This window comes from Rhizobium aethiopicum (assembly GCF_014197535.1).
Classification (GTDB): domain Bacteria; phylum Pseudomonadota; class Alphaproteobacteria; order Rhizobiales; family Rhizobiaceae; genus Rhizobium; species Rhizobium aethiopicum_A.
The window spans coordinates 57672-114334 of sequence record NZ_JACIFV010000002.1 but is presented as its reverse complement, the minus strand read 5'-3'; the positions used below and the strand labels follow the sequence as shown (position 1 = coordinate 114334).

Sequence of the window (56663 nt, the reverse complement as noted above, 5' to 3'; positions counted from 1 at the left end):
TCAGTAAGTTCCAGCTGATGACCCAGCCCTTCTGGATCGTGCTGAACATCCTGCCCTTCATCTTCATCGCCTTCATGGACTGGGAAAAGTTCGATCTCTGGCGCGCCTTCGCCGGCATCCATCATGCTTCGGGTCCTCCCGGCACCGTCGCAGGCTTTGATCTGGTTGAATTCGGTGCAGCCTCCGCCGTCATCCTGGCGCTGATGTCGCAGATCGGCGAACAGGCCGATTTCCTGCGCTTCCTGCCGCCGGTCCCGCAGCGCAAGTGGCGCCATCGCCTCGCCGTCTTCCTCGCCGGTCCCGGCTGGGTCATCATCGGCGCACCGAAGCTGCTTGCCGGTTCGTTTCTCGTCGTGCTGACCCTCGCCTCGGGCGTGCCTCTCGACCGTGCTGCCGATCCGGCGCAGATGTATCTGACCGCCTTCGGCTACATGGTTCCCTGGCATAACGCTGCACTGCTGCTGATGGCCGCCTTCGTCGTCGTTTCGCAGCTCAAGATCAACGTGATGAACGCCTATGCCGGCTCACTCGCCTGGTCGAATTTCTTCTCACGGCTGACCCACAGCCATCCCGGCCGTGTCATCTGGCTTGTCTTCAACGTCGCAATCGCCCTGCTCCTGATGGAACTCGGCATCTACAGGCTGCTGGAAGAGACGCTCGGCATCTTCTCGATCATCGCCATGGCCTGGCTCTGCACGATTTCGGCCGATCTCTTCATCAACAAGCCGCTGGGGCTTGCCCCTCCCGGCATCGAGTTCAAGCGCGCCCATCTCTACGACATCAACCCGGTCGGCCTCGGCGCCATGACGCTTTCGGCGACGATATCGCTCGTCGCCCATTTCGGCGCCTTCGGCGAGACAGCCGCTTCGCTCGCCCCCTATATCACCCTCGTCATCGCCCTCATCGCCACGCCGGCGATCGCCTGGGCGACAAAGGGGAAATTCTACCTCGCGCGCAAGCCGCGCCAGAGCTGGAAGAACCAGACGAACATCACCTGTTCCGTCTGCGAGCACCCATTCGAACCGGAGGATATGGCCTGGTGCCCGGCCTATGCCGCCCCGATCTGCTCGCTCTGCTGCTCGCTCGACAGCCGCTGCCACGACATGTGCAAGCCGGCCGCGCGTTTTAACGCCCAGGTCGGTACGGTCGCGAGGACGCTGCTGCCGGAGAGTATTCTGGGCAAGCTGACGACGCGACTCGGCCGCTATGCCATCGCCGTCGCCCTGGCGCTGACCACCATCGGCGCGATCCTGGCGATGATCGCCCATCAGGTCGCCTCCGCCTCGCCGGAAACGGCAGAGGTTGTCGATCGCACCATTCTGATCGTCTTCTTTGTCTTCTCGGTGATTTCAGGCGTCGTCTGCTGGTTCTATGTGCTCGCCCATGACAGCCGCGTCGTCGCCGAGGAGGAATCCTCGCGCCAGAACACGCTGCTGCTCAAGGAAATCGCCGCCCACAAGAAAACCGATGCCGCCCTGCAGAATGCCAAGGAGACGGCCGAGGCTGCCAACCGCGCCAAGAGCCGCTATGTCGTCGGCCTCAGCCATGAACTGCGCACGCCGCTGAATGCCGTGCTCGGCTATGCCCAGATCCTCGAACGCGACGAAACGATCCCCGCGCCGCGCCAATCCTCGATCAAGGTCATCCGCCGCAGCGCCGAACATCTCTCGGGGCTGATCGACGGCCTGCTCGATATTTCCAAGATCGAGGCCGGCCGCCTGCAGGTCTATTCCAACGAGATCAACATCCATGACTTCCTCGACCAGATCATCGAACTGTTTCGGCCGCAGGCGCAGGCAAAGGGGCTCGCCTTCATCCATGATCGCTCGCCAGCCTTGCCTCAATTCGTCCGCACCGACGAAAAGCGCCTGCGCCAGATTCTCGTCAACCTGCTCTCCAATGCCATCAAGTTCACCGACGAAGGCAGCGTCACCTTCGATGTCGCCTATCGCAGCCAGGTCGCGACCTTCACCGTCACCGATACCGGCCGCGGCATCGCCGAGAAGGACCTGACGCGCATCTACGAACCTTTCCAGCGGGGCGAGGCAGACAGCGTGCGGCCGATGCCTGGCCTCGGTCTCGGCCTCACCATCACCCGGCTTCTGACCAACACGCTTGGTGGCGAGATTGCGGTCTCGAGCGTCAAGGACGAGGGTTCAACCTTCCGTGTGCGGCTGATGCTGTCCGCCGTCATGCGCGCCGCCGCCCCGCCGCAGGAAAAGCGCATCGTCGGTTACGACGGTCCGCGCCGCACCATCGTCGTCGTCGACGACAACGAGGATCACCGCGAGATGATGCGCGAAATCCTGGCGCCGCTCGATTTCATCGTGCTGACAGCGGCAGGCGGCGCCGAATGCCTGACACTGATCGACGGCATCCTGCCCGATCTGTTCCTCGTCGATATACTGATGCCCGGCATGAGCGGCTGGCAGCTCGTCTCGCGTCTGCGTGAGGCTGGTCAGACAGCACCGGTTGTGATGCTTTCGGCCAACATCGGCGATGCGACGGTTCTGAGCGACAGCGACGACAGCCACAATGATGCGATCGGCAAGCCGGTCGACATCCGCCAGCTGCGCGACAAGCTCGCTTTGCATCTCGGCCTGAACTGGATCTATGCCGATGACGCGCCCGCCGCTCCTGCAAAGATGGAGGCGCCGATGCGGGGCCCAGGTGCCGCCCATGTGCAGGAATTGCTGCGGCTCGGCGAGATCGGTTACATCAGGGGCATCGAAGCCAAGCTTTCGGACCTTGCCAAGGTGGAGGCAAATCGGCCATTCACCGAGGCTCTTCGACCCTATGTGGCCGCCTTCGATCTGGCCGGCTTCATGTCCTTCCTGCACGACTTCGACGAAAAGGTGGAATCCATTGGCTGAGCCGGCCCTCCCTCGCGACATCGTTCTGCTGGTCGACGACTCGCCCGAAGCGCTCGGTTTCCTCACAGACGCGCTCGAACAATCCGGCTTCTCCGTGCTGATCGCCACCTCGGGCACGGCAGCGCTTGGCATCGTCGAGCGGATCACGCCCGATCTGATCCTGCTCGACGCCGTGATGCCCGTGATGGACGGCTTCGAGACCTGCCGCAGGCTGAAGGCGAATGCCACTGTAGCGCAGGTGCCCGTCATCTTCATGACCGGCCTGACGGAGACCGAGCATGTCGTGCACGCGCTGGAATCCGGTGGCGTCGATTACCTCACCAAGCCGATCAACATCGACGAACTGCGCGCCCGCATCCGCGTCCATCTGCGCAATGCCCGCTCGGCCCAGAGCGCCCGCGTTGCGCTCGACGCTGCCGGCCGTCATCTGCTGGCGGTCAAGGGCGACGGCGCGATACATTGGTCGACGCCGCAGGCGACCCGGCTGGTCAATGCCGCCATGGGCAGTGACGACGGCATGGAGATCGTCGTCCGCCATATCGCCGGCTGGATGCGCGATCGCATGGCAGCAGTGCGCGACGGCATCATCTCAATCACCCATGCCGGCCAGGCGGCGCTGCAGCTTGCCTTCCTCGGTTCGATTGGCCCGGATGAATATCTATTCCGCCTCACCGCCGCCAGCCAGCGTAGCGACGACGAGATGCTGCGCCAGCGTTTTGCGCTCACCCAACGAGAATCCGAAGTGCTGCTCTGGATCGCCAAGGGCAAGGCAAACCGTGACATCGGCGAAATACTGGGCTTGTCGGCGCGCACAGTGAACAAACACCTCGAACAGATCTACGTGAAACTCGGCGTCGAAAACCGGGCGTCGGCGGCCGTGAAGGCGACGCATGTTCTGCATGAGATCTGAGGGATAGCGGACGGCGTTCCGTGGATCACGTCTCCTCCACCGCACCGCTGACAAGCGGCAGCAGTATCGCCTTCTCCATCCATCCAAGCCAGCGCCGAACAGCGCCGCTTCACCGCCTGACCGCGCCGTGGATGAAGCGCCGCCAAAAAAGAAGCCCGGCGAACCGGGCTTCAATGATCATATTCCTAGGAAGCAAAGCTTACATGCCCTGCGGCACGTAGGTGTACTTGCCGTCCGCGCCCTTCTTCCATTCGTACATGATGTAGCCAGGAATCTTCGGGTCGCCCTTTTCGTCGAACGAAATGTCGCCGAGAACCGTCGGGAACGGACCCTTTTCCTTCATGGCCGTGGCAACCGCTTCAGGATCCACCGAACCGGCAGCTTTGGCGGCACCGACAATCGCCTGCATGGCAGCGTAGGAGTAGAGCGTATAGGCTTCCGGGTTGAAACCGGCGGCCTTGAACTTTTCGACGAGCTCCTTGTTCGCCGGGTTCAGCGTCGGATCGGGGCCGAAGGTGTTGAGCGTACCGGCGACAGCGTCACCTGCGATCGAGGCCAGTTCGTTCGAAACGATACCGTCACCGGAAACCAGCGTTGCCTTCAGGCCCTGGTCTGCGGCCTGACGGATGATGAGACCGGCTTCGGTGTGCAGACCGCCCCAATAGATGATCGAGACGCCGGCTTCCTTCATCTTGGCGATGAGGGCCGAGAAGTCCTTGTCGCCGACGTTGATGCCTTCGTACATGACTTCCGTCAGGCCGGCGGCATTCATCGCCTTCTTGGTTTCGTCTGCAAGGCCCTGACCGTAGGGGGTCTTGTCGTGAACGACGGCGATCTTGGCGTCCTTGAAGTGGTCGGCGAGGTACTTGCCGGCGATGGCGCCCTGCTGATCGTCACGGCCGCAGGTACGGAACGTGTTCCAGAGGCCCCGTTCCGTGAACTTCGGGTTCGTGGCGGCCGGGGTGATTTCGAGGATGCCGTTTTCGGCATAGACTTCCGAAGCCGGGATCGAAACGCCCGAGTTGAAGTGGCCAATGACGAACTTGACGCCGTCGGCAACGAATTTATTGGCGACCGAAATGCCCTGCTTCGGGTCGGAAACGTCGTCGCCGAGCTCGATCTTGATCTGCTCGCCATTGATGCCGCCAGCAGCGTTGATGTCGGCGGCTGCCTGCTCGGCACCCTTCTGAAGCTGAGCGCCGAAAGCGGCGTTCGGGCCGGTCAGCGGACCAGCGACAGCGATGAGGACGTCGGCCCAAGCGTTGCCGCTGAAGGCGACCATCGCCGTCAGAGCCACTGCCGACAGAAGAGACTTCTTCATATTGTTACTCCCAATTTTTGGGCGGGTTCCGGTCCAAGGCCCGGCGCATTACCCACCATTGACTGCGCCAGGAAAGCTGTTCCACTCTGAAGGCAATTCATGCCTAGTTTCAACGGACTGTCAATGTTTGTCCTTCCACGAAAACGCGGAAGTTTTTTCGTACAGCCAGTAATAGTTGTTGACCATCTGATTGGTACGGCGAAAGCGGTAGCCGGCCGTCGAGAAGACCAGCAAGGTCACGAAGTCGATGCCATAGAAGAGGCCGCTGAGCATCGGTCCATTGAACAGGGCATGGTGTAGAAACTGCATCGCCCAGGCAAGGAGGAAGGTGTAGACGACGGCGAGCGGATAATTGTTCCAGCCGTCTGCAACCGCCTTGCCGGCTCGCCAAGCCGTCCAGAAGCCGATCAGTACGACGAGGGCGCGAATGACAACCCGGACGCCGTCGTCGCTTTCGAAGAAAAGTCCCTGCATGTCAAACTCTCCCTTCGACTAATGTCTTCCGCCTTCGAGGTAGGCGGCGCGGACTTCCGGGTTTGCAAGCAGTTCCTTGCCGGAGCCGCTCATCGTCACCTTGCCATTCACCATCACGTAGGCGCGGTGCGAGAGTCTCAGCGCCGCGAATGCGTTCTGCTCGACGAGAAACACGGTGAGGCCTTCCAGCTCATTGAGCTTCCGGATCGCTTCGAAAATTCCCTTGACGATCAGCGGCGCCAGGCCGAGCGAAGGTTCGTCGAGCAGCAAGAGCTTCGGACGCGCCATCAGTGCGCGGCCGATCGACAGCATCTGCTGCTCGCCGCCCGAAAGCGTGCCGCCGCGCTGGGCGTGACGTTCCTTGAGACGCGGGAAGAGCGTGAAGATCTTCTCGACGTCCTCGGCGAAATATTTGAGATTATCGAGACCCGCGCCCATCTGGAGGTTTTCCATGACCGTCATGCGCGGGAAGATGCGGCGCCCTTCCGGCGACTGCGCAATGCGCAGGCGTGCGATTTCATGGGTCGGCATACGGGTGATCTCGCGACCCTCGAAGACCACCGAGCCCTTGCGGGCCTGGGGACTGCCGCAGATCGTCATCATCAGCGTCGACTTGCCGGCGCCATTGGCGCCGATCAGACTGACGATCTCGCCCTTGTTGACCGCGACATCGATGCCGGCCAGCGCGCGGATATTGCCGTAGTAGGTTTCGACGCCATTCACCTGAAGGAGCGGTTGACCCGTCATGACTGCATCGCCCATCAGTTTGCGCCTCCTTCGAGCTGCTCGACGGTTGCGATCACCTCTTCCACTTCTTCATCCTCGACGCCGAGATAGGCCGCAATGACCTTCGGGTCGTGCTTCACATGATCCGGCGTGCCATCGGAAATCTTCTGGCCATATTCGAGGACGACGACGTGATCGGAGATTTCCATAACCACAGACATGTCATGCTCGATGAGGAGAATGGAGGTTCCGGTATCGGCGCGAATGCCCTGCAGAAGCTCGTTGAGCTTAGCAGATTCGCGTGGGTTGAGGCCCGCGGCCGGTTCGTCCAGGCAGAGCAATTCCGGGCCCGTGCACATTGCACGCGCGATCTCGAGACGGCGCTGGGCGCCGTAAGGCAGATCGCCTGCCGGATCGTCGGCACGCTCGATCAGATCGGCCTTTTCAAGCCAATGACGCGCCAACTCGACGGCTGCTGCGGCTTCTCGCCTATAAGGGCCGATGCCGATGAGGCCGAGAATGGTATAACCCGACGCCTGCATCAGCTTGTTGTGCTGAGCGACGAGCAGATTTTCAAGAACGGTCAGGCCGGAAAACAGCCGAATGTTCTGGAAGGTGCGCGCCACCTTGGCTTCCTTGGTGATGCGAAAGTCCGGGAGGCGCTCCAGCAGGTACTGCTTGCCGCTTCTCTGATTAAGCGTGATCATCCCCATCGTCGGCTTATAGAAGCCGGTGATGCAGTTGAAGACGGTGGTCTTGCCGGCGCCGTTCGGACCGATCAACGCGGTGATGTCGCCGCGCTTGGCCTCGAAGGAGAAGTCGTTGATGGCCATCAGGCCGCCGAACTTCATCGACAGGTGCTCGACCTTGAGAAGCGTGTCGCTCGACATCGTATTGGTGACGGGGCTCATCAACCGTGGCCCTCCTTGGTGAAGCTTCCGGATACGGCCTTGCGTGTCTTGAGGAAGGCAGTTGGTTCACGCGATCCGACGAAACCGCGCGGTTTGAACAGCATGACGACCACCATGGCGAGACCGAAGAGCAGCATCCGGTAGAGTTCCGGCGTGAAGTCGGGCCCGAAGACTGCTTTCAGGAAATTCATTTCGCGCAGCGCTTCGGTACCGCCCACCATGACGATCGCGGCGATCGCAATGCCGGTCAGCGAGCCCATGCCGCCGAGAACGACGATGGCGAGAACGACGGCCGACTCCAGGAAGATGAAGGATTCCGGCGAGACGAAGCCTTGGCGAGCGGCGAAGAACGAGCCCGCGAAGCCACCGAACATGGCTCCCGTCGCGAACGCCGTCAGCTTGGTCGTCACTGTGTTGATGCCGAGCGAACGGCAAGCGATCTCGTCTTCACGCAGCGCTTCCCAGGCACGCCCGATCGGCATGCGCCGCAGGCGGATGGTGACGTAGGCCGTCAGCATGCACAGCGCCAGGATCAGATAGAAAAGGAAAATCTTGTAGTAGGCGGAAGACATCGGCAGGTGAAAGAGCTTGGCAAAGCCGCCGGCCGTCGCATCGAAGGGAATGCCGAAGAGCGTCGCCTTCGGAATGCTCGAGATGCCGAAGGTTCCCTTGGTCACGTCGGTCCAGTTGATCAGGACGAGGCGGATGATCTCACCGAAGGCGAGCGTGACGATGGCGAGATAGTCGCCGCGCAGACGCAGCACCGGGAAGCCGAGAATGACGCCCCAGAGCGCTGCGAGGGTGCCGGAAAGCGGCAGCAGCAACCAGAAGGACAGGCCGAAATAGCTCGACAGTAGCGCGTAAGAATAAGCGCCGACCGCATAGAACGCGACATAGCCGAGATCGAGGAGACCCGCGAGGCCGACGACGATGTTCAACCCCCAGGCGAGCATCACGTAGATCAGGATCTGGATGCCGAAATTGTCGACCCATTTCAGCGAGCCCTGAGCGCCGACAAGCGCCACGATCACCACGGGATAAAGCAGCAGCGCCAGCAGCGCGATCTTCAGGAAATGCCGATGGAAGAAACTCTTCTCGGTCGAAATGTCGAGATCGCCTTCCCGCGCCTTGCGGAGTTTTCGGCGGTCGATATTCGGCTTGACGAAAACGACCATCGCGAAACGGCCGATCGCGGCGATAGCGACAAAGATCGCCAGCAGTCCCCAGCGCTGGACGATGATCAGCTCGTTGTTGATGTTCTGATCGGTTTTCAGGCCGACATAGAGAACGAACATGCCGAGGGAGAGAACGGCGGCGAAAAGGGCTTCGATAAGACCTTTGCGGACAAGTCCGGCATCGGGCTTGCCTGCGGAATTCTCGATGTTTGCCATGACGTTATACCTTCTCGACTTCCGGCCGTCCGAGGATGCCCGTCGGCTTGAAGATCAGCACGAAAGCGAGGATGGCGAAGGTCGCCACATCCTTATACGCGATGGTGAAATAGGCTGACCACAGCGACTCGATCAGGCCGATCATCAGCCCGCCGAGAACGGCACCCGGCAACGAGCCGATGCCGCCGAGAACGGCTGCGGTAAATGCCTTCACACCCGGCGTGAAACCATCGGCGAACGAAGCGACGCCATAATACATCAGATACATCGTCCCGGCGACCGCAGCCAGCGCCGCCCCCATGACGAAAGTGATCGAGATCGTCTGGTCGACATTGACCCCGAGCAGTGCAGCCATCTTGCGGTCCTGCTCGGTGGCGCGCTGGGCGCGGCCAAGCGCGGTATGATTGACGATATACCAGAAGACCGTCAGCAACACCGCCGTGATCAGGATGATGATGATCTGCTTCAGCGACACCGAGATGTTGCCGAACTGGTAAACCGTGCTCACCATCGGCGGGATCGGCTTGTTGCGCGGCCCCTGCGTCACCTGGATGAAGTTGGACAGCACGATCGACATGCCGATCGCGGTGATCAGCGGTGCAAGGCGGAAGGATCCGCGCAGCGGACGGTAGGCGACACGCTCGATCGTCCAATTCCACAAACTCGTCATCAGCATCGCGACGACAAGCATCGCCAGCAGCAAAATTGCCACCGGGAGACCTGCGAAGATGGATGTGAGGACGAGAAAGACGATAAGAGCGGCGAAACCACCGAGCATGAAGATGTCGCCATGGGCGAAATTGATCATGCCGATAATGCCATAAACCATCGTATAGCCGATAGCCACAAGGCCATAGATGGATCCGAGCGTCAGCCCATTGAAGAGCTGCTGGACGAAATACTCCATATGTCGTTTTCCCCTGGATGCGAGCCGAAGATGCTGCATCTCTTTTTGGTTATTCGGCTCCCCGTTCGAGGAACCTCATAGGCCGCATGCATAGCGGTTTCGTTGAAAATGTGAAGACAAAAAGGATTTACTCCAGCAGATTCTTGTTCGAACAAGCCTAAATGGCGCATTTTGAACCAAAATCCACAGAAAATCGGCAAAGACCGACCCATTTTTCGCCAAAACCGGCTGCCGGCTTAACCATCCGGCAAGCGCGCCGTCGCTTTCCTGTGTCGCTTCCCGCGTAAGCTATTCCACAAGGCTGGAAGAAAGCGCAAATTCAACCCTTGAACCCGTAGTTTTTGCGAATGGTATTTCACAGGTGAATGCCGCCATCCTCGCCTGACAGCTGCGGGAACTTATGGTAGCATCTTCACGCTGCGTTATCGGGGGTGCGGGGCGCGGCGAGAATCACCATATCGATATCTGGTGCGACAGGGATGGTTGACGACGAGCGACAGCGGGCGCTCGCCGCGCGGCGAACGGCAAAAGGACAATGCTGACGACATTTGAAAAGGCGGCGCTCGAAGCCGGTAAGGCCATCATCGCGGTTTTGCGCGAAGGCTTTCCCATTGCCATGAAGGCGGACGCGAGCCCGGTTACGGTTGCCGACGAGGAGGCCGAACGTATCATCCTCGCCCATCTGTCCAGGGATTATCCCGATATACCCGTCGTGGCGGAAGAGTCGGTTGCCGCTGGAAACGTGCCCGACATCAGCGGCAGGGGCTTCTTCCTGGTCGACCCGCTCGACGGCACCCGTGAATTCGTCGACGGACGGCAGGAATTCACCGTCAACATCGCCTATATCGAGAATGGCGCCCCTGTCGCCGGGATCGTCTACGCGCCGGCGCTCGGGCTCGCCTTCTTAGGAGAGCGCGGCCGTGCCGAAAGGCTTGATGTCACCGAGGACTTCACCATCGGGGCGCGCACCGCAATTGCCGTGCGCGAGCAGCCGGACGATCGGCTTGCGCTCGCAAGCCTTCGTCACAACAGCCCGGAGACGGGAACCTTCCTCGCCGATCACGCGATCTCCAAATGCACCAATATCGGCTCCTCGCTGAAATTCTGCCTGCTGGCGGAAGGCAAGGCCGACGTCTATCCACGCTTCACCCGCACGATGGAGTGGGACACCGCGGCCGGCGATGCGGTGCTGCGCGCCGCCGGGGGATCGACGGTGACGCTCGACGGGGCGCTGCTGACCTATGGCAAGACGGGGACGGCGGCCGATTTCGACTTTGCCAACCCGAACTTCATCTCCTGGGGCGGCAGGAAACGTGTCCTCGAACCGGCGTGACCGTCCGCGGGCGTTCGCAGATGCCATGATTGCTCATGATGTGTTCTGCGCCTGCCGCGCGCTCCACGAATGCCTTGGCGCATGCGACCACTGCGGCCCCTGCTCTCAATCGTTCAAATATCGTCCTGACGCGTTCGAGCCGCACCGCAGACAGTCGTAGAAATCGGAAAGTGATTTGGCCAAGGCGGGCGCTTGATTCCGGGCCTGGCCTGACTCTCCATCCCTTACGATTTTGAGCCCTGTCGATTCGGCCTTGATTTTGTCATATTCTGACACATTTTGAGAACGGCCGAACATATCCGGCAAAAAAATTCACGTCGGAATTCGTTAAAAACGCCGCCTGCCAACCGTCGGTCGCGTGTCGAAACAACACGAGGACAGACCTGTGGAAGCCCTCGCCAAGGGCCTAAAAACCTTGACGAAATTCCAATTATTAACGAAATATCATGAGGTTGCCTCAACTTAACGCAAGTGCGAAAGATTTGTTGCGATGCGATATTTCTCTGGACACCATTACACAATTGTCGCATTTTTCCGTTTTAGTAGGGTTACCAACACCTGAGTGCAGCCTTGGTCACAGGGCAAACCATTGATCGCCTATTGCCGCCGCGCCCCTCGAAGACAACAGAGTACGATCCTTGAGCATCACGGAATTAAACAACACCATTTCGACTGATTCCTTCCGGCCGAGCCGCCGCCAGCAGCCGAGCCTGAAGATTCAAACCCCTGTCATCCATAGCGATGCCTCCCAGGCGCCGTTGGTGGATCTAGCCCTGAAGCGGGCGTTCGACATAGTTTCGTCGTTGAGCGCCCTCCTCGTCCTCGCCCCTTTCCTTCTCCTTGTCGCCCTGCTGATCAAGCTCGACAGCCCCGGACCGGTGCTGTTCAAGCAGACCCGTTGGGGTAAGAACTGCAAGGCCATCAAGGTCTACAAGTTCCGTTCCATGCGCACCGATCTTTGCGATGTCTCGGGCGTTGCCCAGACGGTGAAGAACGACCCCCGCATCACCCGTATCGGCGCTATTCTGCGCCGCACGAATATCGACGAGTTGCCGCAGCTGTTGAACGTGCTGTTGGGCGACATGTCGGTCGTCGGTCCTCGCTGCCATGCAATCGGCATGCGCGCCGGCGGCATGCTCTATGAAGAGCTCGTGCCGGAATATCATCAGCGCCACGCGATGCGCCCCGGCATGACCGGTCTTGCCCAGATGCGTGGCCTGCGCGGTCCGACCGATCGTCCCGCCAAGGCGCGCGCCCGCATCGCTTGTGATCTTTATTACGTCGGGAATTTCTCGATCTTGATGGACATGCGCATCATCGTCGGGACCGTCGTATCAGAAGTGGCCGGCGGAAAAGGCTTTTAAGAGCGGTTCAGCTTTCCGCGGAAGCGCAGAACCGCTCTAACCTTTGTACTTTTAGGCAATTCCCGGCAAAAGCGCTTCGCGCTTTGCCTGGAATTGTTCTAGCCTTTTTGTGAGAAAGGACCGGCTGCCTCAGGGCGGCCGGTTCCTTTCTGGCGACCGCCTGTGTGCGGTTGACCGTATATGGCGTGTACATCGCGCTCTTCAGATAACCATCGACCGCGTGCGACGAGAGATCGAGAATGATCGCAATCTCATCGCTGCTCTTGCGATTCGCCGACAGCGCAGCCCTTCGATCTGGCGCCGGCTAGACGTTCCGGCGAGCCATCTTCGGGATTGCTGTTGCGTGAGAGCTGGTCCAGAAGCTCACGCAGCCACAGCGCATTGCCATAGAATGCTCCCATGCCGACATGGCTGGCCGGTAGCGAAAATGTATTGTTTCAGGTCAGTGTCGTGCAAAGCGAAGGCGGAGCCGTTCTTCAGGCCGGCCACCTGGAAGAGCGCGCCGCGGCGGCAATTTTCCTGATCGGCCGCACCGTCCGCAATCGATTCCTCCTCGCAGAAGATCGGCGGAACCGTCCGCTTCATCGCCGTCACCGGTGCCTTAGAAGAGATCGACGTGCTCGTGAGTGCCGGCGGCATTTTGCCTGGCTCGTTCACCGGCCGCTCCGGGCATCTAAATTTGTTATCAAAGTCTTACGTTGGGCTTAGGCAATTTTTAAATGTGGCAGGCTAGAGTGGCGCTCGTGGTCTTGCGTTGTGTAGAGAGTCCAATGACCGAAATGATACGTCCCCGAGTGAAATATGTCATCGGCCCCGATGGCAGCCCCCTGACCATCGCGGACCTTCCGCCGCCCAATACGCGGCGCTGGGTGATCCGCCGAAAGGCAGAGGTTGTCGCGGCTGTGCGCGGTGGCCTGTTGAGCTTGGAAGAGGCCTGCGAGCGTTACACGCTCACGGTCGAAGAATTCCTTTCCTGGCAGTCGTCGATCAACAGCCACGGCCTCGCCGGCCTGCGCACCACGCGCATCCAGCAATATCGCCACTGATCGCACGCCATCGTCGACATTTATTTCGGGCCGGGCGCATCTCCCATCAGGGAATGAAGAAGGCCCGAAATTATTGACGAGGCGGCGTAGCACCAGAGGCCGGGCTGCGTGAAGGCATCCGCCAACCCCGTTGTCTTCGCCGCAGCAATGACGATCGCGACCAGCAGCACGTCCATCATTGACCACTTGGACAGATGCGGCACGACGCGACGATAGAACAGGCTCCCGGCCCCGCTGCCGGCAGCCGTCGCTTCCGCCGCAATCCCGATCATCTTCAGAAACGGAAGCACGATCGAGACCAGCGCGACGATCGCCGCCAGCAGCCCATCTCCGCCTTGCCAGAGCGAGACGACGATGTCGATGAGCGAAGGGGTCTGATCGAAGAAATACAGCGTCTCGAAACGGACCAGCGGCAAGATCAGCCCGAGCGCCAGGAGGAACGGCGCTGCCACGAGAAGCGCGGGGCGGACGATCGAAAGCGCGCTCATTGCCCCAAACCTCGCGCCGATCCGACATTTTTCATGAACACTGCGTCTCCCTGAGGAACTGTTCCGCCGGCTTGGCACGACCGCGCCGCCGTGTCACCGTCGGCTGCGATAAATATCTGTGTACGAGGAAAGACGATGGACATTCGAAATGAGGAAGGCGCATCCGGCGGTCGTTATGCCGTAGACGTCGAGGGGCACGAGGCGGAGATGACCTATTCGCGCGCCTCGCCAAAGCTCGTCATCATCGATCACACGGCGGTTCCCGATGCCCTGCGCGGCAAGGGTGTCGGCCAGGCATTGGCGCTGCACGCGGTGGAAGCGGCTCGCGCCGGCGGTTGGAAGATCATTCCGCTCTGCCCGTTCTTCAAGGCGCAGGCGCAACGTCATCCGGAATGGCAGGATGTCGTGAACTGATTCGCGACGCCTGAAGCGGTCGCCGTGTGGAGCGGCGGCGTGCGGACGCAACACGCGGGAAACACCAAAAGCCATGTATGACGGACGGCACGCCCATCATACATGGCTTCTCTGTGACAATTCCCGGGGCGCCGACGCCGGCGCCCGCATTTTCTCTCAGGCCCTGGCGGCGCGGGCGCCGCTGTCACGTTCCTCCAGCGCCGTGGCCCTTGCATATTCCGCCTGCATTTCCTCAAGCGCCAGTTCCAGCGCCTCTTCCTGCATCTTCAGTTCCTTGATCGAAACCTGCAGGTTGTCGGCCCGCTGACGCGCGGCCTTGGCGAAGGTCGGATAAGCAAAGTGATTCGGGTCGGATATACCGGACTTCTTTTCCTCGACGACGATCTGGCTCTCCAGATCCTTCGTCATCCGTTCGAATTCGGACATCATCATCTGCAATTGCTGCAATTGACGTCGTTTTTCGTTCACCTGAAACTCTTTCAGGCGAACGAGACTTTCTCGCGACTTCATACGCATTACTCCCGTGATGCGAGACCCCGGCTCAACTTGAAACCGCCCTGCGCGCCGCTTTGACACGGTTTGCTAAAAAATTTCCTGCGATATTAACAAAAACCTACCGCTGGTAACCTTTCGTTTACGGGCATCGTTAATGATAGACCCGATGATTTAAGGGTCGGTAAATGCCACGGCATGAAGTTCGAACCTTTTCATTGGCGAGTCGGATGAATCACTTAGCGCTGTTTCCTAATGTTAATGTTGAGGAGCACCTTTTTGAGATTCCTATTGGAAAACAGAGAAATGGAAAAATTATTTAATAAATTCGATACTCCTTGCCAGAGTGAATTAGAATTTGTTAACCATTTCGTGGCAGCTTCCAAATCACGTAGCTTGTTCGGGTAGCGTGTAGGGGGCCAGACCACCTTTCGGCGGCGGTAAAGGGGATAATTATGCGGGTACTTCTCATCGAGGATGACAGCGCTACGGCGCAGAGCATCGAATTGATGCTCAAATCAGAGAGTTTTAATGTTTATACCACCGATCTCGGTGAAGAAGGCGTCGATCTGGGCAAGCTGTATGATTACGACATCATCCTTCTCGATCTGAACCTGCCCGACATGTCCGGGTATGAAGTGCTCCGCACTCTCCGGCTGTCCAAGGTCAAGACACCGATCCTCATTCTGTCGGGCATGGCAGGCATCGAGGACAAGGTTCGCGGCCTCGGCTTCGGCGCCGACGACTACATGACCAAGCCGTTCCACAAGGATGAACTGGTCGCCCGCATCCACGCTATCGTTCGCCGCTCCAAGGGCCACGCCCAGTCGGTCATCATGACCGGCGAGCTCATCGTCAACCTCGATGCCAAGACCGTCGAAGTCGGCGGCCAGCGCGTCCACCTGACGGGCAAGGAATACCAGATGCTGGAGCTGCTTTCGCTCCGCAAGGGCACCACCCTCACCAAGGAAATGTTCCTGAACCATCTTTACGGTGGTATGGACGAGCCGGAACTGAAGATCATCGACGTCTTCATCTGCAAGCTGCGCAAGAAGCTGGCCAACGCCGCCGGCGGCGCCAACTACATCGAAACCGTCTGGGGCCGTGGTTACGTTCTTCGCGAGCCGGATGGCACCGAATATGCGGAAACCGCTTGATCTTCCGATCCCCCTTATCGGATGACGAAATCCCGCCCTTTCGGCGGGATTTTTCGTTTGTGCTGCCGGCGCTGCCGCCCCGTTAGAGGGATCCCGCCTGATCTGACCGAACAGGTTGATATCCCGCTCAAGGAAAAGCGCAGCGTCAGCCGGAGCCCGGCGGCGCTTTCGGCACTATGCTCAGGGACGACCGATGCGGCCGGGAAGAAAGCTGCCGTCAGGCAGCAATCGCGCGGTTTCCGAAAACGGCGGTCAGGATCTTACGATCGAACGGCTTCAGCAGAAAATCGGTGGCGCCAGCTCGTTTACCCGCCATCAGCTTCTTCAGATCCGCCTCGATGACGCAGTAGTAGATCTTGACCTCTTTGCCGCCGTCCATGGCGCGGATGGCCGCGATGAGGTCGAGCGCCCCTTCCATGCCGGAATCGACGATCAGGTATTCCGGCAACTCTGTCTGGCAGCGCTGCAGCGCCTCGGCGGCATTGGAGGCCTCGCTGACGAGAAAGTCGAGTTCGGAGAGAATGCGCTTGCCGACCTTACGGACAATGTCCGAATTATCGGTGATCATGAACCTTTGCATGACTGCTCCTTTCCCCGCATTCGTCGCAACGAGGGGTCTTCCACAACCTAAGAGAATAGGTCCATCAGGCTAAGGAATCGTTACCAGACGGGCGAGAGCATGCTGCTGCACCCCGAAAATCAGACCGCAGCAACCGTCGCCGTGAACACCAGTTCGTCCGGGCTTGCGCTGTGGTCGAGCGTCATTCCGCACTCCTCGGCCAGAAGCACGGCGTAGTACGGCTGGATCGAATGGGCGTCGATCGCTTCCTCGATCGTGCCCGTCGAGATCTTGACGAATTTCGGCGGCAGACGCATCAGCTTGCCTTTTGCCGTGAGCGTGAACTTGGCATCGAATTCGGGATTTTCGAGCGTGACCTCGAGCACGCCGCCGCGCGGAATCGCCGAATAGGCGACGAGGAAGAGGTTGAGCAGCAGCTTGACGCGGTTCTTGGCCACGATGGCACGCGGTCCGTTCCAGATCACCTCGGTCTTCTTCTCGGCGATCGCAAAATCCTTGGCGGCCCGCTCGGCCTCGCCGGTATCGATCGAGGCGCCGACTGAACCCGATGCGCCGAAGGCGAGGCGCGCGAATTTCAGGCGGACGGAAGCGTTGAGCGCACTGGTGCGGATCAGATCCATTGCATCGGAATCAGCGCCGCCTTCATCCAGAAGTTCCAGGCCGTTGTTGATCGCGCCGACGGGCGAGATGACATCGTGGCAAACGCGGCTGCATAGAAGCGCGGCCAGATCCGGGCCGGACAGGGTGAGGTTCGGGTTCTTGGACATCATCGTCTCCTGAAGGGCGGCAATCTCATCGCGCCCGCAATATGCTTCATCAAAATTGCGCGAAGTTTGCGATCGTATTCAGTGCCATAATGACACCATATTTGGTAAACCGATTGTTAAGATCATCGGCGCAAAATGCAGCAATCGACGCGAGCGGGTGCCCGCTCCAGCAAACGACGAACGGATGACATGATGCGCCCTCGATTTCCGCACCAATTCATTGGCTTCTGCAGGTTGCTTTCGGCCCTCGTCTTCTCCTCGCTGATGATTGCCGGGCCGGCCGCCGCCCAGAACAACGGTCAGTATACGATGCAGGAAATCATCGATACCGGCCACTCCTTCTTCGGGTCCGCGAGCGGCGGCCTTGCCAAGGTGGTCGAGAGCGCCTTCCAGAAATACGGTCTGCCGAACGGTTATATTCTCGGGCAGGAAGGCGGCGGCGCCTTCATCGCCGGTCTCACCTATGGCGAAGGCCAACTCAACACCAAGAACGCCGGCGAGCATCCGCTCTACTGGCAGGGCCCGTCTCTCGGCATCGATTACGGCGGCCAGGGTTCGCGCGTCATGATGCTGGTCTACGACCTGCCCTCCATCGACGGCATCTATGCCCGCTTCGGCGGCGTCAGCGGCTCGGCCTATGTGATCGCCGGCTTCGGCATGACGGTGCTGAAAAACAACGATGTGCTGGTTGTGCCGATCCGCACCGGCGTCGGCGCCCGCCTCGGCGTCAATGTCGGCTATCTCAAAATCACTCAGGCGCCGACCTGGAACCCCTTCTGAGGCTTAAAGCGGCAGGAATCGGCCGCCGCCGGCATCGGCGGCCTTGCCATGCGTGCCATGCCTGCTTAATCATCGCGGCTGACCCCGCATCAACTGTCGAACCGATGGCCGCGCCGTGATCGAATATGCTCTCTTGTTCGGATTGGGCTTCCTGACCGCGGCCTTCCTCGTCTTTCTGGTCTCGCCGGCCGTTCACCGCCGCATTGTCTGGTATACCGAAAACCGCCTCAAGGCGACCATGCCGCTGAGCCCGCAGGAGGTTCGTGCCCAGAAGGATATGGTGCGCGCACTTCATGCCGCCGAAAATGCCCGCACCACCCAGGACCTTCTGCGTGAGCGCGAGAAATCCCTGTCGCTCCAGCTGCGGCACGATGCGCTCGCCGTCGATGCCGGCAGGCTCGCCGCCGAGATCGGCGAATTGCAGGCCGAGATCGGCGAGATGCATGTCGAGGCGGCCGAGCAGCGCTCGCACCTGCGCAAGGATGAAAACTATATCAGCCAGTTGAAGACCAATCTGCATATTGCCGAACAATCCGCCTCCAACAAGGAGAGCGAACTGGCGGCAATGCGGACGCGGCTGAGCAAACTCAGTGAACAGGTCGACGGGCTGAGAATCGACCTCGCCGCGCGTGAGACCGAAGCGGAAAGCCTGAAATTCCGTGCCAACGCGCTGCGCGACGAACGCGACACATTGCGCCAGGACGTCAACTTGCTGCAGAAGCGGGCTAGGGATGCCGAGCAGAAACTGACGCAGCAGCAGCATATGGTGATCCGCCTGGAGGACAAGGCTGCGCGCGAAAGCGCTTCCGCCGCCGAGAAGGAAACGCAGCTCGCCCGCCGTCAGCAGGAGATCGCCAAGTTGAAGGAGCAGTTGAAAGCCGCCAATGCCGAGATCCGCAAGATCAACCGGGTGCTGCGCGATGCTGGCCTGGCGAAGATAGCGGCGGAACTACCGGCGGAACTGACGGCCGAAGACACGACCTCATCCGTACTCGACATGGCCGCTGTGACGGCTGAGATAGGCGAGGATGTCCGCAAGCGCAGCGCCGCCCTTGCCGAGCGCCTGCAGAAGGCAAAGTCCGTCGCCGGACGCGATGGTGCGATCCGCGAAGAGATCGCCTCGATAGCCGCCAATATGGTGGCGCTGACCGCACTCAACGAAGGCCCTTCCTCACCGATCCACGCGCTGCTGCCGGACGCCGGCAACAACAACCCGAGCGATCGCGTCAGCCTTGCCGACAGGGCGGCCGCCATCATCGTCAATCCGGGGCGCTAAAGCTCATATCCGCCCCATGGCGGAGGCCATGGAAAACAATGCGATTCCCGTCGCAGTCGCCGCGTTGAGACTGTCGAGTTCGTCCGATTGTGGGATGCGGGCGCTCTGAAAGCGCGCCAGCAGTGCCTCCGGCAAGCCCTCCCCCTCCGTGCCGATGACCAGCGCCATGCGTGCCGCAGCCGGAATGGCGCGGATGTCGGTCTTCCCATGCGGCGAAAGCGTCCAGATCGCAAAGCCACGTTGGGCAAGCGCCAGGAGCAGGTCCAGCGCCTTGCCGCCGCGCCGGTGCGGAATGCTCAGCACCGAGCCCACCGACACACGCAATGCCTTGCGATAGAGCGGATCGCAGCAGGTTTCATCGAGCAGCACGGCATCCGCCCGGAAGGCGGCGGCATTGCGAAACATCGAGCCGGCATTGTCATGGTTGGAAATGCCGCAGCCGACCAGCACCAGCGCCCGTTCCGGCAATGCGTCGAGAAGTGCTGCCTCGCCGCGGTCCTCTCGCTTGCCGAGGGCGAGAACGCCGCGATGCAGATGAAAGCCGACGATACCATCGAGCACTTCAGCCTCGGCGACATAAACCGGCACACTAGCCGGAAACCGTTCCAGAATGGATTGCAGGCCATCGACGCGATTGCGCAGCAGCAGGATTTTCTCGGCCGAGAAGCCGCGACGTGCCGCATGCGCCTCGGCGAGCATGCGCAGCACGACAGTGCCTTCGGCGATAAAGCGGTTTTCCCGCCCCGTCAGGTCACGCTCTCTTATATCGCGAAACTCAGCGATGCGTGGATCGTCGGCGCTGTCGATAACGATCGGGGCGACCATCCCGCCTCAATTCCCCGCGACGGTGACGTCGGCAACCGTGCGGCCGGTCCTCAGATCGAATACCAGCGCCTTCCTCGTGCCTTCAACCGTTTCTCCGAAGAACAGCATCTGTCCCGCCGAAAACGAGGTGGACTGCACCTTGAACCCGAGCGGCAGGGAAAGGGTCGCCGCAAGCGGTGCATCCGAGGGCACACCGGAGGCTGCGGCAGTGGACGCTGTCTCCTTGGGCTCGCGCATCGTCTTGTAGACAACAGCGCCGAAGACCGCCATAAGGCTGACGAACATGATGGCGCCGGATACAATCTGCAGGCGCACCATCTTGCGCCGGACACTTTCCATCGCCGGATCAAGGGGCTTCTCTTCCTGGTCGTCTGGCTCGATTGCTGTCATCTGTGCGTTCCGTTCTAAAAATACGTCGGAGAAGAAGCGTCTTGAGCGACCCCTTTAAACAAGCAGCCGGCATTAGAAAAGTCCTGACCGCTGATGAAACCGCCGAAGGCCGGCTCGACGCATGGCTGACCGCGCAGGTCGGTGAGGATTTTTCCCGCAGCCGCATCAAGGCGCTGATCAAGGAGGGGCTGGTTTTTTTGCGAGGCGAGCAGGTTACCGATCCGCAGCGCAAGGTGCGCGTCGGCGACAGCTTCGAAATCACCCTGCCCGAGCCTGAAGACCCGACCCCAAAGGGCGAAGATATCCCGCTCGACATCCTTTATGAGGACGATGACCTTATCGTCATATCGAAACCGGCAGGTCTGGTCGTCCATCCCGGCTCCGGTAACTGGACAGGAACGTTGGTCAACGCGCTGATCCATCATTGCGGCGATACGCTCTCCGGCATCGGCGGCGTGCGCCGTCCCGGCATTGTCCATCGTCTCGACAAGGACACGACAGGCGTCATGGTCGTCGCCAAGAACGACGTCGCCCATCGCCACCTCTCGCTTCAATTTGCCGACCACGGCCGCACCATGCCGCTGGAGCGGGCTTACCGGGCAGTCGTCTGGGGCCGTCCCCGCACTCTGTCGGGAACAATCGATGCGCCTCTCGGCCGCGCCACCGGCGACCGCACCCGCCGGGCCGTCAAGCGCCCCGACAGCCAGGATGCCGACGCGGCGATCACGCACTATGAAGTGATCGAGCGCTTCCAGGAGAACCCCGACGCGACCGCGCTCGCCTCGCTGGTCGAGTGCCACCTGGAAACCGGCCGCACCCATCAGATCCGCGTGCACATGGCCCATATCGGTCATCCGCTCGTTGGCGACACCGTTTATGGCGCCGGCTTCAGGACCAAGGCCAATCTTCTGCCCGAAGAGATCCGCAAGGTCGTCAATGGTTTCGGCCGTCAGGCACTGCATGCCTTCATGCTGCAATTCGAGCATCCCCGCACCGGCGAACTCATGCATTTCGAGGTACCGCTGCCGGCCGATTTGGTGAAACTGGTCGAGGCATTGAGGCAATAAAGGCGGCTTCGGGACCCCGCTCTCGCCGCCTCACACCTGCGTGAGCGGCACCTTGAACCGCCGTTTCGCCATACTTATCTGTATATAGACTTAGTGCGGGCTTGGAACAAAAGCCGCACGTCCCGGTTCGCCTTTTAACGCGGGGGCGCGCGTTTCCATCGGGAGCCGGAATTCACTTTAGGAGGGTGCACTATGGCCCGAAATACCTTGCCGTCCATTACCGCCGGCGAAGCCGGTCTCAACCGTTATCTCGACGAAATCCGCAAATTCCCGATGCTGGAGCCGCAGCAGGAATATATGCTGGCCAAGCGTTATGCTGAGCATGGCGACCGCGACGCTGCCCATAAGCTCGTCACCAGCCATCTTCGCCTCGTCGCGAAGATCGCGATGGGTTATCGCGGCTACGGCTTGCCGATCGGCGAAGTCGTCTCTGAAGGTAATGTCGGCCTGATGCAGGCCGTCAAGAAATTCGATCCCGAACGCGGCTTCCGCCTCGCCACCTACGCCATGTGGTGGATCAAGGCCTCGATCCAGGAATATATCCTGCGGTCGTGGTCGCTGGTGAAAATGGGCACGACGGCCAACCAGAAGCGCCTGTTCTTCAACCTGCGCCGGCTGAAGGGCCGCATCCAGGCGATCGACGACGGCGACCTGAAGCCGGAGCACGTCTCGGAAATCGCCACCAAGCTGAACGTCTCGGAGGAGGAGGTCATCTCGATGAACCGCCGTCTCTCCGGCGACGCCTCGCTGAACGCGCCGATCAAGGCGGCCGAAGGCGACAGCGGTCAATGGCAGGATTGGCTTGTGGATGACCACGACAGTCAGGAAGACGTGCTGATCGAACAGGATGAGCTCGAAACCCGCCGGCGCATGCTGGCGAAAGCGATGAGTGTTCTGAACGAACGCGAGCGCCGCATCTTCGAGGCCCGCCGCCTTGCCGAGGATCCGGTGACACTGGAAGATCTCTCGGCCGAGTTCGACATCAGCCGCGAACGTGTCCGCCAGATCGAAGTCCGCGCCTTTGAAAAGGTGCAGGATGCTGTTCGCAAGGAGGCCCTGGAACGCGCCAAGGCCATTCGCGTCGTCGAAGCCACGGCCTGATCGGCTGAACTCGAGAATTGCAAACGCCACCTCCTTAGACGGGAGGTGGCGTTTTTGTTTTGTGGCGGGCGATGCCGGCAGGAAGGACGTTGAAGGGCGTGCCGTGCAGACCCCTCATCCGACCCTTCGGGCCACCTTCTCCCCGCTGGGGAGAAGAGGAGGAGCAAGCTGCTGGTCCTCATTTCCAAAAGAATGCTTAAAGAAATACAGGACGCTGCCACGATTCCCTTCTCCCCAGCGGGGGTCCGAAGGACGGGTCGAGACCTGTGGCTCGACCCCGGCTGGTGCCGACGGGCGGATGAGGGTGCCGGTGGCACAACGTACCGAGAACCCACTCACTGGCTCGTCGAGACATCCCCGAGGGCAGTCCATTCCTTGATGGCTGTGTTGAAGGCATTCGTTCCCGTACCACCCTTCTCCATCGTCAGCAGCGCGCGGCGGCCGTTGCGGTAGGTGATCGGAATATCGATCCAGTTGCGGGTCGACAGCAGATCGAGATTGGCCTTGCGTGCATCGGGGTAGTCGTTGAGCGCAATCATGTGGAAATCATCGGTGATCTTGGCCGGAACCGCGATCAGCGCGTCGCCGCGATCCTGCTCGGTGCGCTTCATCGAGATGCGCTGGACGCTTTCGATGCTGCCGCCTTCAAAGTTGGGCGGCACCGAAAAGACGATCTCGACGAGATGGCTTGCCGGCAGCGACGGATCGGAATTGCGCTTGAAGGTGACAAGCGCCGAGAGGTTGCGCTCGGGAACGGTGACATTGCCCTGTACCGTCGCTTCCTGCCGGCCGTCCTGGCCGGCCTCATGCTGGACGCTCCAGACAACAGTTCCTTCGATCGCCGTCGGCGAGCTCTGGCCGATACGCTCCTCATAGAGGAACATTTTTTCCGATGAACCAACCGGCGCAGCCTGCTGCGGCGATGCCGCAGGACCGTTCAGCGTCAGCGTTTCGGGCGGAGCCGCATCGCCTTGCGCACTGGCCGCAGGCGTATCCGCTGCCGCGACGTTCTGCTCGGCCACCGATTTTCCTTCGGCCGTCGGCGTTCCCGGCACCGTCGCCGGGCCGCTGTCGACTTCAGTTCCGTCGGAAAGCAGTCGTTGCGTAAATTTGGAATTGGCCGCCGCGCCGTCATTGTTCAATGACGCCACTTGCTGGTTCGGCTGTGCCGGTGCCGGCGGCGTATTCTGCGCTTCCGGCGCAGCTGGCTGGGCTGGCGTCGGCGTGGTCTGGGCCGGCGTCTCGGACCCCGACGGCGTCATTGCCGCCTCGTTCCTCGTAGCTTGCGATGGCGCCGAGCTGACAAGCCCATCGACCATCGCCACCAGCGCTTCTCTGTTCATCCAGCCGGCATAGGCGCCGCCACCGATCAGGATAAGTGCGAAGAGGAGAGTTATTATCGTGCCGATGCCGAAGCGGCGGCGCTTCGGTTCCATGCGGAAATTCTTGCCCTGCAGCTTCGAGGCGACGATCTGATCGATATCCATCGCCGGATTGGCGTCGTCATCGTCAGTGGCGATCGGACCGCGGCGGTCATAGCCACGCAGGGCCTTCGCTTCGCGCCACCCCTCGCTCGGCGCGCCGGCGGCGGGTGTAGGCTTGCCGTCGTGCACCTCCGCAAAGATATCAACGTCGTCGAAATGCGAGGAAACCGGCGTCTTCTTGTCGGTGCCCGCCTCGATCGGCGGCAAGTCGTCGAAGGCAGCCTTCTCCCAGGAGAAAGCTTCCTTGGCGGCCGGCATGACAGCGGCGGGCGCCATTTTCTCGAGATTCGATATGACGTCTTCGAAGGCACGCGCCGAAGCGTCGGCGGTAACTGGCGCCGTTTCCGAATATTGCCGGAGCTCCTCTTCGGCCCATTCGGTCTCGGCATCCTTGGGCGCCGGAGCCGGCGTCTCGACGGCAGGCTCAGCCCAGACAGGATCGAAATGTCCCGCAGCATCGGCCTGCAGCGGCTCCTCGCGGCTATGTTCGACGAATTCCTGCGCACGATCGAAATCGGCGACCGGCTCCACGAGCCGGTTGGATGCATGCTCCATGCCGCGTGTGATCGGCTGAAACGACTCGATGGGCTCGTAAGCCGCCTCGGCCTTCGGCTCGTGGCTTTCCGCCGTCGCCGGTTCGGCCGGAATCTCCTCGGCCGCCACAGGATGCTCTTCATCGGCACGATGCTCGTCGGCTTCCTCGTAGGAATGACCGGCAGGCGGCGTTTCGAAGCCGTGATGTTCCGGCTGCATTTCTTCGGCGGCGACGTCACGCGCCTCGCCGGCATGCCATTCCTCAGCCGGCGCCTCCTCCTCATGCGAGGGATGCCAATAGGTCTCGACGGGTGTAGCTGTCTCAGCGGAAACAGGCGTTTGTTCGGGCTCAGGTTCCGCGGAAGGCGGCTCCTCGGCCGCGACCTCTTCCTCAGTTTCCTGCCGTGCGTCGGCTTCCAGGTGATCGGGCTCGTGGACGGCGTCGGCCGTCGGCGAGCCCGCATCGGCTTCACCGGCCGGCTCGTCGATAGCTGTCTGGGGCGCAGGCGGTGACGTGCTTTCGTCAGGAACCGCTTGTTCTTCCAAGCTTTCCGGCGCAGCACCGGCGCCAGCCGTCTCATCGAGGGGCAACGCTTCGGAGTGTTCAGCCTCCACTTCGCGAATGGCGGCCTCGAGCTTTTCGAGCTGGCGTTGCAGCATGGCTTCCGGCGGACGCGGCTTCATGTTCTCGAGCTGCCGCTGCACCGCGCCGCGAGCACGTTCGTAGACTTTCACCCGCATCTCGGGGGTGTTTTCAGCCAGGCCGTCGACAGCCCGCCGAATAACTGCAATAAAATCCGCCATTCTTACTTTCTCAAGAAGTCCGGCCTTCTGCCGAACTGTCCTCAACAGTGGGCCGTGACCTTAATCCTCAAACGGATCGGTCACAAGTATCGTGTCGTCCCGCTCCGGACTAGTGGAAAGGAGCGCGACCGGCGCCCCGATCAGTTCTTCGACCTGGCGAACATATTTGATCGCCTGCGCCGGAAGATCCGCCCAACTGCGGGCGCCGACGGTCGATTCCTTCCATCCCTCGAGCGTGATATAGATCGGTTCGACCCGAGCTTGCGCTGCCTGGCTTGCGGGAAGATGATCAATCTGTTCGCCGTCGAGCATATAACCGACGCAGATCTTCAATTCTTCGAGACCGTCGAGCACATCGAGCTTGGTGAGCGCGATCCCCGTGATGCCGTTGGTGGCGACCGACTGGCGCACCAGCGCGGCGTCGAACCAGCCGCAGCGACGCTTGCGCCCCGTCACCACGCCGAACTCATGGCCCTTCTGGCCCAGGAATTCGCCGATCTCATCTTTCAGTTCCGTCGGGAAAGGGCCCTCTCCGACACGTGTCGTATAGGCCTTGGTGATGCCGAGGATATAGCCGAGCGAGCCGGGACCCATGCCGGAACCGGCTGCCGCCTGACCGGCCACCGTGTTCGAGGAGGTGACGAAGGGATAGGTGCCGTGGTCGATGTCGAGCAGGCTGCCCTGCGCGCCTTCGAACAGGATGCGGGCGCCCTTGCGGCGCTCCCGGTCGAGCAGCAGCCAGACGGTCTCGCGGAACGGCAGGACGCGCTCGGCGATCGAGGTCAGCTCGTCCATGATCGCCTGGTGGCTGACTTCGGCGACCCCGAGGCCGCGGCGAAGCGCGTTATGATGCGTCAGGATACGGTCGACCTTGCCGGAAAGGGTATCGAGATCGGCAAGGTCCATGACGCGGATGGCGCGGCGGCCGACCTTGTCTTCATAGGCCGGGCCGATGCCGCGGCGGGTCGTGCCGATCTTGGTGCCGCTGTTGGACGCCGCATCCTCGCGCATCGCGTCGAGTTCGCGGTGCAGCGACAAGATGAGGGTCGCATTGTCGGCGACGCGCAGATTGTCAGGCGTAACAGTCACGCCCTGCGCTTCCAGTCGGCCGATCTCGGCGATCAGCGCGTGCGGATCGACGACGACGCCGTTGCCGATCACGGCCATCTTGCCGGGGCGCACGACGCCGGAGGGCAGCAGCGAGAGCTTGTAGCTCGTGCCGTCGATGACGAGCGTATGGCCGGCATTGTGTCCGCCCTGATAGCGCACGACGATATCCGCACGTTCCGAAAGCCAGTCGACAATCTTGCCCTTGCCTTCATCACCCCATTGCGAACCGACCACGACTACGTTCGTCATCTAACTCTTCCTGTTACCGGCGCAGAACCGCGCACCTGCTCAAACCCGCGCATCTATAAAGCTTTGTTTTTGGGAAAGCGACCCTGTTGTCACAGCCGATTGGGCTTTTTACGTGACAAATCAGCAGCGGGCAGTCTATTTCCCCTGGGAAAAAGCCGATTATTTCTAGCAAAAAGACGAGGAAGAACGCTCTTGCAAGCCACGGCCTATATCTGCCTCGTCATCGCCACCCTCTGCTGGGGCGGCAACTCCGTCGCCGGCAAGCTTGCGGTCGGGCATATCAGCCCGATGATGCTGACCTTCCTGCGCTGGTTCCTCGCCGTCGCACTGATCACCTCGATTTCGTTGCCGCAGCTGAAGAAGGATTGGCCGGTGGCGAGGAAAAACCTGCCGCTGCTCCTTTGCTACGGCGCCATCGGCTACACTCTCTTCAACGCCATGCTCTACTCGGCGGTGCAATATACGACGGCGATCAACGTCGCCATCGAGCAGGCCGGCATTCCGATGCTGATCTTCCTGTTGAACTTCTTCTTTTTCCGCACCGGCATCTCGCTGGCGCAATGTCTCGGCTTCGGCATGACGCTGCTGGGCGTGGCGCTGACGGCCGCCCATGGCGACCTCGCCACGCTGCTGCAGTTGCAGCTCAACCGCGGGGACGGGCTGATGCTGATCGCCATTGCCGCCTATGCGCTTTACACCATCTTCCTACGCTGGAAACCGGCGGTTGATTGGCGCACGCTGATGGTCTTCCCCGCCCTCGCCGCCATGTTGACCTCGCTGCCGCTGCTTCTTTGGGAGATCGGCCGCGGCGCGGCGCAGTGGCCGGACCAAGCCGGTTGGAGCATCACCTTCTATACGGCGATCTTCCCCTCATTGCTGGCGCAGATCCTTTATATCAAAGGCGTCGAGGCTATCGGCGCCAACCGCGCCGGTCTCTTTATCAATCTCGTGCCGGTGTTCGGAACACTGCTCTCAGTCGTCCTGATCGGAGAAAGGCTTCAGTCCTTCCATATGGTCGCGCTGATGCTGACGCTCGGTGGCATCGCGATCGCCGAAAGGGGCCGGCCGAAAGCGTCCGCTCCCACCGTGCCTGCCTCACCCGTGGATTAGGCTTAACCAAGCTCCAGCGTCGTCACGCCGAAGACGTGTTTCAGCGGGATGGCTGGCGCCGGCCCGCGATACATCCGCATCGTCTCGAACACCGGCTGAAGGCCCATGCCTTCGGCAAGCGCGATCGCCTCGCGGTTTTCGACCGGGATGTCGATGAATATCTGAGTCCCCTTTGCTTCGGGGATCAATTCGGCAAGCAGCGCCGCGGCGCTGTCTGCATCGTTGGCGAAAAGCGGGCCAATCTTATAGCCCTCGTAGCAGCGGCGGATCGTGCCGTAGCCGCGGATCTTGTGGCTTTTGCGGACCACGGCAGTGCGGCGCCCCTTACGGGCGGTGCACCAGGCGGCGAGGAAGGCATCCCGCGGCTGCGGAAAGACCGCCGCATCATAACGCTGCAGCCCTTCCAGGCGTGAATCCAGCACCGGCTGCGCGGCAAGCGTCGAAGTCGGCAAAGAGGAGGCAACACCGCCGTAACGAATGGTGGTATAGGCGGGCTCGAAGCCGGCCTTCCGATAATTCCCCTGCTGCGCGGCAACGCCGTCGAGACCGATCGTCCGGTCTTCCGCCGTGGCAATCCCCGCTTCCCAGATCGCCTTGCCGTAACCCTTGCCGCGGAAATCCGGGTGGACGATGTAGAGGCCGAGAAAGGCGAAGCTGTCGCCATATTTGACGATCGAGATCGAACCGACGGGGACTTCACCGATGGAGCCGACGAAAAATCCTGACGGATCGGCTTCGAGGAACGCAATCGAATCGTCGAGACCCGGATTCCACCCCTCCTGACGCGCCCATTCGAGCACGAGCTCCAATTCGCCGGGCCGCATCGAACGAACGGCAAATTCCGAATTCATGCGACCTTCCCAGATTGAATGTCCCGCAAGTCCATCCCGCCAACGGCAAAGCAATTGTCAGATCACCGCCATTCGATCGCACCGGACGAATGATGGAGAAGCCGCGCCGATGGTCTTGACCACGCGTATAATCGTTTTCGATGCAATGCAGTAAGCTTCGTTTCCGCATTACCATGAAACAATGCCGTTGCAAGCTCAAGAAAATTACTTGGCGCCCAATAACTTCCTGCCCGCGCGAATAAATGTCGCGACCAAATCTCCGCTTACTCAACCCGGAGGACGAGGAAGCATTTGAGCGGAAATCAGCCACTATGGCTGCCCTGCGCCAGATCAATGGTTGTGCCGCGGCGGTTTTTTTGCAATCTGGCGGAACTCCGAAGCCCCTTCCAGAACCGCGCCGTCCGACAGTTGCGTGACCGAACGGCGGTAGATCCGCTGCCACGGCGTTGCATCCGCCGGCACCGGCGGAATACCGTCACCCTTGCGCCGCTCGATCTCGGCGTCATCGACGAGCATATCGCAGCGCCCCTGGTTGAAGTCGATGCGGATGAAATCGCCGGTGCGAAGCCAGGCGAGGCCGCCCCCGGCCGCACTTTCCGGTGATGCGTTGAGGATCGAGGGGCTGTCGGCGGTGCCCGACTGACGGCCGTCGCCGATCGTCGGCAGGCTGCGGATGCCGCGCTTCAACAGATGATCCGGCGGCTGCATGTTGACGACCTCGGCCGAACCCGGCCAGCCGAGCGGCCCCGCGCCGCGGATGACGAGGATGGTATCCTCGTCGATGCCGAGTTCAGGGTCGTTGATGCGCTTGTGATAATCCTCGGAACCGTCGAAAACCACCGCCTTGCCCTCGAACACACCTTCCCGCCCGGGCTCCAGAAGATAGCGCTGGCGGAAATCCTCCGAGACGACGCTCATCTTCATGATCGCAAAATCGAAGAGATTGCCCTTGAGAACGAGAAAGCCGGCCCGCTCCTTCAGCGGTTCGTCGAAGGGCCGGATGACCTCGCGGTCGCTGGCCTGGCGCCCGTCGAGGTTCTCGGCCATGGTCCTCCCCGTCACCGTGCGACAGTCGCCGTCGAGCTTTCCGGCCTGCAGCAGCTCCCACATGATCGCCGGCGTGCCGCCGGCGCGGTGATAGCGCTCGCCGAGATAGGCGCCCGCGGGCTGGACATTGGCCAGAAGCGGGATATCGAAGCCGTGCACCTGCCAATCATCGGGATAGAGTTCGACGCCGGCGTGCTTGGCCATCGCAGCCAGATGCGGCTGCGCATTGGTCGAGCCGCCGATCGCCGAATTGGTGCGGATCGCATTGAGGAACGCAGCCCGCGTCAGGATATCCGATGGCTTCAGATCCTCGAACACGATCTCGACGGCGCGCCGTCCGGTACGGTAGGCCATCTGCCCCCGCTCGCGATAGGCGGCCGGAATGGCGCCGCAGCCGGTGAGCGACAGGCCGAGTGCTTCCGCCAACGCATTCATCGTTGAGGCTGTGCCCATCGTATTGCAGTGGCCGACGGATGGAGCCGAATCGAGCGCTGCCTGTAGAAACTCCTCCCGATCGATCTCGCCTGCCGCATATTTCCGCCGCATCCGCCAGATGACAGTGCCGGAACCGGCCAGCTCCCCCTCGTGCCAGCCATCGAGCATCGGCCCGCCGGAGAGCACGATGGCCGGAATATCGACCGTCGAAGCAGCCATGATCGCCGAAGGCGTGGTCTTGTCGCAGCCGGTGGTCAGCACCACTCCATCGAGCGGATAGCCGTAGAGGATTTCGACGAGGCCGAGATAGGCGAGATTGCGGTCGAGGGCGGCGGTCGGGCGCTTGCAGTTCTCGAAGATCGGATGTGTCGGAAATTCGATCGGGATGCCGCCTGCGTCGCGAATGCCGTCGCGCACGCGCTTGGCGAGTTCGACATGCACCCTGTTGCAGGGCGTGAGATCGCTGCCGCTCTGAGCAATCCCGATGATCGGTTTGCCCGAGCGCAGCTCTTCCGGCGTGATGCCGTAATTCATGAAACGCTCGAGATAGAGCGCCGCCATGTCAATATGATCGGGATTGTCGAACCAATCCTGCGAACGCAGGCGGCGTTTCTTCGGTTGGCGGTCCGTCATCATTATCCTCCCGATCGGCCACTCTTCTCTTCGAAGTCGAGAAGCGGAGACAGTCCGCCTCACCAACTTCGGCAAGCGCGCCGGCTTTGCCGGCCTTGCTTAAATCCGGACAGCAGGCCCGCGCCGATCCTCCCAGCTGCTACCCGTCTTTGATAGTCCCCTCGTTCACGGTTGCAACCGTTTTGATGAACGTAACGCATTTTCGTCGGGTGTCTGAAAAACGACACGGGCGAGAACCGAAGTTCCCGCCCGATTTACTCGACAAAGGAAGGTTGAATTCCGTCTATTCCGCTGCGAGCCGGATGACCTCGGCCTCTTCCTCCTTGTGCTCGTCCGGCTTGTGCTGGATGAGCGGACGATTGCCCGTCAGCCGTCGCAGCAGCACGTAGAACACCGGCGTCATGAAGATGCCGAAGAAGGTCACGCCGATCATGCCGGAGAAAACCGCGACACCCATGGCCGCACGCATTTCCGCGCCGGCGCCCGTGGAAACGACCAGCGGCACGACGCCCATGATGAAGGCCATAGAGGTCATGAGGATCGGGCGAAGGCGCAGGCGGCTGGCCTCGACCGCCGCCTCCCGCGGCGTCCGGCCCTCAAACTCCAGTTCGCGGGCAAATTCCACGATGAGGATCGCGTTCTTCGCCGATAGACCAACAAGCACCACGAGGCCGATCTGGGTGAAGATATTGTTATCTCCACCGGTGAGCCAGACGCCTGTCAGAGCGGCCAGGACACCCATAGGTACGATCATGATGATCGCCAGCGGTAACGTCAGGCTTTCATACTGGGCGGCCAGTACCAGGAACACCAGCAACAGCGCGAGCGGGAAGACGACGACGCTCGAATTGCCGGCAAGGATCTGCTGATAGGTCAGATCCGTCCATTCGAAATCGATGCCAGCAGGCAGCGTCTCCCGAAGGATCTTCTCGATTGCCGCCTGGGCCTGACCGGACGAGAAGCCCGGCGCGGGACCGCCGTTGATATCGGCAGCGAGGAAGCCGTTATAACGGTTCGCCCGCTCCGGACCCGTGCTCGGCTCCACCTTGAGGAGCGCCGACAGCGGGATCATCTCGCCCGATGCCGAACGAACCTTCAGCTGGCCGATATCTTCCGGCTGGGCACGGAATTTCGCGTCGGCCTGCACGCGGACGCTGTAGGTGCGGCCGAAGGCGTTGAAGTCGTTCACATAGAGCGAGCCGAGATAGATCTGCAGCGTCTGGAAGACGTCGGTGACGGAAACTCCGAGCTGCTCAGCCTTGGCGCGGTCGAGATCGGCATAGAGTTGCGGCACGTTGATCTGGAAGCTCGAGAACAGCCCGGCAAGCTCAGGCGTCTGATAGGCCTTGGCAAGCACCGCCTTGGTCGCCTCGTCGAGCGCCTGGTTGCCGAGACCCGCCCGATCCTCAATCTGCAGCTTGAAACCGCCCGTCGTGCCGAGGCCGTTGACCGGCGGCGGCGGGAACATGGCGATGAAGGCATCCTGGATCGCACCGAATTTCTGGTTGAGCGCCATGGCGATGGCGCCGCCCGCAAGATCCGGCGTCTTGCGCTCCTCGAAATCCTTCAGCGTCACGAAGACGATGCCGGCATTCGAGGAGTTGGTGAAGCCGTTGATCGACAGGCCGGGGAAGGCGATCGCATTGGCGACGCCCGGCTGCTTCAAGGCGATGTCGGTCATGCGCTTGATGACGTCTTCGGTGCGGTCGAGGCTTGCGGCATCCGGCAGTTGGGCGAAGCCGATCAGATACTGCTTGTCCTGGGACGGCACGAAGCCGCCCGGAACCGTGGTGAACATGCTGTAGGTCGCGCCGACCAGCGCCAGGTAGACCACCATGACGATGCTCTTGCGCGACACCAGGCCGCCAACACCCTTGCCATAGGCATTCGAGCCTGCGCCGAAGACGCGGTTGAAGCCACGGAAGAACCAACCGAAGATCGCGTCCATGAAGCGCGTGAGCCAGTCCTTTGGCGCGTCGTGGCCCTTCAGCAGAAGGGCGGCAAGCGCCGGTGACAGGGTCAGCGAGTTGAAGGCCGAGATGACGGTCGAGATCGCGATCGTCAGCGCGAACTGACGGTAGAATTGACCCGACAGGCCAGAGATGAAGGCGAGCGGCACGAATACCGCTACGAGCACCATCGCGATCGCGATGATCGGACCGGACACTTCCTTCATCGCCTTATAGGTGGCCGCGCGCGGCGACAGGCCATGCTCGATATTGCGCTCGACGTTTTCCACCACCACGATGGCGTCGTCCACCACGATACCGATCGCAAGCACCAGCCCGAACAGACTGAGCGCGTTGATCGAGAAGCCGAAGACATACATGACCGCGAAGGTGCCGATGATCGAGACCGGAACCGCGATCAGCGGAATGATCGAAGCGCGCCATGTCTGCAGGAAGACGATGACGACGAGGACGACGAGCGCGATGGCTTCGAGCAGCGTGTCGATGACCTTCTCGATCGAGGAGCGCACGAATTTCGTCGTATCGTAGACGATCTCGTATTTGACGCCCTCAGGCATGGCCAATTGCAGCTGATCCATGGTTGCGCGCACATTGTCGGCGATTTCGATCGCATTCGAGCCGGGCGCCTGAAGGGCGGCTACGGCGACGGCCGGCTTGCCGTCGAGCAGCGACCGCAACGTATAATCGGCGGCGCCAAGCTCGATGCGGGCGACGTCGCGAAGGCGGGTGATCTCGCCATTGGCGCCCGTCTTGACGATGATGTTGCCGAACTCCTCGGGCGTGCGCAGGCGGCCCTGGGCATTCACGTTAAGCTGCAGGTCGACGCCCGGCTGGCTCGGTGACGCGCCGATGATGCCGGCGGCCGCCTGGACATTCTGTGAGCTGATCGCGTTGCTGATGTCGCTGGCGGCGAGTTCATGCTCAGCGGCCTTCTGCGGGTCGATCCAGACACGCATCGAATAATCGCCGGCGCCGAAGACCTGCACCTGTCCGACGCCAGGGATGCGGGCGAGCCGATCCTTGATGTTCAAGGTCGCGTAGTTGCGAAGATAGGTGATGTCGTGGCTGTTCCCATCGGAGACAAGGTTGACGACCATGATGAAGTCGGGCGAGCTCTTGACCGTTGTGATCCCGAGCGCGCGCACTTCCGCCGGCAGGCGCGGTTCGGCCTGGCTGACGCGGTTCTGGACGAGCTGCTGCGCCTTGTCTGGGTCGGTACCGAGCTTGAAGGTGACGGTTACGTTGAGCACGCCGTCCGACGTTGCCTGGCTGGACATATAGAGCATGTCCTCGACCCCGTTGATCTGCTCTTCGAGCGGTGTTGCCACCGTTTCGGCAATGACGCTCGGATTGGCGCCGGGATAGGTGGCGCGCACGACGACCGACGGCGGCACGACGTTGGGATATTCGGAAATCGGCAGCGCCCGCAGGCCGATCAGGCCGGCAACCACGATGAGGACCGAAAGAACGCCGGCAAAGACCGGCCGGTCGACAAAGAATCTGGAGATGTTCATATCAAAGCCCTCTCCGGGGTGAACATGGATGCAACGTCCCTTTCCGGCGGGTGAGACGCCGCCGGCGGGTCATAATATTTCGGGTGTCGGCCTTCCCCCGCAGGGGAAGGCGGGATCTTACTGAGCGGTCGCGACCTTCTCTTCCATCTGCGGAACGACGACGGCACCGGGACGGATGCGCTGCAGGCCGTTGACGACGATCTTCTCGCCGGCCTTCAGGCCGTTTTCGACCACCCGTTGGCCGTCAGCCAGCGTGCCGAGCTGGACCTGCCGGTAGGCCACCTTGTTCTCGCCGTCGACGACGAAGACGAACTTCTTGTCCTGGTCCGTGCCGACGGCCCGGTCGCTGATGACGATCTTGTTCTCGGCTTTCGGCTGGCCCATGCGCACGCGCACGAACTGGCCGGGAATGAGGCGTCCGCCCGGATTGTCGAAGACGGCGCGCACGCCGATCGTGCCGCTTGATGCGTCGACTTCATTGTCGATCAGCTGCAGCTTGCCTTTGATCGGCGTACCGTCATCGGCCAGCGTGCCGATTTCGACGGGGATTTGCTCGACCGGGGGCAGAGCGCTGTCGGTCTGCGGCAGTTGGGCAAGCGCCCGCGTCACCATCTCTTCGCTGGCGTTGAAGCTCGCATAGATCGGATCGACCGAAACCAGCGTCGTCAGCGCCGGCGAGGTCGATCCAGCTGCAACGAGGTTGCCGGCGGTTACCTCGATCTTGCCGATACGGCCCGATACCGGAGCGCGAACCTGCGTGTAATCGAGATCGAGCTGGGCCGACTGCAATGTGGCCTGCGCCGAACGCAGGCCGGCCTGCGCCTCGGCCAGTGCGCTTTGGCGCTGATCGAGATCGCTCTGGGAGATGGTGCGGTTGTCGGAAAGCCTGCGGCCGCGATCGAGCTCGGTCTGCGCCAGGCTGACCTTGGCTTCGGCCGAAGCGACCTGGCCTTGCGCCTGCGCCACGCTCGCTTGGTAGGGCGCCGGGTCGATGGTGAACAGCAGGTCGCCCTGTTTGACCAGTGCGCCCTCACGGAACGCCACCGACAGAATGGCCCCGGCGACACGGGAGCGCACCTGTACGCGGTCGACCGCTTCCAGGCGGCCGGAGAAACTTTCCCAGGCGGTCACGTCGCGCGCCGCGACCACGGCAACCGTCACCGGCACGGCCGGAGGCTGCGCCGGCTCGGATGCGGCCGTGGCAGCCGTGCTCATCGGCAATTCGAAAAACAATGCAGCGCCGGAAACGGACGCAATGAGACCTAAGCCGGCGCCCACCAGGGCCCAGCGCTTGCTTCTGGACGTCATCAGTACTCTCCTTGCGGCCTCGAGCCGCCGAAATATCAGATCTTCTTCAATGCAATTGCGGTTGGACGCTTACGTCCTGAAGGAAACTCCCGAAATGGCGGCTGACGTGTTCCTGCCAACCGGGCGCTTCCCCGGATTTCCCACCATAAATCGAAGGCCAGCCCGTCCCGGCGGGAAGGACATGCTGGCGGACACCGACACCGGCCTTTTTCAGGCGGGCGCCATAACCGATTGTTTCATCGTGCAGAGGATCGTCCTCGGCGGTGAATATCAGTGCCGGCGCGACGCCTGAAAGACGCGAACAGAGGCAAGGCGCCGCATAGGGATGGCAGCCACCGCCGCTCAGGTAATGACTCCAGCCATCGGTCCAGCGCTGGCGCATACCGACGGCTTCCGCCTTGCGGATGGAGGACGTGCCCATGAACGGATCAAGCAGCGGCGAAATCAACACCTGGCCATCGAGTGCATCAGGCAACTGGTCGCGCGCCTTCAGTGCCACACCGGCGGCGACATTGCCGCCCGCCTCCTCACCGGCGACAAAAAGCAGCGACTTGCGGTCGCCCAGACCGGCAGCACGTTTGTTGGCGAGATAGCTGAAAACCGAGAAGGAAACTTCCAATGCCTTCGGAAACAGGTTGTCGGACAGGCTGCTATAGTCGACGGCGGCGACGATGGCGCCAGCCTTGGCGAGGCTCATCGCCACCGGGCGATCGACATTGGTCTCGCTGTCGAGAAAGGCGCCGCCATGCAGATAAAGCACGATCGGCGGACCCTTGCCATAATCGGCGCCCTGGTAGATACGTGCGGAAACGGGGCCAATGGCCACCTTGTCCAGCATCATATCTTTCCACTCCACCGTCATGCTTCCGGTCTCTTTCCGCATGGGAGCAAACAGGCACATTCCGCCGCTTGCATTTTGCACAAAAAAGATATTGTTATTCAGCACAGGGAATAAGAAGCAATATCGCGATTACACTGTTCCGATTTTCGAATAATGGTGCAACGCAAACTGCGGACTTGAAACCGATGGATCAGCTCTCGGCAATGCGCGTCTTCATCCGCGTCGTGGAGACGGGCAATTTCACCCGCGCCGCCGACATGCTCGCCATGCCCAAGGCGACGGTGACCAACCTCATTCAGGGCCTCGAAGCGCATCTGCGCACCAAGCTCCTGAACCGCACCACGCGCCGGGTCATGGTGACCACGGACGGCGCACTTTATTACGAACGCGCCGCCCAGATCATCTCCGAGCTGGAGGAACTCGATGGCAGCCTCTCCAATTCGCAAAGCCTGCCGAGCGGGCGGTTGCGCATCGAAATGAGCGGCGCCTTTGCCGACGCCATTGTCGTTCCGGCACTTTGCGATTTCTACCAGCGCTATCCCGATATCCGTCTGGACCTGGGGGTCGGCGACCGCACGGTAGACTACCTGGTCGAAAACGTCGATTGCGCGCTGCGGGCCGGCACGCCTACCGATCAGTCACTGATCGCCCGACGGGTTTCGGAGATGGAACTGATCACCTGCGCTTCGCCGAGCTACATTCAGAAATTCGGCATGCCCGAACGGCCGGAGGATCTTGAGGCCACGCACTATTCCGTCAATTATTTCCGCGCTCAGAACAACCGGACGCTGCCCTTCGAATTTCGCAGGGGCAACGAAATGGTCGAGACCACCCCGCGCTGCATCGCCTCGGTCAATGACAGCCGCACTTATCTGACCGCGGCCCTGACGGGGCTCGGCGTCGCGCAGGTTCCGACCTTCATGGCGCGTGAACCGATGCGGCGGGGCGAACTCGTCCGCGTGCTGCCGGACTGGCGCCGCGATCCGATACCGCTCTATGTGGTCTATCCGCCGAACCGCCACCTCAGCAACAAGGTCCGCGTCTTCGTCGATTGGCTGGTCAAGCTCCTGGTCGAGGCCAAGCTGAACGATTTCTAGAGCATGTCGCGCGGCGGCAAAACAGAGACGGCCCGGAAGGCAAGGGAAACCTTCGACGGGCCGTAAAATTTTGAACATCGGACCTGTCGCGCCGCAGACTGGGCGCGGCAGGCTCTGGAGGTTCGGGAGAGAGCGTCAGGGAACTCCACTCTCTCGCCGATAAAGCAACTATAGGCACTCTCCACACGATTGTAAGGGGGAAGACCTACAATCTTCGTTCACATGATTGCGATGAGGGCGCCTTCGTCAGATCACGCCGCCGTTGGCGCGCAGTGTCTGGCCATTGATCCAGCCGCTGTCCGGGCCGGCGAGAAAGGCGACCGCGGAGGCAATATCCTCGGGCGAGCCGAGCCGTTCCAGCGGGTTCATCTTCGCCATGCGGGCAATGAGTTCCTCCGTTTTGCCGTTGAGGAAAAGATCGGTGGCCACCGGCCCGGGCGCGATGGCGTTGACCGTGATGTTACGGCCGCGCATCTCCTTGGCCATGATCGCCGTCAGCGTTTCGACGGCGGCCTTGGTGGCGGCGTAAACGCCGTAGGTTTCGAGCTTCAGCCCGACGACCGAAGTCGAAAAGTTGATGACCCTGCCGCCATCGCGCAGGCGCCGGGCCGCTTCCCTGAGCGTATTGAACGTGCCCTTGAGATTGACGCCGATCTGGCGATCGAAGTTTTCGTCGTCAGCCTCGGCGAGCGGCGACAGCATCATGATGCCGGCGTTATTGACGAGCACATCAACGCCGCCAAAGGCGCCTTCCGCAGCGTCGAACATCCGCTGGACGGCTCCGGCATCGCTGACATCCGCCTTTGCCGTCAGCGCCCTGCCGCCAGCCTGCTCGATCTCCCGGGCGAGCTCCTCGGCCGCGGCCGCACTGCCGGAATAGTTGACGACGACGGTGAAACCATCGCTGGCGAGGCGTCTGGCAACCGCCGCGCCGATACCCCGGGAAGCGCCGGTGACCAGTGCGACCTTGTTGTTTTTGTTGAAAGCCATTGTTCTTCTCCCTTCTGCGCCACGGCGCGTTTTCCGATGAGAAGAAGATGCGCCTTTTCCCGCGGCGGATAATCATGCATTCTACGGCATCACTATCCGGGAAATACGAACAAACAAGATGGACAGATTCGATGCCATGCGTGTGTTCTGCCGCATTGTGGAGCGCCGTAGCTTCACCCTCGCAGCGGAAGACACGGGCCTGCCGCGCTCGACCGTTACCGACGCGGTCAAGCAGCTCGAGGCCCGCCTCGGCGTGCGCTTGCTCCAGCGCACGACACGCCATGTCAGCCCGACGCTCGACGGCGAAGCCTATTACCAGCGCTGCCTGTCGATCCTCGCCGACATCGAGGATGCGGAAGGGGCCTTTGCCGGCGCCAGACCGAAAGGCCTGCTGCGCGTCGATGTGCACGGCACGCTCGCGCGCCATTTCGTGCTGCCGAGCCTGCCGTCCTTTCTGGAGACCTATCCCGAGATCGAGTTCTATATGAGCGAAGGCGATCGGCTGGTCGATCTGGTGCGCGAAGGCATCGATTGCGTGCTGCGCGTCGGTACGCCTGCCGAAAGCGATATGATCATCAGGCGTGTCGCCATCCTTGATGAGATCACGCTCGCCGCTCCCGCCTATGTCGCCGCCCGCGGCTTGCCGCAGCATCCGGACCAGCTTGCCGGCCATCGCATGGTCGGCTTCCGCTCGAGCAGCACCGGCGGTCTGCTGCCGCTCGAATTCATCGTCGATGGCACCGTACGCAACATAATCATTCCCGCGACCGTCACCGTCAACGCCGCCGAAAGCTATGTTGCTGCAGCGAGGATGGGCCTCGGCCTGATCCAGATCCCGCGCTACCACGCCGAAAAAGACCTGTCCGACGGCACGCTGGTCCAAGTGCTTCCGGATTTTCCGCTGACCCCGACGCCGGTCTCCCTGCTCTATCCCCGCAACCGCCAGCTTTCGCCGCGCGTGCGCGTCTTCATCGATTGGCTGGTGAAGGTCTTCGCTCGACAAAATTCCAAAAACACGCTTTGCTAATATGAGCGGTTGGGGGAAGGGCCATGGCACTCAGCGATATTACCGTCTACCAGACGGAAGACGGCTTCGTCGTCGAGTTCGGCGGTGAAGGTGAAGACAGCATTGCCGTAACGCTGCGGAGCGCACCCGAACTGACGTTGGAAAACGCGGTCGCGCGCGCCAAGGTCCTGCTTGCGGCAGCAATCGAACCAGCCCATGGCGACGGCGCGCGCAGCAAGGATCCGGCCCTGCTCGAAGAGGAACTGGAGGAAGGCCTGGAAGATTCCTTCCCGGCGAGCGATCCGGTCTCGGTTACATCATCCTCGATCCCCATGCGTGATCCGAATGCCGGCCGCTGAGGCGGCATCAAATGGTTTTGGGATGACGGCGGCGGCAGCGAATGTTATCTGCCTCGGTTATGACCGATGGTGGAATGACAAAGGGCGCGATCGGCGCCGGCGCGCTTGCCGGCGAAGGCCTCAGGGCGTTTTTCGAGCGCGACGCGATTACTGTGGCCCGCGACCTGCTCGGCTGCCATCTGACCGTGGATGGCGCCGGCGGCCGCATCACCGAGACCGAAGCCTATTTCCCCGATGACGAAGCCTCGCACAGTTTTCACGGGCCCACCAGGCGCAACGGCGCCATGTTCGGCCGGCCCGGCAATGTCTACATCTACCGCATCTATGGCATGTACTGGTGCCTGAACTTCGTCTGCCATCCAGGCTCGGCCGTGCTGATCCGGGCGCTCGAGCCGGAAACGGGAATTGCCGCCATGATGGAGCGGCGCGGCACCGATATGCTGACGGCGCTCTGCAGCGGCCCGGGCAAGCTCTGTCAGGCGCTCGGCGTCGACATCGAAATCAATGACAGGCTGCTCGACCGCCCGCCCTATGCGCTGACGCCGTCTGCGCCGGTGCCTGTTGTCTCGGGAAAACGCATCGGCATCACTAGAAATGCCGAAGCACCGTGGCGCTTCGGCATCCAGGGATCGCGGTATCTCAGCAAGCCGTTTCGCTAAGCAATTCCAGCAAAAGTGTGAAGCGGTTTTGTCGGGAAAAACCGGGAAACCGGCTTTTCCCAGGAATTGCGTAAACGTCCGAGTCTATTCCATCACCGCGCTATGGTCGACGGCGGGCGCCGCTTTCGGCTTGCGCAGCAGCAGCGCCAGCGGGATGACCGCGAGCGACATCAGCATCAAGAGCTTGAAATCGTCCATATAGGCGATGATCGTCGATTGCAGGGTGATCATCTCGTTGAGCGAAGCGCGGCCAGTGGCCGTCAGGGGGCTCAACCCTTGCGCCGCCACCGCATTGAAGGCGTGGTTGAAAGGCGTCACATAGGCCGCGATCGACTCGTGATTGCTCTGTGTGTTCTCGACGATCAGTGCCGAGACGATCGAGATGCCGACCGCCGAGCCGATGTTTCGCGACAGATTGTAGAGGCCGGTGCCGTCGCCACGCATTTGGGCGGGCAGCGTCGCGAAGGCAATCGTCGTCAGCGGCACGAAGAGAAAGCCGAGGCCAGCGCCCTGGATGAAGCCGACCGAGACGATCGTCCATTGCGAAACATCGGGCGTCCAGCCCGTCATGTCGTACATCGCCCAGGCGGTCAGGCCGAGACCGAGCACCAGCAACACGCGCGTATCGACCTTGCCGATCAGCCGCCCGACGATGAACATGCAGAGCATGGTGCCGAGCCCGCGCGGCCCCATGACGATGCCGGCGGTGATGACGGGATAGCCCATCAGCGTCTGCAGATAGGGTGTCATCAGCGCCAGCGAGGCGAGGTAGGTGACGCCAACCACGAAGATGAAGATCATGCTGACCGTGAAGTTCTGGTCGAGAAACAGCTTCGGATTGACGAAGGATTTCTCCGCCGTCAGCGTGTGCACCAGAAGCAGATAGAATGCCGCGGCGCAGACAATCGCTTCGACCATGATCTCGCCCGAAGAGAACCAGTCGAGCTGCTCGCCGCGGTCGAGAAAGAGCTGCAGCGCGGCGATGAACAGGCTCATCATCCCGAAGCCGAACCAGTCGAGTTTGGCGAGCGCATCCCTCTTCGTTTCCGAAACGAAGATGACGATACCGGCGAAAGCAAGTGCGCCGATCGGCACATTGATGTAGAACACCCATCGCCAGCTGATATTATCAGTCAGCCAGCCGCCGATGACGGGGCCGAGGACCGGCCCGACCATGACCGAGACGCCGAAAAGCGCCATGGCCGAACCGCGCTCCTCCACGGTGTAGATATCGAGAAGGATGCCTTGGGAAAGCGGCACCAGCGATGCGCCGAACAGGCCCTGCAGCAGGCGGAAGGCGACGATCTGGTTCAGTGATTGCGCCAAGCCACAGAGCACCGACGCGGCCACGAATCCGGCGATGGCGACGAGCAGCACGCGCTTGCGGCCGAACTTGCCGGCGAGGAAACCCGACGGCGGCGTCATGATTGCCGCCGCGACGATATAGGAGGTCAGCACCCAGTTGATCTGGTCGGCAGACGCCGACACGCTGCCCTGGATATAGGGCAGCGCCACGTTGGCGATCGTCGTGTCCAGCGCCTGCATGATCACGGCGAGAATGACGCAGGCCGTGATCGCGCCGCGATTGGCGACCGAGGTCGCCGGAGATGCCGGAGCGTTACTCATGGTCCTTGCCCTGAGGCCGTCCCAGAAGCTTGTTGACGAAATCGGGGAAGCCGCGGGCATGGCCGGTCTCGACATCCACCACCGTGCTCATGCCGACGCGAAGCGGCGGCCTGCCGTCTGCATCCTCGATGCTGACGCGCATCGGAATGCGCTGCACGACCTTCACCCAGTTGCCGGTGGTGTTCTGCGCCGGCAGCAGCGAGAAGCTGGAGCCGGAGGCCGGGCTGATACTCTCGACCTTGCCCTTCCACGTCACGCCGGGATAGGTGTCGACGTAGATCTCGGTGGTCTGGCCTGCTTTGACATAGGTCAGCTCGGTTTCCTTCGGGCTGGCGGCGATCCACAGATGATCGGTGGCGACAAGCGAGAAGGCCTGCTGCGAAGCCTGCAGGTAGGAGCCGACCTGCAGCGCGTTGACATTGGTAACGATGCCGTCGAACGGCGCCTTGACGACGCTGTGGTCGAGTTCGCGCCGGGCGTTGTCGACATTCGACTTGGCCTGCAGATAGAGCGGGTTTTCTTCGACCGGCTGGTCGGCAGAACCGCCGAGCTGGGCGAGCGTCGTTGCGGCTTCCGCCTTGGCGACGGCAACCTTCTGCTGAGCGGCTTCGAGATTATGCTTGGCCTCGTCATAGGCCGATTGCGTCGCGCTGCCGTTGTTGACGAGGTTCTGCTGCCGGTCGAACTGATCCTGGTAATAGGGTAGGTCCGCTTGCGCCTGCGTGATCTCGGCCAGCGACTGCTGATAGCTCGCCTTGAGATTCATGATCTGGTTGCGCTGGACACCGAGCTGGGCTTCGGCGCCGGCAAGTGCGATCTTGAAGGAGTCGGCACTCAGGCTGAACAACACCTGCCCCGCCTTGACCGTCTCGTTTTCATGCACGTTGATCTCCTCGACGATGCCGGAGACGTCGGTGGTGACTCCAACCATGTCGGCCTGGATGTAGGCGTTGTCGGTCGACATCACCTGGCCGCCATTGACGTAATAATAGCCGCCGACGACGAGCGCCACCGGCAGGAGCGCGAACAGGATGGGCCGCGTGAAACTGCGCCGGCGGCGGACCTTGTTACCGCCAGGCGCAGCCACGACAGCAGCCGGCGCTGAATTGGATGAAGGCGCTTCGGCTACCGTTTCCTGCTGTTTCGCTTCGTTTTCTTCAATGGGTGACTTGGCATTGGCGTCGGCAACGACGCGGAGGGGGGGTTGATCAGCCATCGTTCATCTCATTCTCGTCAACCGGGGTCCGGCATGCCTGGACCAGGTTGGTCTTCATTACGGACAGGACCTGGAAAAGCAGCTCGCGCTGCTCGGCTGAGACACCTTCCAGTGCCTCTGCACGGGTGACATCGCCAAGTTCGCGCATTTCGGCGAGCAGAGGATGCGCCTCGTCGCGCATGTAGAGCAGCCAGATCCGCCGGTCAGTCGGATGCTGGCGGCGCTCGATCAGCCCACGTTCGGCCAGCTTGTCGAGAATGCGCACCAGCGTGATCGGCTCGACTTCGAGAATTTCGGCAAGGCCGCTCTGGTGGATGCCCTCGTTGTTCGACAGGTAGGCGAGCGTCTGCCATTGCGAGCGTGTCAGCCCAAGACACTTAGCACGTTGCTCGAAGCGCTTGCGCAGCAGTCGTGCGACATCGTGGAGAAGGAAACCGAGTGTAGGCGTGGCGTTCATCGAAACCTATGCCGGATATTTATAAGCATACTTATGATGTGCTCACATATATTGAGCGCAGACGCTCGCACAAGAGCGTAAGCCGCAGATTCTGCAACCGCGGCCAAAATGCCGCAGGCCGGGGCCAGCAGCTTGCCGTCCCTCACAGCTTTAGGCTCGAACGGTAGCCGCGGCATCGCCTGGCCCTAGTTTCTGGCAAGAACCATCCGCTGAAATGGTCTGGAGGGCCTATGGCGTTCTTCGAAAGCATGCTGACGCTGCTCTTGGTGGCGATCATCTTCCTGCAATTCTCCAGGAAGTTCCGTGTTCCTTATCCGACCATGCTGGCGATCGCCGGCATCATTGTCGCGGCCTTCCCATGGGCGCCGGAGGTGGCGATCGATCCCAGGCTGGCGCTGGCGCTTTTCATCGCACCCGTACTTTTCGATGCCGCTTACGATTTGCCGCCAAGGACGTTGAGGCGCAACTGGCTGCCGCTCTTTTCGCTCGCCGCAATCGCCGTCATTTTGACGGCCGCGGCCGTCGCCGCCGTCGGCGTCGCAATGGCCGGCCTGCCGCTTGCCGTGGCCGTCGCACTCGGCGCCATCGTGGCGCCGCCGGATGCGGTCGCGGCGACCGTCATGCTCGACCGCTTCAATCTGCCGCGCCAGACCTACGTAATCCTCAAGGGCGAGAGCCTGCTCAATGACGCCGTCGCGCTCCTCATCTTCAGCGCCGCAGTGGCGGCCGCCACCAATCCCGCCTTCTTCACCGGCATTCTGGCAGAATTGACGCTGGCAGCGCCGGGCGGCCTCATCCTCGGTTATCTTCTCGGCCGTCTCTACATGATCGTGGGTCTGAAGCTCGCCGGCACGCTCGGCGGCACACTGCTCGAGTTCGTCGCCACCTTCGGCACGTGGATCATCGCCGAGCGACTGCACCTTTCGGCGATCCTGGCGATTGTCGCATATGCCATGGTGATCGCCCGCTACATGCCGGAGCGGCAGACGGCCCGCCACCGCATTCATTCCTATTCAGTTTGGGAGGCCGCGGTTTTCCTGCTTAACGTGCTCGCCTTCCTGCTGATGGGCTTGCAGGTCCGCCAGATCGTCCTCGATCTCGATCCCGGCCGGCTGAATTTTGCGATCACCTTGGCAACCGCGGTCTTCATCACCGTCATCGTCGTGCGCCTGGCCTGGGTGCTCGTCTATAACCGCGCCATCACTTTTCTTACCGAGCGCGGTCTCACGACACAAGCCGCTCCCACATTTGCCGCGAGCCTGCTTGCCGGCTGGTGCGGCATGCGCGGTCTCGTCACGCTGGCAACTGCGCTCGCCCTGCCGATCGACTTCCATGATCGCGATATCATCCTGCTCAGCGCGCTGGCCGTCGTTCTCGGCACGCTCATCGTCCAGGGGCTGACGCTCGGGCCGCTGATCCGCTTCCTGAAATTCGATCCGGACAAATCCCTGAACCGCGATCTCACCAAAGCCCGCGTGGCATTGATCGACGCGGCGCTTGCCGAGCTCGAAGGCGAGGACAAATCCACCCGCATCCTGCGTGACGTCTATACCTCCGAGCGCGAGATCGCCGCCGACGGCAAACACCCGCGCGAGGTCAGCAGGCTCGACAAACAGCGCCGCAATATCATCGGTGCGAAACGCCGCAAACTGGCCGCGATGCGCCGCGCCGGCGAGATCGACGACGACGTCTTTCACATGCTGGAACAGGAGCTTGATTGGGCTGAGCTTGCCGTTCTGCCGCCCGGCCGAGATGAGATCGTCGAAAGCTGATGCCGCTCCATGAAGTTCATGGAATCCAGAAAAGCGAATAATTGGCATTTGCTATTTTTCGTCGCTGCCGCTTATATCCCGTTCCATAGCGTTACGATTTTCCATTGTGCATCGCATACCGGCTTTCCCTTCCAACGATTGAGCGCCGGGGAGATCACGGGAGCCCAAGGCTTTCGTTCAAAGCAGCAAGACATGAATAGCATCACTTCATCTTAAGTTCGGTGGCAGTCGATCGGCCGCCGCGATTGGAGGGACCGATATGACTTTCGCGCTTCGACGGATATTGATGCTCGGCTGCATCGCCACGTTCATGCCTCTGGCCGCGATGGCGCAGGGCGCACCGTCCGCTCCGCCTCCCGTCACCGTCGCAAAACCCGTGGTGCGCGATGTCGTCGACAATGACGAGTTCATCGGCCGCTTCCAGCCGGTTGACGAAGTCTCGGTCCGCTCCCGCGTCGGCGGCTACCTGCAGGAAGTTCATTTCGAAGACGGCGCCTTGGTCAAGCAGGGCGACCTGCTCTTCGTCATCGACCAGCGGCCGTTTATAACAGCACTCAACCAGGCGAAGGCGGCGCTCGAAGCATCGCAATCCGCCCTCGTTTTTGCCGATGCGCAGTACAAGCGCGCCCAATCACTCGCGTCAAGCGGCAGCCAGTCCGCGCAGACGCTGGACGACCGCCGCCGCGAGTTCGATTCGGCCGAGGCCAATGTCCGCGGCGCGCAAGCCGCAGCCGACCGCGCGGCCCTCGATTTGGAATATACGGAGATCAAAGCGCCGCTCAGCGGCCGCATCGATCGCCGCCTGATCTCGCCCGGCAACCTCGTGCAGGCCGATCAGACGGTGCTCACCACCATCGTTTCCCTCGATCCGATTGATTTTTATTTCGACGTGGATGAGCGCCGCCTACTGAATTTCGCCGACACGGCGCGCAAGCAGGGCAAGGACCTACAAATGGGCGGCGGCGGCGTGGATGTTTCCGTCACGATCTCGGACCCGACCGCCAAACCCTTCAAGGGCAAGCTCGATTTCGCCGAGAACCGGGTGGACAACGAGAGCGGCACCATCCGCATCCGCGCCCGTCTCCCAAATCCCGATTTCATCCTCCAGCCTGGCCTCTTCGGCCGTGTTCAGGTCGAAGCCTCCAACACTTACAAGGCCGTTCTCGTCCCCGACGAAGCGATCGGCTCGGACCAGAATGAACGCGTCGTCTATCTCGTCGATGCGCAAGGCAAGGTTTCGACCAAGCCCGTGCGACCCGGACCACGGCTCTATGGCTATCGCGTCATACGCGAGGGTCTCGACGGCAGCGAAACCATCATCGTCAACGGCGTGATACGCGCCCGGCCCGGTTCGACCATCACCCCGCAGATGAGCGAACTGCCGCAGGAGCGGCAGGACACTGCGCCTGAATCCGCGAATGCGGAGACCGGACAATGAGATTTGCGCACTTTTTCGTGGACCGGCCGATCTTCGCGGCCGTCATTTCCATCCTCTTTCTGGTCGTCGGCGGCATCGCCTATACGCAGCTGCCGGTCTCTCAATATCCGGAGATCGCGCCGCCCACCATCGTCGTGCGCACCTCCTATCCGGGCGCCGACCCGCAGACCATCGCCGACACCGTTTCGACCCCACTCGAGCAGCAGATCAACGGCGTCGAAGACATGCTTTACATGTCTTCCTATTCCAGCGCCGACGGCGCCATGTCGCTGACGATCACTTTCAAGCTCGGCACCGATCTCGATAAGGTGCAAGTCCTAGTCCAGAATCGCGTTTCCATCGCCCTTCCCCGCCTTCCCGAGGAAGTCCAGCGCCTCGGCGTGACCACGGACAAGAGCTCGCCCGACCTGATGATGGTGGTGCACCTCCTGTCGCCATCGCATCGCTACGACCAGCTCTACGTCTCCAACTACGCCCGCAACCGCATCCGCGACGTGCTCGTGCGTCTCGACGGCGTCGGCGACGTGCAGATCTTCGGCGAACGCCAGTATTCGATGCGCATCTGGCTCGATCCGGAAAAGCTCTCCGCCTACGGCATGACGTCCGACGACGTCGTTTCGGCCTTGAGGGACCAGAACGTCCAGGTATCGGGCGGCAAGATCGGCGCACCGCCGGTGACCGGCAGGAACGCGTTCGAATATACGGTGCGAACGGACGGGCGCTTCTCCGATGTGCGCGAGTTTCGCTATGTCATCGTCAAATCGACGGGAGCAGGCCGGCTCGTGCAGCTGCAGGATGTGGCCCGCATCGAACTTGGCGCCCAGGACTACGTCACCAACAGCTATCTCAACAACGACCCTGCGGTCGCGCTCGGCATCTTCGCCCGGCCGGGAACCAATGCGCTCGACACGGCCCACCAGGTCCAGACGCTGATGAAGGATATCTCCCAGAATTTCCCGGAAGGCCTGGAATATCGCATCGTTTACGACACGACCGAATTCATCTCGGACTCGATCAACGAGGTCTATAGAACCATCGCCGAAGCGGCCATCCTGGTGGCGATCGTCGTTCTGGTTTTCCTGCAATCCTGGCGGACCGCGATCATACCGATCGTCGCCATTCCCGTATCGCTGATCGGCACCTTCGCGGTTCTGCTCGCCTTCGGCTTTTCGCTCAACATGCTGACGCTCTTCGGCCTCGTGCTGGCGATCGGCATCGTCGTCGACGATGCGATCGTGGTGGTGGAAAACGTCGAGCGAAATCTGGCGCGCGGAATGACGCCGAGGCAGGCGTCGCACGTGACGATGGACGAAGTCGGAACCGCTGTCGTGGCGATCTCGCTGGTCCTGATCGCGGTATTCGTGCCGACGGCTTTCATCCCCGGCATATCGGGCCAGTTCTACAGGCAGTTCGCCGTGACGATCTCCGTCACCACTGCCATATCGGCCTTGAACTCCCTGACGCTTTCGCCGGCCCTCGCGGGCATATTGCTGAAAGCCCATGATCACCAGACGAAGCGCAAGAGCATCGCCTCACGGCTGGGGACAGGTCTTGCAAGCGGCTTCAATCGCGGTTTCGACCGGATGAGTTCGGGCTACTCATGGATTGTCCGGCACCTTGTCAGAAGCTGGGTAGGCCTGACCTGCTCGATGCTGGCCTTTGCCACCCTTCTGGGCGCAACATGGTACATGAGCACCAGGGTTCCCTCGGGCTTCATCCCCACTATGGACCAGGGTTACGCGATCATCGTCGTGCAGCTTCCCGACGGTGCCTCGCTTGCGCGTACCGATGCAGTCGTCAAAAAGGTGGGCGATATCGCCCGAACCGTGCCCGGCGTCGGCAACGCCGTGCAGTTTGCCGGCTTCAGCGGAGCGACGTTTACCAATGCTTCGAATTCGGGCGTTGTCTTCGTTCCGTTCAAATCCTTTGCCGAACGCGAGGAAGGCGGAGAGAACGCCAACAAGATCATCGGCGAACTCTTCGGCAAGCTGCAGAGCATCCAGGAAGCCTTCATCATTGCCATCCCGCCGCCGTCCGTGCGCGGCGTCGGCAACTCCGGCGGCTTCAAGATGCAGATTTCCGATCTTGAAAACCCTGATATGACGCGCGTGCTCGGCCTTGCCCGCCAGATGATGGGGGCGGCGGCTACGACCGAGGGTCTCACCGGTGTCTTTACGACGTTCTCCGATGCCAGTCCGCAATATTTCCTGTCGATCGACCGCGACAAGGCGCGCTTCCTGAACGTGCCGATCCCCAATATCTTCAATGCGCTTTCGATCAATCTCGGCGTCGCTTACGTCAATGATTTCAACGCGTTTGGCCGTGTCTACCAGGTCCGCGCCCAGGCCGACCGACAATACCGCATGGACAAGGAAGACATCCTCGCCCTGAAGGTGCGCTCGGCCACCGGTGCGCTCGTGCCCTTGGGAACGCTGATGGACATTCAGGATTCCAGCGGACCGGCGCTTGTCCAGCGCTATAACATGTATGTCTCGGTGCCGCTCCAAGGCAATCCGACGCCCGGCACCTCGACCGGCGATGCCATCAAAAAGATGGAGGAACTGGCCGCCAAGATCCTGCCGCCGGGAACGACTTTCGAATGGACGGAACTCGCCTATCAGGAGACTCATACCGGCAACACCGCCGTCTATATCTTCGCCCTCTCCGTCATTTTCGTCTTCCTGGCGCTGGCCGCCCAATATGAAAGCTGGGTTCTGCCCCTTGCGATCATTCTCATCGTTCCGCTTGCGGTACTCGCGGCGCTGATTGGAGTGTGGGTAAGAGGCATGGACAACAACGTCCTGACCCAGATCGGCCTGATCGTCCTGATCGGACTGGCGGCGAAGAACGCCATTCTGATCGTCGAATTTGCAAGACAGGCGGAAGAGGAAGGCAAATCGCCGGTGGAGGCCGCAATCGAGGCCAGCCATCTTCGCCTGCGCCCGATTCTGATGACGGCATTCGCCTTCATCTTCGGCGTTCTGCCGCTTGCCATCGCCACCGGCCCCGGCGCCGAAATGCGTCAGTCACTCGGAACAGCCGTTTTCTCGGGCATGCTCGGCGTGACGCTCTTCGGCCTGTTCCTGACGCCGGTCTTCTACGTCGTGTTGCGCGGCCGACGCCGCAGCCGCTTGGTTGAAAGGCCTGTCGAAGCCGTTCCGGCCGAAAGGGAGACAGTCTGATCACTCTAGCCTGTCGGCAAAAGTGTGCAGCGGTTTTGCGGCAACGACATGTTTTGAAAACTAAGACTCAAGCGCAGGGGAGAATCTGAAAGATTGCGACGCGCTTTATGACACAGCCTCGTGCTGGGACGATGTCAGGTGGAAAACAGATGCACCCGGCCCTGCCAGAACCGTGCGACGGTCAGCTTGCCGCTGCGAAAGGCGCGTGTATCGAGATTGAGCCGCCTCGGGCGAATGTCGGGCTCGTCGCTGGGCGTATGGCCGTGCACGACGAGTTTCGGCAAAGGAACCCTGCTTTCGAGAAAGCGGTGGCGGATAAGGACCAGGTCGTCCTCCGTCTGCGCGGAGAGCGGCAGCATCGGATCGATGCCGGCATGCACGAACACCACGCTCGGTGTGTCCAGCATGATCGGCAGCGCCCGCATGAAATCGATATGCGTATGCGGCAGCGACTGCCGCAGAAAGGCGTCGAGCTGCGCGCCGGAGGGGAAGACGAGCGGCAGATGCTCCGGATCGAGCCCATAGGATTTAAGCGATTCCGCCGATCCCATCCGCATCCAGTCGTCATAAGGGAGCCAGCCGTCGACATAATCGAGCATGGCGATCTCGTGATTACCGGCAAGACAGATACGGTCGAAACCGTCAGGCGGCGGCTCCATGAGGTGAGTGATGACCTGTGCCGATTCCGGGCCCCGGTCGATATAGTCACCCAGCGTCACGATCAGCTTTTGCCCGGGCAATCGCGCGCCATCTTGCAGAATCGCCTCCTCAGCTTTCAGAAGCAGGTCGTAGCGGCCGTGAATGTCGCCGATCGCATAAGTTGGAATCTCGGCGATATCCAGCGTCAGGCGCGGTCTCGGCTGGCGCCCCATTTTCCAAACCTCGCTATGGCGAGCAAGTGCTTCACCCATCATATTCCTCAATTGGATAGCCCGGTTAACCATAAGTAGAGTGCAAGGCGAGGCGATCAAGTTGGTGAGAAAATTCGAAGCTTTGGGTTTTTCTGGAAAAACCGTTCTTATCATCCGGAGGAAAATCCCTCACTCCTGTCACCCGTCGAGGAAAGAGTGAGCGATGGGAACAGTATCGCAGTTTCAAGACCGCATCCGGCCACCGGCACGCCGCATCGAAAACGAAGAGGAGGCGATATCCACGGCTCGCAACCTCGCCGACACATTCCGTCACCAGGCAAGCGAGCGCGATATCAACCGCATCCTGCCTTTTGCCGAGCTCGACGCGCTGTCGGTCTCGGGTTTGACGGCAATCTCTGTTCCGCCCGAACATGAAGGGCTCGACGTGCCGAACGCCCTGCTTGCCGAAATCATCGCGATCATTGCCGAGGCCGACGCCTCGATCGGCGAGACCCTGGAAAATCACTTTTCCGTCCTGGAAACCCTCCGCACCCAGGCGCCCGAGGATCTGAAGGCATCGCTCTTTACCCGTGTGCTGCTCGGCGACCGCTTCGCCGGCGCAGCCGTTGCCGACGGCAGCGAGCTGTCGCCAGAAGGATCGGGGTACCGCCTGAGCGGACGGATGCGGCAGGCGCCCGGTATTCTCTACGCCGATTGGATTGCCGCTGACCTCACACTTCCGCCCGGCCGCCCTGTGACGCTTTACTTCAGCCGCAACAGCGAGGACGTGCAGGTGGTCGATGATTGGGACGGTTTCGGTCAGCGCACCAATGGGTCGGCAACGACGATCGCCGGCGCAGTGCATGTCGATGTCGGCACAATCGCGCCGGCCCCCTCGTCCGCATATTCGACGGGCATTTCGCTCGGCCTGCTGCTTAAGGCGGGCGTAGGCCTCGGCATCGCGCGAGCCGCATGGGCCGACCTGATGACAGCCATTGGCGATCGCACCGTCTTCCCCTCCCGGCTCGGCGAACACGCGGTCGGCATCGAAATCACGGCGGCAGCTCTGGAGCGGGCGGGCCGCAAACTCGATATTGCCCAGGTCAATCCTGTAGAGGCGGCGATGGCGGATGCCTATTTTTCTGCCTCGGCGGCCGCAATAACTGCCGGGGAAACGGCCCTTAGCGCCGCAAATGCGCTGTTCGAACTTGCGGGCGAAGCGTCAACCGGCATCGGCCTCAATCTCGACCGCCATTGGCGCAATGCACGTATCCACGCGCTGTCGCTGCCGCGCGATCGATTGCTGCACCGCGCCGGCGACCATATGTCAAGGTGAGCGCTGAACGATCACAGCATGACGCCCTGGGAGTAACGCAGGCCACATGAAACGAAGCGTCTCAGCTGGCGGCGGAGATCGGCAGTTCATCCCCGGTGTCTTCAATGCGGCCACCGGCGGCGACGAATTGGTCGAGGGTCATATTGTCCAGAATGGCGGCGATCGCGTCCCGAACATCGGTCATCGAACGCCGCACTTGGCAGGTTTCCGGGTCGGCGCAGTCGTCGCACGCCTCGTAAGCCGTGCGGCTGGCGCAACGGATCGGCGCGAGCGGACCATCGAGCGTGCGGATGACATGGCCGATACGGATCTCGGATGCCGGCCGCGAGAGAGAATACCCGCCGCCAGGGCCTTTCTTTGAACGCAGGATACCGACATTGCGCAGTTCGAGCAGGATCGTGTCGAGAAACTTCTTCGGAATATTGTTCCGCGCTGCGACGTCATTGATGAAGGCGGTCTCGCCCGGCGCCAGACGCGCCAGATCGACCAGGGCCTTGAGGCCGTATTTTCCCTTCTTCGTCAGCATCGTCGTCGCCTTTTGGAAACCGAAATATTTGCCCGTCAATTGCAGCCAAATAACGTCGAAATCGTGAAGATACAACAAAATAGCTAATATTTATAGCTTGTATCGGCAACGTCCCCGGTCGGCTCTTTGCGGCAGCTTCGATCAAATTGTCTTCAGCATGCCGCCATCGACGAAATAGGTCGATCCGATACAATAGCTCGCCCGCTCCGAACTCAGAAAGACGAAGACATTCGCCAGTTCTTCCGGTGTGCCGAAGCGTTTGGAGGCGGCATGTTCATTGGCAACGCTCTGCAGGTAGCCTTCCCAGTTTCCGCCGCTTTCGGCCGTCAGCTGCTTGGCGGTCTTGATCCAGTCGGGCGTCAGGATCAAGCCGGCGTTGATGCAGTTGACGCGGATATTGTCCTGGATGAGCTCGGTCGAGAGTGTCTTCGAAAACATCATCAGCGCCGATTTGCTGACATTGTAGATCGGCTCGTACCAGAGCGGCTGGACGGCGCAGATCGAGGCATTGTGCAGGATCACCCCGCCGCCGCGTTGCTTCATCTGCGGTGCGATGCCGCGCGCAAGCCTGACGGCGGCCATCACATGCAGGTCCCAATAGGCCTGCCATTTCTCATCAGGCGCCTCCATGACGGTCTCGTTCGATCCGGTGCCGGCATTGTTGATGAGGATATCGGCGCCTCCCTTTTCGGCAGCCGCCGCAATGATCGCCTCGGTTCCCTCAACTGTCGCCACATCTGCGGCGACAGCGACGGCGCTGACGCCGAATTTCTCGGCGATGCGGACGGCTTCCGCCTCCAGCCGTTCGCCGCCGCGCGCCGCCAGAACGAGGTCTGCGCCCTCAGCCGCCAGCCCTTCGGCGATCGCGAGCCCGATGCCGACCGACGCGCCTGTTATGACGGCGATCTTTCCCTTCAATCCCAGATCCATATCTTCCTCCCGAAGCGGCCAGCGATCCCGGCCCTAGATTAGGGGATGAGTGTTCCGCCAATGAATCCTTGCGTCAAGCACCCAAACGCCTCTTGCGGCAGGCTCCGTTCTGTCGCAGCCTGCATCCGCACCGGGAGGAATTTTCATGCGACGTTATTCGGCCTGCATAGAATGGCTGTTTGCCGAAGAGGGCGACAGCTTTGCCGACCGCATCCGCCGCGCCCATGCCGGCGGCCTGACGGCGATCGAATTCTGGCGCTGGACCGACAAGGATCTGGATGCGATCGAGACAGCGCTGAAGGAAACCGGCCTTGCCGTCACCAGCCTCGTAGCCGAGCCGATGATCGCACTGACCGATGCCGCCAACCGGCAGGCCTGGCTGGCGGGCCTTGCGGAATCCGTCGCAGTCGCCAAACGCCTCGGCGCGCCGGTGCTGATCGCCCAGGCCGGCGACGATCTCGCCGGCTTCAGCCGTGATGAACAGCGCGTGGCCCTCACCGACACCCTGAAATCAGGCGCCGATATCCTGGAAGGGAGCGGCGTGCGGCTCGGCGTAGAACCTCTCAATATCCGTATCGACCATATCGGCTACTTCCTCGATTCGACCCGCGAAGGCCTCGACATCGTCGATGACGTCGGCCGCCCCGAGATCGGCATCGTCTACGACATCTACCATTCCGCCGTGATGGACGAACGCACCGAAGACGTGCTGGACGGCCGCCTCGACCGTGTTTTCCACGTCCATGTCGCCGATCATCCCGGCCGCAACGAACCGGGCTCCGGCGGCATCGACCTCGCCCATCGCCTCAACTGGATCTTCGCCAACGGCTATGACGGCGCCGTCGGCCTTGAATACCGGCCAACGAGGGCCGGTGCGGACGCGGTCAAAGCCGCGATCGCCTCGCTAAACGGCTAGGAGCCGGTGCCTTCTGCGAAGGCCTCAAGCTCCAGGTCGAATTCGACCTCGACGACATTGTTGAAGACAGCGGTCGCCAGCATGATGCCGGCGAAGGCGACGAGATCGACGAGCGCCTTGGTTTCGTAGCGTTCTTTCAGCCTTTCCCAGAGCTCGGCCGGAACGGCGTTTGAATCGGCGACAACAGCCCTGCCGAAGGCATCGAGGAGCGCCTCCGCTTCGGAAAATTCCATAGCATCGGGATCAAACCCCTTGTTGATCAGCGCCCTGCGAAAGAAGGTGATGGCAATCTTCGATTTCGCCGCCTTCGAGATCGCATGCGAGAAGATCCAGATCTCGCGGTCGCTGATGACAGGATCGAGCTCGGCCCGCAGCGTAAACCATTCGGCATAGATGCGATGGGCGACCGGCGAATGGAGGAGCGTCCGCTTCATGTTGGTCATGCGTCCGCGCAGTCTGATTTCTTCATCATGCGCCGCGCGAACCTCAGGCGAAGCGGTGTCGTAATCGATCTGCGGGAGGTGGCTCATCGGCTCCGCTCTTTCTGCTGCTTCAAGGTAAATCCGCTTGGCCGTCGCGGTAGTCCCGCCTAGACTGATTCAATCAAGGCGGAGGCTAGGCATGAGCGGCGACCACCAGCATTCTCACATCGACTGGCGCGAACACGGCGTCAAGGTCATTCCCGGCAATTCGCTCGACCCGAACACCGCGCAGACCCCGGGCATGAACCGCGCGACCGCGATCAACCATGCCCGTGCCGGCGCAGAGAAAATCTGGGCCGGCACGGTGACGATCCATGCCAATGCGAAAACCGGAGCCCACCATCACGGCGATCTCGAAAGCATCATCTACGTCGTCAAGGGCAAGGCCCGCATGCGCTGGGGGGAGCATCTGGAATATACCGCCGAAGCCGGCCCCGGCGACTTCATCTATGTTCCGCCCTATGTGCCGCACCAGGAGATCAATGCCAGCCGCGACGAGACGCTGGAATGCGTGCTCTTTCGCTCAGGCCAGGAACCGGTCGTCGTCAACTTAGATATCGAACCGGTCGAGAAACCGGAAGACGTCGTCTGGATCGATCCCATCCATCGCTGACGCCGCTCAGGCGTGAACGGCGCCGGCGCTGTTCACCGCCGGATTTTCGATGATCCGGCCGGTATCGGCGGCATAGAGGTGGATCGCATTGTGATCGATCGCGATACCGATCGGATCCCCTGATTTCACGGTCACGGCCTCGGTCAGCGCCACGGCAAAGGGCAGCCCGTCGAAATCGGCATGAACGACGCGGCTTGCGCCGAGCTCTTCGATGAAATCGGCCGTTGCCACCAATGCGCCGGGCGCATCCGGAGCCACCAACCGGGCCGCCTCGGCGCGCATGCCGAGCACGACGCGTTTGCCCTTCAGCGGCGCGGCGCGTTCGCGCGGCAGCGCGATCTTGCGGCTCTGGTCGTAGACGAAGACGCCCTCGTCGTTGATCGTGCCTTCGAGAAGGTTCATCGCCGGCGTGCCGACAAAACCGGCGACGAAGCGCGAGACCGGATGATGATAGACCTCTTCCGGCGTGCCGACCTGCTCCACCCTGCCGCCGTTCATCACCACCAGCCGGTCGGCCAGCGTCATCGCCTCGGTCTGGTCATGCGTGACGAAGATCGAGGTGGCGCCGAGGCGGCGGTGAAGGCGGCGGATTTCGGCGCGCATGGCAATACGCAGTTTCGCGTCGAGGTTCGACAGCGGCTCGTCGAAGAGGAACACCTTCGGCTCGCGGATCATCGCACGGCCCATGGCGACGCGCTGGCGCTGGCCGCCGGACAACGCGGCC

At 61.5% G+C, this 56663-nt stretch carries 51 protein-coding genes and 1 pseudogene (2 of these 52 cut by a window edge); 23 read left to right on the top strand and 29 right to left on the bottom strand.

Translation table 11 applies throughout. The features are described 5' to 3' along the window. Both GGD53_RS03680 and GGD53_RS03675 read left to right on the top strand, forming a co-directional pair. On the top strand, nucleotides 1-2873 hold the 3' portion of the coding sequence (locus tag GGD53_RS03680) for a hybrid sensor histidine kinase/response regulator (RefSeq protein ID WP_184453688.1). 511 nt of this gene lie to the left of the window's left edge; only the last 2873 of its 3384 coding nucleotides appear in the window; its start codon lies beyond the left edge, outside the window; its stop codon occupies nucleotides 2871-2873. Further along, the gene (locus GGD53_RS03675) at nucleotides 2866-3783 is read left to right on the top strand and encodes a response regulator transcription factor (RefSeq protein WP_184453686.1); all 918 of its coding nucleotides are present in this window, start codon (nucleotides 2866-2868) and stop codon (nucleotides 3781-3783) included. The genes GGD53_RS03680 and GGD53_RS03675 overlap by 8 nt, the downstream gene beginning before the upstream one ends. 199 nt (nucleotides 3784-3982) lie before the next feature. Here GGD53_RS03675 and GGD53_RS03670 read toward each other — a convergent pair whose 3' ends face one another. The 6 genes from GGD53_RS03670 to GGD53_RS03645 form a co-directional block, all read right to left on the bottom strand. Continuing rightward, nucleotides 3983-5104, bottom strand: coding sequence for a branched-chain amino acid ABC transporter substrate-binding protein (locus GGD53_RS03670; protein WP_088392846.1), 1122 nt, complete (start codon nucleotides 5102-5104; stop codon nucleotides 3983-3985). Between the two features lie 120 nt (nucleotides 5105-5224). Continuing rightward, nucleotides 5225-5578 carry a DUF6867 family protein gene (locus tag GGD53_RS03665; RefSeq protein WP_184453684.1) on the bottom strand — a complete coding sequence of 118 codons (354 nt, stop codon included), beginning with the start codon at nucleotides 5576-5578 and terminating at the stop codon, nucleotides 5225-5227. 18 nt (nucleotides 5579-5596) lie between these two features. Beyond that, nucleotides 5597-6340: an ABC transporter ATP-binding protein gene (locus tag GGD53_RS03660; protein WP_184453682.1), complete on the bottom strand. Its 744-nt coding sequence runs from the start codon at nucleotides 6338-6340 to the stop codon at nucleotides 5597-5599. After that, on the bottom strand, nucleotides 6340-7215 hold the full coding sequence (locus GGD53_RS03655) for an ABC transporter ATP-binding protein (protein ID WP_064804536.1): 876 nt from the start codon (nucleotides 7213-7215) through the stop codon (nucleotides 6340-6342). Before GGD53_RS03655 ends, GGD53_RS03660 begins: the two co-directional genes overlap by 1 nt. Continuing rightward, entirely contained in the window at nucleotides 7215-8606 is a 1392-nt protein-coding gene (gene livM / locus GGD53_RS03650; protein ID WP_184453679.1) for a high-affinity branched-chain amino acid ABC transporter permease LivM, read from the bottom strand. The genes GGD53_RS03655 and livM overlap by 1 nt, the downstream gene beginning before the upstream one ends. Nucleotides 8607-8610: 4 nt before the next feature. After that, nucleotides 8611-9513: a branched-chain amino acid ABC transporter permease gene (locus GGD53_RS03645; RefSeq protein ID WP_184453677.1), complete on the bottom strand. Its 903-nt coding sequence runs from the start codon at nucleotides 9511-9513 to the stop codon at nucleotides 8611-8613. Between the two features lie 535 nt (nucleotides 9514-10048). Between GGD53_RS03645 and cysQ the strand changes: the two genes are divergently transcribed. Continuing rightward, nucleotides 10049-10846, top strand: a complete 798-nt coding sequence (cysQ, locus tag GGD53_RS03640; RefSeq protein ID WP_184453674.1) for a 3'(2'),5'-bisphosphate nucleotidase CysQ — start codon at nucleotides 10049-10051, stop codon at nucleotides 10844-10846. A 638-nt stretch (nucleotides 10847-11484) separates the two neighbouring features. Then, nucleotides 11485-12210, top strand: a complete 726-nt coding sequence (locus tag GGD53_RS03635; RefSeq protein ID WP_184453672.1) for a sugar transferase — start codon at nucleotides 11485-11487, stop codon at nucleotides 12208-12210. A 363-nt stretch (nucleotides 12211-12573) separates the two neighbouring features. Here the strand turns inward: GGD53_RS03635 and GGD53_RS03630 are convergent, their stop codons facing one another. Beyond that, nucleotides 12574-12867, bottom strand: coding sequence for a hypothetical protein (locus GGD53_RS03630; RefSeq protein ID WP_184453670.1), 294 nt, complete (start codon nucleotides 12865-12867; stop codon nucleotides 12574-12576). Between the two features lie 113 nt (nucleotides 12868-12980). On the opposite strand from GGD53_RS03630, the gene GGD53_RS03625 reads away from it, so the two are divergent. Further along, nucleotides 12981-13256, top strand: a complete 276-nt coding sequence (locus GGD53_RS03625) for a DUF1153 domain-containing protein (protein WP_007533628.1) — start codon at nucleotides 12981-12983, stop codon at nucleotides 13254-13256. Between the two features lie 20 nt (nucleotides 13257-13276). Here GGD53_RS03625 and GGD53_RS03620 read toward each other — a convergent pair whose 3' ends face one another. Beyond that, complete coding sequence (locus GGD53_RS03620; RefSeq protein WP_210303069.1) at nucleotides 13277-13744, bottom strand: paraquat-inducible protein A; 468 nt, start codon at nucleotides 13742-13744, stop codon at nucleotides 13277-13279. A gap of 135 nt (nucleotides 13745-13879) precedes the next feature. Between GGD53_RS03620 and GGD53_RS03615 the strand changes: the two genes are divergently transcribed. Further along, a complete protein-coding gene (locus GGD53_RS03615) occupies nucleotides 13880-14158 on the top strand; it encodes a GNAT family N-acetyltransferase (RefSeq protein WP_183699090.1) in 279 nt (92 codons plus the stop codon). Between the two features lie 156 nt (nucleotides 14159-14314). Here GGD53_RS03615 and GGD53_RS03610 read toward each other — a convergent pair whose 3' ends face one another. Further along, the gene (locus GGD53_RS03610) at nucleotides 14315-14668 is read right to left on the bottom strand and encodes a hypothetical protein (protein ID WP_011426566.1); all 354 of its coding nucleotides are present in this window, start codon (nucleotides 14666-14668) and stop codon (nucleotides 14315-14317) included. Nucleotides 14669-15105: 437 nt separating this feature from the next. Here GGD53_RS03610 and ctrA point away from each other — a divergent pair, with 437 nt between their 5' ends. Further along, nucleotides 15106-15807, top strand: coding sequence for a response regulator transcription factor CtrA (gene ctrA, locus GGD53_RS03605; RefSeq protein WP_007533606.1), 702 nt, complete (start codon nucleotides 15106-15108; stop codon nucleotides 15805-15807). A gap of 217 nt (nucleotides 15808-16024) precedes the next feature. Here the strand turns inward: ctrA and GGD53_RS03600 are convergent, their stop codons facing one another. Beyond that, nucleotides 16025-16387: a response regulator gene (locus GGD53_RS03600; protein WP_011426567.1), complete on the bottom strand. Its 363-nt coding sequence runs from the start codon at nucleotides 16385-16387 to the stop codon at nucleotides 16025-16027. A gap of 119 nt (nucleotides 16388-16506) precedes the next feature. After that, nucleotides 16507-17154, bottom strand: a complete 648-nt coding sequence (gene chpT / locus GGD53_RS03595; protein ID WP_184454304.1) for a histidine phosphotransferase ChpT — start codon at nucleotides 17152-17154, stop codon at nucleotides 16507-16509. Between the two features lie 192 nt (nucleotides 17155-17346). Here chpT and GGD53_RS03590 point away from each other — a divergent pair, with 192 nt between their 5' ends. Beyond that, on the top strand, nucleotides 17347-17934 hold the full coding sequence (locus tag GGD53_RS03590; RefSeq protein ID WP_184454302.1) for a DUF1134 domain-containing protein: 588 nt from the start codon (nucleotides 17347-17349) through the stop codon (nucleotides 17932-17934). 115 nt (nucleotides 17935-18049) lie between these two features. Then, nucleotides 18050-19210: a hypothetical protein gene (locus GGD53_RS03585; protein ID WP_184453665.1), complete on the top strand. Its 1161-nt coding sequence runs from the start codon at nucleotides 18050-18052 to the stop codon at nucleotides 19208-19210. 3 nt (nucleotides 19211-19213) lie between these two features. Here GGD53_RS03585 and GGD53_RS03580 read toward each other — a convergent pair whose 3' ends face one another. Beyond that, nucleotides 19214-20035, bottom strand: a complete 822-nt coding sequence (locus GGD53_RS03580; RefSeq protein ID WP_184453663.1) for a TrmH family RNA methyltransferase — start codon at nucleotides 20033-20035, stop codon at nucleotides 19214-19216. A gap of 6 nt (nucleotides 20036-20041) precedes the next feature. Further along, the gene (locus GGD53_RS03575) at nucleotides 20042-20425 is read right to left on the bottom strand and encodes a hypothetical protein (RefSeq protein ID WP_184453660.1); all 384 of its coding nucleotides are present in this window, start codon (nucleotides 20423-20425) and stop codon (nucleotides 20042-20044) included. Nucleotides 20426-20466: 41 nt separating this feature from the next. On the opposite strand from GGD53_RS03575, the gene GGD53_RS03570 reads away from it, so the two are divergent. The 3 genes and pseudogenes from GGD53_RS03570 to GGD53_RS32350 all read left to right on the top strand — a co-directional run. Beyond that, nucleotides 20467-21492 carry an RluA family pseudouridine synthase gene (locus tag GGD53_RS03570; protein ID WP_184453658.1) on the top strand — a complete coding sequence of 342 codons (1026 nt, stop codon included), beginning with the start codon at nucleotides 20467-20469 and terminating at the stop codon, nucleotides 21490-21492. 192 nt (nucleotides 21493-21684) lie between these two features. Then, nucleotides 21685-22593: an RNA polymerase sigma factor RpoH gene (gene rpoH / locus GGD53_RS03565; protein WP_085779205.1), complete on the top strand. Its 909-nt coding sequence runs from the start codon at nucleotides 21685-21687 to the stop codon at nucleotides 22591-22593. Between the two features lie 111 nt (nucleotides 22594-22704). Then, nucleotides 22705-22914 (top strand): annotated as a pseudogene (locus GGD53_RS32350) (hypothetical protein); the annotation flags it as partial. Nucleotides 22915-22928: 14 nt separating this feature from the next. Here GGD53_RS32350 and GGD53_RS03560 read toward each other — a convergent pair. Both GGD53_RS03560 and GGD53_RS03555 read right to left on the bottom strand, forming a co-directional pair. Beyond that, nucleotides 22929-25415 (bottom strand): hypothetical protein, encoded by a 2487-nt coding sequence (locus GGD53_RS03560; RefSeq protein ID WP_184453656.1) that lies wholly within the window; start codon nucleotides 25413-25415, stop codon nucleotides 22929-22931. A 60-nt stretch (nucleotides 25416-25475) separates the two neighbouring features. Continuing rightward, complete coding sequence (locus GGD53_RS03555; protein WP_184453655.1) at nucleotides 25476-26774, bottom strand: adenylosuccinate synthase; 1299 nt, start codon at nucleotides 26772-26774, stop codon at nucleotides 25476-25478. A gap of 192 nt (nucleotides 26775-26966) precedes the next feature. On the opposite strand from GGD53_RS03555, the gene GGD53_RS03550 reads away from it, so the two are divergent. Next, nucleotides 26967-27884 carry a DMT family transporter gene (locus tag GGD53_RS03550; RefSeq protein WP_184453653.1) on the top strand — a complete coding sequence of 306 codons (918 nt, stop codon included), beginning with the start codon at nucleotides 26967-26969 and terminating at the stop codon, nucleotides 27882-27884. A gap of 2 nt (nucleotides 27885-27886) precedes the next feature. On the opposite strand, the gene GGD53_RS03545 is transcribed toward GGD53_RS03550, so the two are convergent. From GGD53_RS03545 to GGD53_RS03525, 5 genes are all read right to left on the bottom strand, one after another. Continuing rightward, entirely contained in the window at nucleotides 27887-28735 is an 849-nt protein-coding gene (locus GGD53_RS03545) for a GNAT family N-acetyltransferase (RefSeq protein WP_184453650.1), read from the bottom strand. Between the two features lie 330 nt (nucleotides 28736-29065). Then, nucleotides 29066-30850, bottom strand: coding sequence for an IlvD/Edd family dehydratase (locus GGD53_RS03540; RefSeq protein ID WP_184453648.1), 1785 nt, complete (start codon nucleotides 30848-30850; stop codon nucleotides 29066-29068). A 283-nt stretch (nucleotides 30851-31133) separates the two neighbouring features. After that, a complete protein-coding gene (locus GGD53_RS03535; RefSeq protein ID WP_184453645.1) occupies nucleotides 31134-34334 on the bottom strand; it encodes an efflux RND transporter permease subunit in 3201 nt (1066 codons plus the stop codon). 117 nt (nucleotides 34335-34451) lie between these two features. Continuing rightward, nucleotides 34452-35642 (bottom strand): efflux RND transporter periplasmic adaptor subunit, encoded by a 1191-nt coding sequence (locus GGD53_RS03530; protein WP_184453643.1) that lies wholly within the window; start codon nucleotides 35640-35642, stop codon nucleotides 34452-34454. A 46-nt stretch (nucleotides 35643-35688) separates the two neighbouring features. Then, nucleotides 35689-36504 carry an alpha/beta hydrolase fold domain-containing protein gene (locus GGD53_RS03525; protein WP_184453641.1) on the bottom strand — a complete coding sequence of 272 codons (816 nt, stop codon included), beginning with the start codon at nucleotides 36502-36504 and terminating at the stop codon, nucleotides 35689-35691. A 164-nt stretch (nucleotides 36505-36668) separates the two neighbouring features. On the opposite strand from GGD53_RS03525, the gene GGD53_RS03520 reads away from it, so the two are divergent. Next, nucleotides 36669-37580, top strand: coding sequence for a LysR family transcriptional regulator (locus tag GGD53_RS03520; RefSeq protein ID WP_184453639.1), 912 nt, complete (start codon nucleotides 36669-36671; stop codon nucleotides 37578-37580). A gap of 246 nt (nucleotides 37581-37826) precedes the next feature. On the opposite strand, the gene GGD53_RS03515 is transcribed toward GGD53_RS03520, so the two are convergent. Beyond that, the gene (locus GGD53_RS03515) at nucleotides 37827-38570 is read right to left on the bottom strand and encodes an SDR family oxidoreductase (protein ID WP_184453637.1); all 744 of its coding nucleotides are present in this window, start codon (nucleotides 38568-38570) and stop codon (nucleotides 37827-37829) included. A gap of 118 nt (nucleotides 38571-38688) precedes the next feature. Between GGD53_RS03515 and GGD53_RS03510 the strand changes: the two genes are divergently transcribed. From GGD53_RS03510 to GGD53_RS03500, 3 genes are read left to right on the top strand one after another with little or no spacing between them, the layout of a single operon-like run. Continuing rightward, nucleotides 38689-39597, top strand: a complete 909-nt coding sequence (locus tag GGD53_RS03510) for a LysR family transcriptional regulator (protein ID WP_184453635.1) — start codon at nucleotides 38689-38691, stop codon at nucleotides 39595-39597. Nucleotides 39598-39620: 23 nt separating this feature from the next. Continuing rightward, complete coding sequence (locus GGD53_RS03505) at nucleotides 39621-39935, top strand: hypothetical protein (protein WP_184453633.1); 315 nt, start codon at nucleotides 39621-39623, stop codon at nucleotides 39933-39935. A 41-nt stretch (nucleotides 39936-39976) separates the two neighbouring features. Then, nucleotides 39977-40594, top strand: coding sequence for a DNA-3-methyladenine glycosylase (locus GGD53_RS03500; RefSeq protein ID WP_432443117.1), 618 nt, complete (start codon nucleotides 39977-39979; stop codon nucleotides 40592-40594). A gap of 84 nt (nucleotides 40595-40678) precedes the next feature. Here GGD53_RS03500 and GGD53_RS03495 read toward each other — a convergent pair whose 3' ends face one another. From GGD53_RS03495 to GGD53_RS03485, 3 genes are read right to left on the bottom strand one after another with little or no spacing between them, the layout of a single operon-like run. Then, complete coding sequence (locus tag GGD53_RS03495; RefSeq protein WP_184453631.1) at nucleotides 40679-42220, bottom strand: DHA2 family efflux MFS transporter permease subunit; 1542 nt, start codon at nucleotides 42218-42220, stop codon at nucleotides 40679-40681. Further along, nucleotides 42213-43436, bottom strand: a complete 1224-nt coding sequence (locus GGD53_RS03490) for an HlyD family secretion protein (RefSeq protein ID WP_184453629.1) — start codon at nucleotides 43434-43436, stop codon at nucleotides 42213-42215. Before GGD53_RS03490 ends, GGD53_RS03495 begins: the two co-directional genes overlap by 8 nt. Beyond that, a complete protein-coding gene (locus tag GGD53_RS03485; protein ID WP_184453627.1) occupies nucleotides 43429-43893 on the bottom strand; it encodes a MarR family winged helix-turn-helix transcriptional regulator in 465 nt (154 codons plus the stop codon). The genes GGD53_RS03490 and GGD53_RS03485 overlap by 8 nt, the downstream gene beginning before the upstream one ends. Nucleotides 43894-44123: 230 nt before the next feature. On the opposite strand from GGD53_RS03485, the gene GGD53_RS03480 reads away from it, so the two are divergent. The 3 genes from GGD53_RS03480 to GGD53_RS03470 all read left to right on the top strand — a co-directional run bounded on the left by GGD53_RS03480 (nucleotide 44124) and on the right by GGD53_RS03470 (nucleotide 50285). Next, nucleotides 44124-45665, top strand: a complete 1542-nt coding sequence (locus tag GGD53_RS03480) for a cation:proton antiporter (RefSeq protein WP_184453625.1) — start codon at nucleotides 44124-44126, stop codon at nucleotides 45663-45665. Between the two features lie 259 nt (nucleotides 45666-45924). Continuing rightward, complete coding sequence (locus GGD53_RS03475; protein ID WP_184453623.1) at nucleotides 45925-47103, top strand: efflux RND transporter periplasmic adaptor subunit; 1179 nt, start codon at nucleotides 45925-45927, stop codon at nucleotides 47101-47103. Continuing rightward, nucleotides 47100-50285 (top strand): efflux RND transporter permease subunit, encoded by a 3186-nt coding sequence (locus tag GGD53_RS03470; RefSeq protein ID WP_184453621.1) that lies wholly within the window; start codon nucleotides 47100-47102, stop codon nucleotides 50283-50285. Before GGD53_RS03475 ends, GGD53_RS03470 begins: the two co-directional genes overlap by 4 nt. A 134-nt stretch (nucleotides 50286-50419) precedes the next feature. On the opposite strand, the gene GGD53_RS03465 is transcribed toward GGD53_RS03470, so the two are convergent. Next, nucleotides 50420-51157: a metallophosphoesterase family protein gene (locus GGD53_RS03465; protein ID WP_432443118.1), complete on the bottom strand. Its 738-nt coding sequence runs from the start codon at nucleotides 51155-51157 to the stop codon at nucleotides 50420-50422. A gap of 202 nt (nucleotides 51158-51359) precedes the next feature. Here GGD53_RS03465 and GGD53_RS03460 point away from each other — a divergent pair, with 202 nt between their 5' ends. Then, nucleotides 51360-52472 carry a monooxygenase gene (locus GGD53_RS03460; protein WP_184453617.1) on the top strand — a complete coding sequence of 371 codons (1113 nt, stop codon included), beginning with the start codon at nucleotides 51360-51362 and terminating at the stop codon, nucleotides 52470-52472. 61 nt (nucleotides 52473-52533) lie between these two features. Here GGD53_RS03460 and GGD53_RS03455 read toward each other — a convergent pair whose 3' ends face one another. Together GGD53_RS03455 and GGD53_RS03450 are read right to left on the bottom strand one after the other, a co-directional pair. Further along, nucleotides 52534-52998 (bottom strand): RrF2 family transcriptional regulator, encoded by a 465-nt coding sequence (locus tag GGD53_RS03455; protein WP_085780172.1) that lies wholly within the window; start codon nucleotides 52996-52998, stop codon nucleotides 52534-52536. Nucleotides 52999-53139: 141 nt separating this feature from the next. Then, a complete protein-coding gene (locus GGD53_RS03450; protein ID WP_184453615.1) occupies nucleotides 53140-53928 on the bottom strand; it encodes an SDR family NAD(P)-dependent oxidoreductase in 789 nt (262 codons plus the stop codon). Nucleotides 53929-54073: 145 nt separating this feature from the next. Between GGD53_RS03450 and GGD53_RS03445 the strand changes: the two genes are divergently transcribed. Then, on the top strand, nucleotides 54074-54844 hold the full coding sequence (locus GGD53_RS03445) for a TIM barrel protein (protein ID WP_097600701.1): 771 nt from the start codon (nucleotides 54074-54076) through the stop codon (nucleotides 54842-54844). On the opposite strand, the gene GGD53_RS03440 is transcribed toward GGD53_RS03445, so the two are convergent. Further along, nucleotides 54841-55374 carry a hypothetical protein gene (locus tag GGD53_RS03440; protein WP_184453613.1) on the bottom strand — a complete coding sequence of 178 codons (534 nt, stop codon included), beginning with the start codon at nucleotides 55372-55374 and terminating at the stop codon, nucleotides 54841-54843. The genes GGD53_RS03445 and GGD53_RS03440 overlap by 4 nt on opposite strands. A gap of 91 nt (nucleotides 55375-55465) precedes the next feature. Between GGD53_RS03440 and GGD53_RS03435 the strand changes: the two genes are divergently transcribed. Beyond that, a complete protein-coding gene (locus GGD53_RS03435) occupies nucleotides 55466-55939 on the top strand; it encodes a cupin domain-containing protein (protein ID WP_184453611.1) in 474 nt (157 codons plus the stop codon). Nucleotides 55940-55945: 6 nt separating this feature from the next. Here the strand turns inward: GGD53_RS03435 and GGD53_RS03430 are convergent, their stop codons facing one another. Then, on the bottom strand, nucleotides 55946-56663 hold the 3' portion of the coding sequence (locus GGD53_RS03430; protein WP_184453610.1) for a sn-glycerol-3-phosphate ABC transporter ATP-binding protein UgpC. It continues 392 nt past the right edge of the window; 718 of the gene's 1110 nt are visible here — the last part of the coding sequence; its start codon lies off the right edge, out of view — the gene reads right to left on this strand; its stop codon occupies nucleotides 55946-55948.

What these genes read in the sequence shown, in the direction of transcription:
- GGD53_RS03670 (WP_088392846.1), bottom strand. Translation starts at nt 5,104, where the DNA reads ATGAAGAAGTCTCTTCTGTCGGCAGTGGCTCTGACGGCGATGGTCGCC.
- GGD53_RS03665 (WP_184453684.1), bottom strand. Translation starts at nt 5,578, where the DNA reads ATGCAGGGACTTTTCTTCGAAAGCGACGACGGCGTCCGGGTTGTCATT.
- GGD53_RS03660 (WP_184453682.1), bottom strand. Translation starts at nt 6,340, where the DNA reads ATGGGCGATGCAGTCATGACGGGTCAACCGCTCCTTCAGGTGAATGGC.
- GGD53_RS03655 (WP_064804536.1), bottom strand. Translation starts at nt 7,215, where the DNA reads ATGAGCCCCGTCACCAATACGATGTCGAGCGACACGCTTCTCAAGGTC.
- livM (WP_184453679.1), bottom strand. Translation starts at nt 8,606, where the DNA reads ATGGCAAACATCGAGAATTCCGCAGGCAAGCCCGATGCCGGACTTGTC.
- GGD53_RS03645 (WP_184453677.1), bottom strand. Translation starts at nt 9,513, where the DNA reads ATGGAGTATTTCGTCCAGCAGCTCTTCAATGGGCTGACGCTCGGATCC.
- cysQ (WP_184453674.1), top strand. Translation starts at nt 10,049, where the DNA reads ATGCTGACGACATTTGAAAAGGCGGCGCTCGAAGCCGGTAAGGCCATC.
- GGD53_RS03625 (WP_007533628.1), top strand. Translation starts at nt 12,981, where the DNA reads ATGACCGAAATGATACGTCCCCGAGTGAAATATGTCATCGGCCCCGAT.
- GGD53_RS03620 (WP_210303069.1), bottom strand. Translation starts at nt 13,744, where the DNA reads ATGAGCGCGCTTTCGATCGTCCGCCCCGCGCTTCTCGTGGCAGCGCCG.
- GGD53_RS03615 (WP_183699090.1), top strand. Translation starts at nt 13,880, where the DNA reads ATGGACATTCGAAATGAGGAAGGCGCATCCGGCGGTCGTTATGCCGTA.
- GGD53_RS03610 (WP_011426566.1), bottom strand. Translation starts at nt 14,668, where the DNA reads ATGAAGTCGCGAGAAAGTCTCGTTCGCCTGAAAGAGTTTCAGGTGAAC.
- ctrA (WP_007533606.1), top strand. Translation starts at nt 15,106, where the DNA reads ATGCGGGTACTTCTCATCGAGGATGACAGCGCTACGGCGCAGAGCATC.
- GGD53_RS03600 (WP_011426567.1), bottom strand. Translation starts at nt 16,387, where the DNA reads ATGCAAAGGTTCATGATCACCGATAATTCGGACATTGTCCGTAAGGTC.
- chpT (WP_184454304.1), bottom strand. Translation starts at nt 17,154, where the DNA reads ATGTCCAAGAACCCGAACCTCACCCTGTCCGGCCCGGATCTGGCCGCG.
- GGD53_RS03590 (WP_184454302.1), top strand. Translation starts at nt 17,347, where the DNA reads ATGCGCCCTCGATTTCCGCACCAATTCATTGGCTTCTGCAGGTTGCTT.
- GGD53_RS03580 (WP_184453663.1), bottom strand. Translation starts at nt 20,035, where the DNA reads ATGGTCGCCCCGATCGTTATCGACAGCGCCGACGATCCACGCATCGCT.
- GGD53_RS03575 (WP_184453660.1), bottom strand. Translation starts at nt 20,425, where the DNA reads ATGACAGCAATCGAGCCAGACGACCAGGAAGAGAAGCCCCTTGATCCG.
- rpoH (WP_085779205.1), top strand. Translation starts at nt 21,685, where the DNA reads ATGGCCCGAAATACCTTGCCGTCCATTACCGCCGGCGAAGCCGGTCTC.
- GGD53_RS03560 (WP_184453656.1), bottom strand. Translation starts at nt 25,415, where the DNA reads ATGGCGGATTTTATTGCAGTTATTCGGCGGGCTGTCGACGGCCTGGCT.
- GGD53_RS03555 (WP_184453655.1), bottom strand. Translation starts at nt 26,774, where the DNA reads ATGACGAACGTAGTCGTGGTCGGTTCGCAATGGGGTGATGAAGGCAAG.
- GGD53_RS03545 (WP_184453650.1), bottom strand. Translation starts at nt 28,735, where the DNA reads ATGAATTCGGAATTTGCCGTTCGTTCGATGCGGCCCGGCGAATTGGAG.
- GGD53_RS03540 (WP_184453648.1), bottom strand. Translation starts at nt 30,850, where the DNA reads ATGACGGACCGCCAACCGAAGAAACGCCGCCTGCGTTCGCAGGATTGG.
- GGD53_RS03535 (WP_184453645.1), bottom strand. Translation starts at nt 34,334, where the DNA reads ATGAACATCTCCAGATTCTTTGTCGACCGGCCGGTCTTTGCCGGCGTT.
- GGD53_RS03530 (WP_184453643.1), bottom strand. Translation starts at nt 35,642, where the DNA reads ATGACGTCCAGAAGCAAGCGCTGGGCCCTGGTGGGCGCCGGCTTAGGT.
- GGD53_RS03525 (WP_184453641.1), bottom strand. Translation starts at nt 36,504, where the DNA reads ATGACGGTGGAGTGGAAAGATATGATGCTGGACAAGGTGGCCATTGGC.
- GGD53_RS03520 (WP_184453639.1), top strand. Translation starts at nt 36,669, where the DNA reads ATGGATCAGCTCTCGGCAATGCGCGTCTTCATCCGCGTCGTGGAGACG.
- GGD53_RS03515 (WP_184453637.1), bottom strand. Translation starts at nt 38,570, where the DNA reads ATGGCTTTCAACAAAAACAACAAGGTCGCACTGGTCACCGGCGCTTCC.
- GGD53_RS03510 (WP_184453635.1), top strand. Translation starts at nt 38,689, where the DNA reads ATGGACAGATTCGATGCCATGCGTGTGTTCTGCCGCATTGTGGAGCGC.
- GGD53_RS03505 (WP_184453633.1), top strand. Translation starts at nt 39,621, where the DNA reads ATGGCACTCAGCGATATTACCGTCTACCAGACGGAAGACGGCTTCGTC.
- GGD53_RS03500 (WP_432443117.1), top strand. Translation starts at nt 39,977, where the DNA reads ATGTTATCTGCCTCGGTTATGACCGATGGTGGAATGACAAAGGGCGCG.
- GGD53_RS03495 (WP_184453631.1), bottom strand. Translation starts at nt 42,220, where the DNA reads ATGAGTAACGCTCCGGCATCTCCGGCGACCTCGGTCGCCAATCGCGGC.
- GGD53_RS03490 (WP_184453629.1), bottom strand. Translation starts at nt 43,436, where the DNA reads ATGGCTGATCAACCCCCCCTCCGCGTCGTTGCCGACGCCAATGCCAAG.
- GGD53_RS03485 (WP_184453627.1), bottom strand. Translation starts at nt 43,893, where the DNA reads ATGAACGCCACGCCTACACTCGGTTTCCTTCTCCACGATGTCGCACGA.
- GGD53_RS03480 (WP_184453625.1), top strand. Translation starts at nt 44,124, where the DNA reads ATGGCGTTCTTCGAAAGCATGCTGACGCTGCTCTTGGTGGCGATCATC.
- GGD53_RS03475 (WP_184453623.1), top strand. Translation starts at nt 45,925, where the DNA reads ATGACTTTCGCGCTTCGACGGATATTGATGCTCGGCTGCATCGCCACG.
- GGD53_RS03470 (WP_184453621.1), top strand. Translation starts at nt 47,100, where the DNA reads ATGAGATTTGCGCACTTTTTCGTGGACCGGCCGATCTTCGCGGCCGTC.
- GGD53_RS03465 (WP_432443118.1), bottom strand. Translation starts at nt 51,157, where the DNA reads ATGGGGCGCCAGCCGAGACCGCGCCTGACGCTGGATATCGCCGAGATT.
- GGD53_RS03460 (WP_184453617.1), top strand. Translation starts at nt 51,360, where the DNA reads ATGGGAACAGTATCGCAGTTTCAAGACCGCATCCGGCCACCGGCACGC.
- GGD53_RS03455 (WP_085780172.1), bottom strand. Translation starts at nt 52,998, where the DNA reads ATGCTGACGAAGAAGGGAAAATACGGCCTCAAGGCCCTGGTCGATCTG.
- GGD53_RS03450 (WP_184453615.1), bottom strand. Translation starts at nt 53,928, where the DNA reads ATGGATCTGGGATTGAAGGGAAAGATCGCCGTCATAACAGGCGCGTCG.
- GGD53_RS03445 (WP_097600701.1), top strand. Translation starts at nt 54,074, where the DNA reads ATGCGACGTTATTCGGCCTGCATAGAATGGCTGTTTGCCGAAGAGGGC.
- GGD53_RS03440 (WP_184453613.1), bottom strand. Translation starts at nt 55,374, where the DNA reads ATGAGCCACCTCCCGCAGATCGATTACGACACCGCTTCGCCTGAGGTT.
- GGD53_RS03435 (WP_184453611.1), top strand. Translation starts at nt 55,466, where the DNA reads ATGAGCGGCGACCACCAGCATTCTCACATCGACTGGCGCGAACACGGC.